The 57,671-nt window shown below is 35.1% G+C and carries 50 protein-coding genes, 1 tRNA gene and 5 pseudogenes (2 of these 56 cut by a window edge); 33 read left to right on the forward strand and 23 right to left on the reverse strand.

Translation table 11 applies throughout. The features are described 5' to 3' along the window. Nucleotides 1–2,424, forward strand: the 3' portion of a protein-coding gene (gene leuS / locus L0Z58_RS00275; RefSeq protein ID WP_010962340.1) for a leucine--tRNA ligase. The gene continues 93 nt to the left of window position 1, outside the view; only the last 2,424 of its 2,517 coding nucleotides appear in the window; its start codon lies beyond the left edge, outside the window; its stop codon occupies nt 2,422–2,424. Between the two features lie 128 nt (nt 2,425–2,552). Beyond that, complete coding sequence (locus L0Z58_RS00280) at nt 2,553–3,188, forward strand: membrane protein (RefSeq protein ID WP_010962341.1); 636 nt, start codon at nt 2,553–2,555, stop codon at nt 3,186–3,188. 429 nt (nt 3,189–3,617) lie between these two features. On the opposite strand, the pseudogene L0Z58_RS06950 reads toward L0Z58_RS00280, so the two are convergent. Then, nucleotides 3,618–4,695: pseudogene (locus L0Z58_RS06950) on the reverse strand (IS3 family transposase). 136 nt (nt 4,696–4,831) lie between these two features. Here L0Z58_RS06950 and L0Z58_RS00305 point away from each other — a divergent pair. After that, complete coding sequence (locus L0Z58_RS00305; protein ID WP_006279877.1) at nt 4,832–5,539, forward strand: pyridoxine 5'-phosphate synthase; 708 nt, start codon at nt 4,832–4,834, stop codon at nt 5,537–5,539. Here the strand turns inward: L0Z58_RS00305 and L0Z58_RS00310 are convergent. From L0Z58_RS00310 to rplM, 3 genes are all read right to left on the reverse strand, one after another. After that, nucleotides 5,532–5,843 carry an HU family DNA-binding protein gene (locus L0Z58_RS00310; RefSeq protein ID WP_010082594.1) on the reverse strand — a complete coding sequence of 104 codons (312 nt, stop codon included), beginning with the start codon at nt 5,841–5,843 and terminating at the stop codon, nt 5,532–5,534. The two genes, L0Z58_RS00305 and L0Z58_RS00310, sit on opposite strands and share 8 nt — an antisense overlap. A gap of 146 nt (nt 5,844–5,989) precedes the next feature. Further along, the gene (gene rpsI, locus L0Z58_RS00315) at nt 5,990–6,445 is read right to left on the reverse strand and encodes a 30S ribosomal protein S9 (protein WP_006279875.1); all 456 of its coding nucleotides are present in this window, start codon (nt 6,443–6,445) and stop codon (nt 5,990–5,992) included. A 10-nt stretch (nt 6,446–6,455) separates the two neighbouring features. Then, nucleotides 6,456–6,914: a 50S ribosomal protein L13 gene (gene rplM / locus L0Z58_RS00320; RefSeq protein ID WP_010962343.1), complete on the reverse strand. Its 459-nt coding sequence runs from the start codon at nt 6,912–6,914 to the stop codon at nt 6,456–6,458. A gap of 129 nt (nt 6,915–7,043) precedes the next feature. On the opposite strand from rplM, the gene L0Z58_RS00325 reads away from it, so the two are divergent. The 9 genes from L0Z58_RS00325 (at nt 7,044) to L0Z58_RS00365 (ending at nt 16,203) form a co-directional block, all read left to right on the forward strand. Next, nucleotides 7,044–8,267 carry a TolC family protein gene (locus L0Z58_RS00325; protein ID WP_010082597.1) on the forward strand — a complete coding sequence of 408 codons (1,224 nt, stop codon included), beginning with the start codon at nt 7,044–7,046 and terminating at the stop codon, nt 8,265–8,267. Nucleotides 8,268–8,286: 19 nt separating this feature from the next. Next, entirely contained in the window at nt 8,287–8,862 is a 576-nt protein-coding gene (locus tag L0Z58_RS00330) for a PopZ family protein (RefSeq protein ID WP_010082598.1), read from the forward strand. 76 nt (nt 8,863–8,938) lie between these two features. Beyond that, nucleotides 8,939–9,517, forward strand: a complete 579-nt coding sequence (locus L0Z58_RS00335; RefSeq protein ID WP_010962344.1) for an RlmE family RNA methyltransferase — start codon at nt 8,939–8,941, stop codon at nt 9,515–9,517. 1,207 nt (nt 9,518–10,724) lie between these two features. Continuing rightward, nucleotides 10,725–13,127, forward strand: coding sequence for an ankyrin repeat domain-containing protein (locus L0Z58_RS00340; RefSeq protein ID WP_010962346.1), 2,403 nt, complete (start codon nt 10,725–10,727; stop codon nt 13,125–13,127). 148 nt (nt 13,128–13,275) lie between these two features. Next, entirely contained in the window at nt 13,276–13,587 is a 312-nt protein-coding gene (locus L0Z58_RS00345) for an ECH_0659 family protein (protein ID WP_015588824.1), read from the forward strand. Between the two features lie 136 nt (nt 13,588–13,723). Further along, complete coding sequence (locus tag L0Z58_RS00350; protein ID WP_010962349.1) at nt 13,724–14,206, forward strand: head-tail connector protein; 483 nt, start codon at nt 13,724–13,726, stop codon at nt 14,204–14,206. Nucleotides 14,207–14,577: 371 nt separating this feature from the next. After that, complete coding sequence (locus L0Z58_RS00355; RefSeq protein WP_010962350.1) at nt 14,578–14,988, forward strand: hypothetical protein; 411 nt, start codon at nt 14,578–14,580, stop codon at nt 14,986–14,988. Then, the gene (locus L0Z58_RS00360; RefSeq protein ID WP_010962351.1) at nt 14,963–15,352 is read left to right on the forward strand and encodes a phage tail tube protein; all 390 of its coding nucleotides are present in this window, start codon (nt 14,963–14,965) and stop codon (nt 15,350–15,352) included. Before L0Z58_RS00355 ends, L0Z58_RS00360 begins: the two co-directional genes overlap by 26 nt. Before the next feature lie 65 nt (nt 15,353–15,417). Then, the gene (locus tag L0Z58_RS00365) at nt 15,418–16,203 is read left to right on the forward strand and encodes a hypothetical protein (protein ID WP_022626199.1); all 786 of its coding nucleotides are present in this window, start codon (nt 15,418–15,420) and stop codon (nt 16,201–16,203) included. 463 nt (nt 16,204–16,666) lie between these two features. On the opposite strand, the pseudogene L0Z58_RS06955 reads toward L0Z58_RS00365, so the two are convergent. The 3 genes and pseudogenes from L0Z58_RS06955 to L0Z58_RS00395 form a co-directional block, all read right to left on the reverse strand. Beyond that, nucleotides 16,667–17,744: pseudogene (locus L0Z58_RS06955) on the reverse strand (IS3 family transposase). A gap of 162 nt (nt 17,745–17,906) precedes the next feature. Next, nucleotides 17,907–19,079, reverse strand: coding sequence for a porin (locus L0Z58_RS00390; RefSeq protein ID WP_022626200.1), 1,173 nt, complete (start codon nt 19,077–19,079; stop codon nt 17,907–17,909). Between the two features lie 62 nt (nt 19,080–19,141). After that, nucleotides 19,142–19,957: a PAS domain-containing protein gene (locus L0Z58_RS00395; protein ID WP_010962355.1), complete on the reverse strand. Its 816-nt coding sequence runs from the start codon at nt 19,955–19,957 to the stop codon at nt 19,142–19,144. 233 nt (nt 19,958–20,190) lie between these two features. Between L0Z58_RS00395 and L0Z58_RS00400 the strand changes: the two genes are divergently transcribed. After that, nucleotides 20,191–20,976, forward strand: coding sequence for an enoyl-ACP reductase FabI (locus L0Z58_RS00400; protein WP_006280349.1), 786 nt, complete (start codon nt 20,191–20,193; stop codon nt 20,974–20,976). 16 nt (nt 20,977–20,992) lie between these two features. Here L0Z58_RS00400 and secD read toward each other — a convergent pair whose 3' ends face one another. After that, nucleotides 20,993–22,435: a protein translocase subunit SecD gene (gene secD, locus L0Z58_RS00405; protein WP_458694692.1), complete on the reverse strand. Its 1,443-nt coding sequence runs from the start codon at nt 22,433–22,435 to the stop codon at nt 20,993–20,995. On the opposite strand from secD, the gene L0Z58_RS00410 reads away from it, so the two are divergent. Further along, a complete protein-coding gene (locus L0Z58_RS00410) occupies nt 22,335–22,616 on the forward strand; it encodes a hypothetical protein (RefSeq protein ID WP_039964338.1) in 282 nt (93 codons plus the stop codon). The two genes, secD and L0Z58_RS00410, sit on opposite strands and share 101 nt — an antisense overlap. Before the next feature lie 46 nt (nt 22,617–22,662). Here L0Z58_RS00410 and L0Z58_RS06960 read toward each other — a convergent pair. The 3 genes and pseudogenes from L0Z58_RS06960 to rsmA form a co-directional block, all read right to left on the reverse strand. Continuing rightward, nucleotides 22,663–23,643, reverse strand: a pseudogene (locus L0Z58_RS06960) (IS3 family transposase). 63 nt (nt 23,644–23,706) lie between these two features. Beyond that, nucleotides 23,707–25,200, reverse strand: coding sequence for an IMP dehydrogenase (guaB, locus tag L0Z58_RS00430; RefSeq protein ID WP_022626203.1), 1,494 nt, complete (start codon nt 25,198–25,200; stop codon nt 23,707–23,709). Between the two features lie 116 nt (nt 25,201–25,316). After that, on the reverse strand, nt 25,317–26,129 hold the full coding sequence (gene rsmA / locus L0Z58_RS00435; RefSeq protein ID WP_038228092.1) for a 16S rRNA (adenine(1518)-N(6)/adenine(1519)-N(6))-dimethyltransferase RsmA: 813 nt from the start codon (nt 26,127–26,129) through the stop codon (nt 25,317–25,319). A gap of 78 nt (nt 26,130–26,207) precedes the next feature. Between rsmA and L0Z58_RS00440 the strand changes: the two genes are divergently transcribed. Continuing rightward, nucleotides 26,208–26,280: transfer RNA gene (locus tag L0Z58_RS00440), tRNA-Thr, on the forward strand. A gap of 24 nt (nt 26,281–26,304) precedes the next feature. After that, nucleotides 26,305–27,033 (forward strand): triosephosphate isomerase, encoded by a 729-nt coding sequence (locus L0Z58_RS00445; RefSeq protein WP_010962359.1) that lies wholly within the window; start codon nt 26,305–26,307, stop codon nt 27,031–27,033. Between the two features lie 74 nt (nt 27,034–27,107). Here L0Z58_RS00445 and dprA read toward each other — a convergent pair whose 3' ends face one another. After that, on the reverse strand, nt 27,108–28,196 hold the full coding sequence (gene dprA / locus L0Z58_RS00450) for a DNA-processing protein DprA (RefSeq protein WP_010962360.1): 1,089 nt from the start codon (nt 28,194–28,196) through the stop codon (nt 27,108–27,110). Between the two features lie 61 nt (nt 28,197–28,257). On the opposite strand from dprA, the gene L0Z58_RS00455 reads away from it, so the two are divergent. From L0Z58_RS00455 to L0Z58_RS00490, 8 genes and pseudogenes are all read left to right on the forward strand, one after another. Next, complete coding sequence (locus L0Z58_RS00455) at nt 28,258–28,632, forward strand: ferredoxin family protein (protein ID WP_010082601.1); 375 nt, start codon at nt 28,258–28,260, stop codon at nt 28,630–28,632. A gap of 329 nt (nt 28,633–28,961) precedes the next feature. After that, a complete protein-coding gene (locus L0Z58_RS00460; protein ID WP_010962361.1) occupies nt 28,962–29,609 on the forward strand; it encodes a hypothetical protein in 648 nt (215 codons plus the stop codon). Nucleotides 29,610–29,688: 79 nt separating this feature from the next. Further along, on the forward strand, nt 29,689–30,642 hold the full coding sequence (locus L0Z58_RS00465) for a D-alanine--D-alanine ligase (RefSeq protein WP_010082603.1): 954 nt from the start codon (nt 29,689–29,691) through the stop codon (nt 30,640–30,642). Further along, nucleotides 30,623–31,381: a cell division protein FtsQ/DivIB gene (locus L0Z58_RS00470; protein ID WP_010962363.1), complete on the forward strand. Its 759-nt coding sequence runs from the start codon at nt 30,623–30,625 to the stop codon at nt 31,379–31,381. The genes L0Z58_RS00465 and L0Z58_RS00470 overlap by 20 nt, the downstream gene beginning before the upstream one ends. A 1,661-nt stretch (nt 31,382–33,042) precedes the next feature. Continuing rightward, nucleotides 33,043–34,149: a D-alanyl-D-alanine carboxypeptidase family protein gene (locus L0Z58_RS00475; RefSeq protein ID WP_010082605.1), complete on the forward strand. Its 1,107-nt coding sequence runs from the start codon at nt 33,043–33,045 to the stop codon at nt 34,147–34,149. Between the two features lie 99 nt (nt 34,150–34,248). Then, nucleotides 34,249–34,563: a DMT family transporter gene (locus tag L0Z58_RS00480; protein ID WP_010962364.1), complete on the forward strand. Its 315-nt coding sequence runs from the start codon at nt 34,249–34,251 to the stop codon at nt 34,561–34,563. Nucleotides 34,564–34,579: 16 nt separating this feature from the next. Further along, nucleotides 34,580–34,924: a DMT family transporter gene (locus L0Z58_RS00485; protein ID WP_006279756.1), complete on the forward strand. Its 345-nt coding sequence runs from the start codon at nt 34,580–34,582 to the stop codon at nt 34,922–34,924. 266 nt (nt 34,925–35,190) lie between these two features. Beyond that, nucleotides 35,191–36,334 (forward strand): annotated as a pseudogene (locus tag L0Z58_RS00490) (transposase). A 141-nt stretch (nt 36,335–36,475) separates the two neighbouring features. Here L0Z58_RS00490 and putA read toward each other — a convergent pair. The 3 genes from putA to secB all read right to left on the reverse strand — a co-directional run bounded on the left by putA (nt 36,476) and on the right by secB (nt 42,854). Further along, nucleotides 36,476–39,616: a bifunctional proline dehydrogenase/L-glutamate gamma-semialdehyde dehydrogenase PutA gene (gene putA, locus L0Z58_RS00495; RefSeq protein ID WP_010962365.1), complete on the reverse strand. Its 3,141-nt coding sequence runs from the start codon at nt 39,614–39,616 to the stop codon at nt 36,476–36,478. 134 nt (nt 39,617–39,750) lie between these two features. Next, entirely contained in the window at nt 39,751–42,336 is a 2,586-nt protein-coding gene (gene acnA, locus L0Z58_RS00500; RefSeq protein ID WP_010962366.1) for an aconitate hydratase AcnA, read from the reverse strand. A gap of 14 nt (nt 42,337–42,350) precedes the next feature. Continuing rightward, nucleotides 42,351–42,854, reverse strand: a complete 504-nt coding sequence (gene secB / locus L0Z58_RS00505) for a protein-export chaperone SecB (protein WP_006279761.1) — start codon at nt 42,852–42,854, stop codon at nt 42,351–42,353. 164 nt (nt 42,855–43,018) lie between these two features. Between secB and L0Z58_RS00510 the strand changes: the two genes are divergently transcribed. The 9 genes and pseudogenes from L0Z58_RS00510 to L0Z58_RS00555 all read left to right on the forward strand — a co-directional run bounded on the left by L0Z58_RS00510 (nt 43,019) and on the right by L0Z58_RS00555 (nt 51,542). Continuing rightward, a complete protein-coding gene (locus L0Z58_RS00510) occupies nt 43,019–43,669 on the forward strand; it encodes a Tim44/TimA family putative adaptor protein (protein WP_010962367.1) in 651 nt (216 codons plus the stop codon). 17 nt (nt 43,670–43,686) lie between these two features. Continuing rightward, a complete protein-coding gene (gene dnaQ / locus L0Z58_RS00515; protein WP_010082574.1) occupies nt 43,687–44,382 on the forward strand; it encodes a DNA polymerase III subunit epsilon in 696 nt (231 codons plus the stop codon). A 44-nt stretch (nt 44,383–44,426) separates the two neighbouring features. Further along, nucleotides 44,427–45,035: an SCO family protein gene (locus tag L0Z58_RS00520; protein WP_010962368.1), complete on the forward strand. Its 609-nt coding sequence runs from the start codon at nt 44,427–44,429 to the stop codon at nt 45,033–45,035. A gap of 30 nt (nt 45,036–45,065) precedes the next feature. Beyond that, a complete protein-coding gene (locus L0Z58_RS00525; protein WP_010962369.1) occupies nt 45,066–45,326 on the forward strand; it encodes a hypothetical protein in 261 nt (86 codons plus the stop codon). 299 nt (nt 45,327–45,625) lie between these two features. Next, the gene (locus tag L0Z58_RS06570) at nt 45,626–45,748 is read left to right on the forward strand and encodes a hypothetical protein (protein WP_010962370.1); all 123 of its coding nucleotides are present in this window, start codon (nt 45,626–45,628) and stop codon (nt 45,746–45,748) included. A 95-nt stretch (nt 45,749–45,843) separates the two neighbouring features. Continuing rightward, nucleotides 45,844–48,231: a DNA topoisomerase (ATP-hydrolyzing) subunit B gene (gene gyrB, locus L0Z58_RS00530; protein WP_010962371.1), complete on the forward strand. Its 2,388-nt coding sequence runs from the start codon at nt 45,844–45,846 to the stop codon at nt 48,229–48,231. 93 nt (nt 48,232–48,324) lie between these two features. Then, nucleotides 48,325–48,582 carry a hypothetical protein gene (locus L0Z58_RS00535; RefSeq protein WP_010962372.1) on the forward strand — a complete coding sequence of 86 codons (258 nt, stop codon included), beginning with the start codon at nt 48,325–48,327 and terminating at the stop codon, nt 48,580–48,582. 337 nt (nt 48,583–48,919) lie between these two features. After that, nucleotides 48,920–50,014: pseudogene (locus tag L0Z58_RS06965) on the forward strand (IS3 family transposase). 199 nt (nt 50,015–50,213) lie between these two features. Then, nucleotides 50,214–51,542: an IS4-like element ISWen1 family transposase gene (locus L0Z58_RS00555; protein WP_010962373.1), complete on the forward strand. Its 1,329-nt coding sequence runs from the start codon at nt 50,214–50,216 to the stop codon at nt 51,540–51,542. 101 nt (nt 51,543–51,643) lie between these two features. On the opposite strand, the gene ispG is transcribed toward L0Z58_RS00555, so the two are convergent. The 8 genes from ispG to L0Z58_RS00595 form a co-directional block, all read right to left on the reverse strand. Further along, nucleotides 51,644–52,924: a flavodoxin-dependent (E)-4-hydroxy-3-methylbut-2-enyl-diphosphate synthase gene (gene ispG / locus L0Z58_RS00560; protein WP_010962374.1), complete on the reverse strand. Its 1,281-nt coding sequence runs from the start codon at nt 52,922–52,924 to the stop codon at nt 51,644–51,646. Nucleotides 52,925–52,949: 25 nt separating this feature from the next. Beyond that, nucleotides 52,950–53,570, reverse strand: coding sequence for a TRP75-related protein (locus L0Z58_RS00565; RefSeq protein WP_022626207.1), 621 nt, complete (start codon nt 53,568–53,570; stop codon nt 52,950–52,952). Nucleotides 53,571–53,823: 253 nt separating this feature from the next. Continuing rightward, nucleotides 53,824–54,312, reverse strand: coding sequence for a hypothetical protein (locus L0Z58_RS00570; protein WP_010962377.1), 489 nt, complete (start codon nt 54,310–54,312; stop codon nt 53,824–53,826). A 155-nt stretch (nt 54,313–54,467) separates the two neighbouring features. Then, nucleotides 54,468–56,582 (reverse strand): FtsK/SpoIIIE family DNA translocase, encoded by a 2,115-nt coding sequence (locus L0Z58_RS00575; RefSeq protein WP_010962378.1) that lies wholly within the window; start codon nt 56,580–56,582, stop codon nt 54,468–54,470. Continuing rightward, on the reverse strand, nt 56,583–56,861 hold the full coding sequence (locus tag L0Z58_RS00580) for a YggT family protein (protein WP_006279515.1): 279 nt from the start codon (nt 56,859–56,861) through the stop codon (nt 56,583–56,585). It lies immediately after the preceding gene. 171 nt (nt 56,862–57,032) lie between these two features. After that, nucleotides 57,033–57,308, reverse strand: a complete 276-nt coding sequence (locus L0Z58_RS00585) for a type II toxin-antitoxin system RelE family toxin (protein WP_007550684.1) — start codon at nt 57,306–57,308, stop codon at nt 57,033–57,035. Further along, the gene (locus tag L0Z58_RS00590; RefSeq protein ID WP_006279415.1) at nt 57,299–57,520 is read right to left on the reverse strand and encodes a hypothetical protein; all 222 of its coding nucleotides are present in this window, start codon (nt 57,518–57,520) and stop codon (nt 57,299–57,301) included. The genes L0Z58_RS00585 and L0Z58_RS00590 overlap by 10 nt, the downstream gene beginning before the upstream one ends. An 83-nt stretch (nt 57,521–57,603) precedes the next feature. Continuing rightward, nucleotides 57,604–57,671: the 3' portion of a type II toxin-antitoxin system RelE family toxin gene (locus L0Z58_RS00595; protein WP_010962380.1), read on the reverse strand. It continues 244 nt past the right edge of the window; the window shows 68 of its 312 coding nt (coding positions 245–312); the start codon falls outside the window, past its right edge; its stop codon occupies nt 57,604–57,606.

A 57,671-nucleotide genomic window follows, 5' to 3' on the forward strand; every position in this document is an offset into this window, starting at 1 on the left:
TTGGAAATGTTTCCATATCCATCTGGTAAAATTCATATGGGACACTTACGTAACTATGCAATAGGGGATGTGATAGCGCGTTACAAGAGAGCTAATGGATTTGAGGTTTTGCATCCAATTGGCTGGGATGCGTTTGGATTACCAGCTGAGAATGCAGCAAGGGATAACAATATTAGCCCCGAAACATGGACAAAAGAGAATATAGATAATATGCGTACACAGTTGAAATCTATAGGTCTTTCTTATAATTGGGAGCGTGAACTCTCCACATGTGAACCTGACTATTATAAACACGAACAAAAATTTTTCCTGGATTTTTTAAAGCATGGGCTTGCCTATCGAAAAGAGTCATGGGTTAACTGGGATCCAGTGGACCAAACAGTGCTTGCAAATGAACAGGTGGTTGATGGAAAAGGATGGCGATCAGGTGCAGTTGTTGAAAAACGTAAGTTGTCCCAATGGTTTTTAAAGATTACTGATTTCGCTGAAGATTTACTCAAGTGCCTGCAAAGTTTGAAAAATTGGCCAGAAAAAGTCAAAACAATGCAGGAGCGTTGGATAGGAAAATCTGAAGGAGCAACTATAGAGTTTGAAGTAGTTGGCCTGAATAAGAAATTAAAAGTTTTTACAACTTATCCTCATACTTTGTTTGGGGCTTCTTTTTGTGCAGTGGCAGCAGAGCATCCTATTGTGCAGGATTTAAAGAATGGTTCTTCTGTTGTCATCCCAGTGCTTGACACTGGGATCCAGGAAATAAAATCAAAAAGAGAGAACGATGAAAAAATAGGAGTTTACACCGGATTAAACGTCAAACATCCATTTCTTGATAAGGAATTGCCGCTTTACATAGCGAATTTTGTGTTGATGGAATATGGGGAAGGCGCGATTTTTGGTTGCCCTGCACATGATCAGCGTGACTTTGAATTTGCACAGAAATATAATTTGCCGATAATTCCCGTTATTTCTTCAGCCCACTTAGGTGTCATTCCAGCGCGTGACCAGAATTCTTACAATGGATCCCAGTGTCAAGCTACTCAGATGACAAAGGAGGCGTATACTGGAGACGGGACAATGTTTAACTCCGAATTCTTAAACGGATTAATGGTTAGTGAAGCAAAGGAAGCCATAGTTAAAAAATTTGAAGAAAAAAAAATAGGCAAAAAAACAATAAACTATCGTTTGCACGATTGGGGAGTTTCAAGGCAGCGTTATTGGGGATGCCCTATACCTATCATATATTGCAAAGATTGCGGAACTGTTCCAGTGCCAGAAAAAGACCTTCCTGTAGTTCTACCAATAGATGTAGAATTTACAAGTGGTGGCAATCCGCTGGATAAGCACCCAACTTGGAAATTTGTTGATTGTCCAAAGTGCGGAAAGCAAGCAGAGCGTGAAACTGATACATTCGACACCTTTTTTGAATCTTCCTGGTATTTTGCTGCATTCTGTAGTGAAGATAAATCAATAGACAAAGATGCATGTAATCGTTTTATGCCTGTTGATTATTATATAGGTGGGATAGAACATGCAATTCTGCATTTGCTTTATTCAAGATTTTTCTGCCGTGCTTTAACCAAATGTGGCTATTTTGATATTAAAGAGCCTTTCTCTACTTTAATCACTCAAGGAATGGTCTGCCATGCAACTTATAAAGACGAAAATGGTAAGTGGCTATTTCCCGCAGAAGCAAAAGAATTAATAGCGCGAGGTGCAAAAGTTCAAGTGGGCAAAGTTGAAAAAATGAGCAAATCGAAAAAGAATACAGTTGACCCAAACTTTATCATAGAAAAGTATGGTGCTGATACTGCTCGCTTGTTTGTGTTGTCCGACACTCCTCCGGAGAAAGATATGGAATGGTCCGATGATGGCGTGGAAGGTTGTTCTCGTTATGTAAATAAATTGTGGCGTATGGTCATGCAGCTAAGACCTGTAAATATACACTATGATAATGAAAATGTTACGGGTGGACTTCTAGAGTACAGAAAAAAAATTCATAAACTCTTACACGGACTTACAGATGACTTGGAAAACTGCAGATTAAACTGTGTAGTGGCAAAATTTCGTGAGATGACGAATTTAATAGCTGAAATAGACGTAAAAACTGGAAAATCTCTTATTGATGAAGGTATATGTATATTAATCAGAGTAATCGAACCATTCATACCACATCTAGCTGAAAGCCTATGGCAAGAAATAGGAGGTCAACCTTGGCCAAAAGCTGATGAATCATTATTAGTTGACGATACGGTAACTATAGCAGTGCAAATCAATGGAAAATTACGTACAACAATCAAGGTGGCAATTAACTTACCTCAAGAAGAATTGAAGAAAATAGCGATAGACTCTGTGTCCAGTAAGATCGATCAAAGCAAAGTTCGCACTGTATATGCTGTACCAAATAAGATAGTAAATATAGTTATATAAAAGACCTGAGTAGTACGTTTTATATAATCTGATTTTATGGCTATACTTTTTTTGACATGTAGTTATATCTTTTTTAATATAAAGGATATATACTTATGCATTATATATTTTTTTGTATGAGGAGTTATATGAAAATAAAGAGATTGTGCGTTTTGGCTGTGTTGCTTACTTCATCTCTAGCAGGTGCAGCTAGTAATAGTGCAAGTAAGTCAGAAGATAAGTACTATGCAGGTTTAAACTTTGGTGCTGGTTGGGGTGGTGGCTTTAAAATGAAACCTGGTGTTGTTCTTGGTTACCATTATGACCAAAACTCTAAATTTGAACTTGAGGTTCTCAGTAATATTAAGTCATTAAAGAGCATAGGAGCTAGCTTATTGGCAAACTACCGCTTCTATCCTGACCTTGATATTGATCCCGTTAAACTATATGTCAGCGGAGGTTTAGGAGGATATCTCCAAATAACACCTTTTGGCTTTGGTGTTAGTGATACAGTTGATGGTGATGGCAATAGTTCACAAGAAGAAAAAGAAAAGGAAGAAGAAACACAAGGTGCTCCAGAATCAGGTGGTGAAGCTGCTGGTTCATCTGTAGTAGATAAAATACTGAGTTCTATTTCCTATAAACTAAAGTTAGGTGTTGATTATGAAATTACTCCGCAGATAATTGGTGCAGTTGGTATGACCATGGGTGGGCAACTAAGTGGTATAAAAGCAAAACAAATACCAGATGCAACTCTAGAGATAGGGGTACGTTATAATTTTTAATGCTGCTACTTAGTTCATAAAGGTAGAGACGATGTTGAGGATGAAATAAACAGCATTAAAAAAAATCCGAAAACGTATTTTCGAATATGGTTTTGAACGCTAGCTATAGATTAGAAAAATAACAAGAAAAAGGGTAAACATACTGTAATTGCTGTTGAATGATGGAGTCCATTATTTTAGCACGAAGTAACGAATTCAGTAGAATAAGTTCTTCAAAAATAATTTAAACTTTTATTAGTAGGAGCAGTCTCATGGAATATTATAGCGATCTCACTAAAAGAAACTTTTATAAGTATCGTTGATGAGAAAGGAAAAATTGTTAAGGAAGAAGTTGTTGCAAGAGAAAGTAAGGCAATAGCTGAATTTTTTCTTGGTCAAGGCAAAAATGACCTTACCCAGAAAAAGTGGAGAGAAAGTGTGGAATGTTTTTTACAAAAAGAATGATGCATCAAATTGTTCTGGAATGCAATAGTTAATAGTGACGTTGTTTGTTATAAAAAATTTCTATGTATTCAAATATTGCAGTTCTAGTTTGTTGAGCAGAGTGTTGTGAAGTATCAATAAGTATTTCTCTTTTCAATGAGCTAAAGAAGCTTTCTGCAACAGAATTGTCGTAACAACAGCCTTTATTACTCATCTATATTCTTTACAGCTAAGAGATATTGATACCCTTGCGCAGTATATTGTGAACCTTGGTCACTGTGCAGCAGTAGATTTTTAACAGGTTTACGCCTATTAATGGCCATTAATAAAGAGTTCATAACCAATTGTTTATTTATTGCACTACTCATTAACTACCATACGTGAGAATTATTGCTGCCAAATATAGCCATCCCTCCTTGGTTTTGATGTAAGTAATCCCATACTTTATTTGGTTGATCAACAATAAAGTTTTGATCTAGTATATTGGGAGCTACAGCTCTATTATCTGTTTGTTGTTTTTTAATTTTAAACTTTCTTCTCAGTATAGCCCTGATGTCATTTTTCTGCATAATACTTTGCACCGTTTTCAAATTGCAACTTTTACCCAAAGCCTTCAATTCAGCATGAATTTTAGGAGCTCCATATCTACATTTAGAAACTTGATATATTTTTTGAATAGCTGCGAGTAGCTCTTTATTTGCTGATTCTCTACTGCTTATTTTTCTTGTGGTCCACTTATAGTAGCCACTAGCAGAAAATCCTACATAATTCCTGTACTTTATAGCAGTTACTATATAAAAAAATATTTTACTCTTTTTGACTGGCCAGGGCTTTTTTTTAAATGTCTCTTTCCCTTGTTACTCTTGCTTTGTAAATCAAACCTCTCTTTGTCATAAGGTGCTACATCTGGAAATGCATTTGCCGCCGACTTTTTTTCGTTGTGTTTCTTTATCCATTTTCCTAATAAACCACCCTTTATTCCTAAATCCTTTGCTGTTTTTGTAATTGTTTGACCTACCTTTCTTTGTTCATTTGCCAGCTTAACAGCTTCCAATTTGAACTCTGCCGTATATTCTCTTGCCATTTCTAATCCTCCAAAATTTTATTTTACCCAAAAAAACTCTTTTCTTTCTCTCCACTTTTTCTGGATAAGGTCAAACAATGACTATGCAAAAAACCTAATAACATGTATAATCTATAAATAATTTCTGAGGTAGATTGTGAAACTAGGTGTTAATATCGATCACGTTGCAACCCTCCGCAACGCACGTGGAACTTCTTATCCAGATCCATTGAAAGCAGCAGAAATAGCCATTGACGCTGGAGCAGACTTTATTACTGTACACTTACGAGAAGATAGAAGGCATATTAGAGATGAAGACGTATTTAACCTAAAAAAAAGCATTAGCACTGAGCTAAATCTTGAAATTGCAGCCACGGAAGAAATGCTTGAAATAGCAAAAAAGGTAAAACCCTATTCGATTAGTATAGTACCAGAAAAAAGAGAAGAATTAACAACCGAAGGTGGCCTGGATATCGTGAATATGCACAGTAAACTTTCTAGTATAATAGAGGAAATGCATAGCTCTAGCATAAAAGTCTCACTGTTTATCGATCCAAATATTGATCAACTAAAATATCTTGAAAAGCTAGGGACAAAACCTGACATAATAGAAATTCACACAGGGGATTACTGTGATAATCCATCAGAAAAAAAGTTACAGTTAATTACTAATGCTGCAGAGTACGTCAATAAATTAGGAATAGAATGCCACGCAGGACATGGCATAACTTATAAACACGCTAAGAAGATGACAAGAATACCTCACATCTCAGCTCTTAACATAGGCCACTATTTAATTAGCGAAGCTGTATTTTACGGCTTACACAGCGTAGTAAAAACAATGAAAATGACAATGTCTAACTAACTGCTGCTTTTTCCTTCTCATTTAAAATACTTAAAAGAGTTTGGCTTGCTTTAAATTTTACCCTTGTCTTTTTAGGAACAGTCATGATCTGACCACTTTGGGGGTTACGACATTGTTTTTCCTGACTGATAGCAGTAGAAAATGTTCCTATTCCATGCAAACGTATTTCACCTTTCCCATGCAGCTCATTCTTTATTATTTTAATAAACGCATCATGAATCTTGCTCAAATCAGATTTTGTTATATCTATATTCTGACTAGAACAATCTTCCTTTAATTGTTTTATTATATCTTCTTTACTCATAAATTACCTTAATATTGAAAAAATCACATAAATAGCATATTATGTTGACACCGATAGTCAACTAAATTCATCACAAAAATAGAGGATATCATACATTTTGGCAAATATTTGTATAATACTTACAAAAAAACACCCCTATAAAATAACTATCTCTTAGAAAATTGACACTTTTTCCGAGCTTTATGTTGACCATATTTCTTACGTTCAACAACACGTGAATCTCTAGTTAAGAACTCACCATTACGTAGTATAGAATGCAAATCTTGGCTTACACTACTTAAAGCTCTGCTTATTCCATGAGCTAGAGCACCTGCTTGACCAGATAGCCCTCCACCTTTTACAGTTGCAAATACATCGTATTTATCCAATGTGGAAGTTGCAACAAATGGCATTTTTACTATTTGGCACACTGACTCTCTTTTAAAATAAGAAATTAGATCGCCTTTTTTGTTAACACTAAATTTTCCACTCCCCGGCTTTATCCATACTCTTGCTACAGATTCTTTTCTTCGGCCTGTAGCATATAAACGACCAAGCGAATCAACTGCTGATTTAATTGTCTTTTCTGACCAATCATTGTTATTTATTGTAGAACTCTTCATTTTTACTCCATTACTTTTTATTTTTACGATTCAAAGAGGCAAAATCTATCTTTTCAGGTTGCTGTCCTTGATGCTTATGCTCTGAACCAGAATAAACATACAAATTTTCAAAGCGTCTACGTGCCATAGGCCCATCATCAAGCATCCTTTTCACTGCCATTTCTATTACACGCTCAGGAAATTTGCCATTTAAAATATTATCTGGAGTAGTTTTCTTCAAACCACCAGAATAACCTGTATGCTTATAGTAAATTTTATCTTTAAGCTTCTTTCCGGTGAAATGCACCCTTTCTGCGTTGATAATAATTACATTATCGCCACAATCCATATGAGGTGTATACTCAGGTTTATGCTTTCCACGTAATAGTGTCGCTACAAATGCTGCAAGCCTCCCTACCACTAATCCTTCTGCATCTATGACAAACCACTTTTTATTGATTTGTTTCTCCTTTAAGAAAAAAGTCTTCATTATTTGATCCAACAATAGTAAACTATGATATACTTAATTTCTCAATAGTGTCAACAATATTAGTTATTGATTATTAAAGTAATTTATGTTAGTAATTGAGCTGCGCAACCAATATGCATAGGAATTAGAATGTTTCGATTGATTATCACACTTGCGATCATTTTTAATACTATAAGTTGCTATGCAACCGATGTGGGAGAAGTGATAAGCAAAGCCATCAAAAATAGCTCAAAAATAAAGTCTCAATTTTACCAATATAAAAGCGCAGAAAAACACTATAAATCTTCTGGGTTAGCTGGATTTTTACCTGACATTAATTTGCAATACAATTTCGATAGTAACTTTAATCTTGATACATCTGAAAAAAAACTTACATTGCGCCAGAAATTAATCGATGGCGGTGGTACCTTTGCCACATTCAGTCGATCAAGCCATCTTCTCAAAGCAGAAAAGATGCGATTTCAGCAATTAAAACAAGAGCTTGCACTTAATGCTGTGAAAGCATATGTTAATGTTTTACAAAAGACAGAAATATTAAAGCTCAGAGAACATAAAGAACGCGTTTCTTTGGAACATTTGTCAGCTATGAAAAAACGCTTTTCCCTTGGAGAGGTAACCAATGCTGAAGTTTTGTTAGCAAAAGCAAAATTTTCGTCTTCTATATCCGAAAGAGTTGATGCTGAAGGTAAATTAAAGTTGGTAAATATTGCTTATTATCATTTGATTGGCGAAGATGCTGATGACCTTTCTGAAGCTAATGATAAACTACCTTCTGTTCCAGAGCTAAATGAATGTTTACAGTTAGCAAAAACCAATAATTTATCTCTAAAAGCAGCAGTTTATCAAAAAAGAGCAGCCGGAATGGAAGTGATTGCTGAAAGCTCCAAGTGGCTTCCTTCTTTAAATCTAAGTGCAAGCAAAAATTTTGGGGAGGATGGTATGAAGGTAGACAAACTATTAGAAAATGTTCATGTAGTTTTTACTCTTGATGTTCCAATCTTTAAGAGAGGAGTTAATGCTTTTGGTGTCAGTAAAGCTAAAATGGATGCAAAAAAATCTACCTACGATTATTATGAAACGGTAAAAAATATAGAACAAGCAGTTGTAAATGCTTGGAATAATGTGTTGACAGCAAAGGCCATTATCAAAGCAAGTCAAGAAGCGGAAAAAGCAGCAGCTCTAGCATTGGAAGGAGTTGAGCAAGAAGTAAACTTAAATTTAAAGAGTACATCTGACCTTTTGGACACTGAAGATGCATTATTTAAAGCACGTTCAGACTTAGTTGAAGCAAAAAGCAATTATGTGATTAGTGTTTACAACTTGCTTTTTATGATAAATAGTATAAACCTCTAAATTTAATGGTATTAGCACTATGCATGATGAACAAGGTAATCAATCTGTAAAAGATATCCTAGAAGATATAAAAAAAGCTATATCGGGTAAAAACGCGAGTAACGATAAAGCAGAAATAAAGGATGAAAATGATGATGTGCTATACCTTGAGGAAGAGTATCCAGAAGAAATAGAAGAAGATGGCAAAAAAGAAAATAATGAAAAAGAGGACATTGATAATGATGACCAAAGTGAGGAAATGGCTTGCAACAATAACCAATTTAATGGCCATAGCTACAATTCAGAAGAAAAAAAAGATATTTATTTGTACGATAATATCCAAATGAGTAATAACAAAGCGAGTAATAGCGGCTTACAAGCGCAAAATAACGATCATCTAATTTTAAAAGAGAATATGGAAGAGATCAAAGCGTTGCTTGGAAAAATGCAAAACGAATTACAGCATAAACAACAAAAAAAAGCGAACCTTACTGTTGAAGAATTAGTTACATCTCTTTTAAAACCTCAGCTCTCAGAATGGCTGAATAAATATCTACATGCACTGGTAAAAGAAGTAGTTGAAAAAGAGCTTAAAGATATAATCAATAATAAGTAGGGTATTAGCAATAAAAACTAGAGTAAAGACGGCTAGAGGCAGAAAACTATCTTCAACAAGGTGGCTACATCGTCATTTGAATGATCAGTATGTGCAAAAAACTAGCAAGGATGGTTATAGGTCACGCTCAGCATATAAGCTGGTAGAAATGGATAACAAATTTAAATTATTCCAAGAAGGGCAAAAAATTATTGATCTTGGTGCTTCTCCTGGTGGATGGTCACAAGTTGCATCTCAGAAAGGTGCAAATGTGGTTGCTCTTGACATAAAACCAATGAACGCAATTAATGGAGTAGAGTTTATACAATGTGATATTATCAATGAGTTTGAAATTTTAAGAGAAAAATTCAAGGATCAAAAATTTGATGTAATTTTATCTGACATGGCGCCCGAATCTTGTGGTTTAAAATCGTTGGATCATATCAGAATTATGCTTTTATGCGAAGCAGCGCTCAATTTTGCAAAGCATTTCTTGAGTCATGGTGGCACGTTTGTAGTAAAAATTTTCCAAGGAGAATCTGACAAAGATTTTTGTAACGAGCTAAAAAAAATGTTTAAAACAGTAAAATACTTTAAACCAAAGTCAAGTAGATCTGAATCTACAGAAATGTATTTGGTAAGTTTAGGCTTTATTGGCAGCAAACCTTCTATATAATATTAATCTAGGTAGTCCGCAGAAACAAAAAACTTGCTTGACAAACCTCGCCAGCCCCCTTATCATGAAACTGAAGCTATTGTATTTGCTTTCGCCAATCTGCAGATTAAAAGGTAAGGATTACTTAATGTATCGGCGTCTTATGTTCAATTTTTTGCAGTATATAGATACTGTATGTCTTTACAAAACTTCATCTACATCTAGATTTTTATCTAAATAAGCTGAACGCGCTTATAAAGCGTTACAAGACATCAAAAAATGCCAATACTCGACAGAGATAGTAAAAGACTAGCTAACTCGGGGATTCTTTGTCTTTTTTTCTGCTTGGTAAATTTCTTAAACATTTGCAGCATAGGTGAGTTGCAATTAAAAGCAGCTAAATCTTGCTTGTCAAGCGTTTAAAACATAAAAAACGCCAATATTTTAAAGCAGATAATAACCACGGGGCTTCTTTTGCCTTTTTTTTCATTTGGTAAATTTCTTAAATATTTATAGCTAAACGACAATCGTCATCCCAGCGGGATCTGGAGATACCGCGGCGGTATGACGGTTCGCGACGGCATGACGATAAGGTTTATATCTTGTCATCCCAGTGCTTGACACTGGGATCCAGGAATTTTATTAAGTTGGTGAGCATAAAAATAGCTGTTTTACGTTAAAATACAATGTTTTGATGATTATGGAAGGGCTGGATTCCAGTGTCAAGCACTGGAATGACACCATAGGGGCACTGCCATCATAAAGGAACCAGTGTCGGCTACTCGGATGACATCATAGGGGCGCTGGGATGACACCCTGACAATCGTCATCCCGCTACTTGTTAGCGGGATCTGGAGATACTGTGACGGTATGATGAGGGAGAACAGTTAGCGGATGAGATACCGCGAATGAATCGCGGTATAACGGTTCGCGGTGGTATAGTAACTCGTCATCCCGCTACTTGTTAGCGGGATCTGGAGATACCGTGACGGTATGATGAGGGAGAACAGTTAGCGGATGAGATACCGCGAATGAATCGTGGTATGACGGTTCGCGGTGGCATGATGTAGGACTGCTGTGACACCATTATAGAATGAACCAGTGTCAGCTACTTGCATAGAAAATGTTTATGACTAATTTTTAGATCAAACATGGAATTGCGACAAACTTAACTTTTTTGTGAGATGGTTCAGCAATAATAAATAAATTGAGAGGAAAGGTTACGGCAATGGAAAAGAAAAAGTTTTTTGAAATAATAAATGAGGTAAGCAAGAGTGAAGGTTTAAATGAGAATAATTTACTTGAAAGAATAGGGAATAAGCTAAAAGATGCAGACTCAATAGTATATAGCACTTATAACAATTTGAAGATAGATAAGATGTTCAGTATATTAGATTCAGACAAAATTGTAAATTATATGTTGGTACATCTTGCTGTGGAATGTAACAGTGTACCAATAGTAAAACTCCTACTAGCAAAGGAAGCAAAAGTTAATGAACCAATATATGAACTTGATGAAGCTAAGTCTAAGCTAACTGCTTTGCACATTGCTGCTTTGCATGGTCATCAAGAGATAGTTCAGCTTTTATTGAATAATGACGCAAATCCTTTACTAAAAGATAGTCAAGGCCGAACTCCAAGGGATATTGTCGGCGATGTAGAAGGTAAAAAGGCTATAATAAAAATGTTAGAGGAAGGAGAACAACGTTATGCTGAGACAAGAGCTACGAGAAGACAACCTTATAGACAAGGCACTTTACTGCAGCCTAATAATAAAACTCCAGGAAATTTAGCTTTGAACGGAAATAACGTAACTGCTGCAGTACAAACATGGGGTGCAAAACATCAGGAAGAGAATAGTAGAATTACACCAAACAACAAAAAAGTCTATGTACAAGATGAGGATGAACAGACTTCTTCAAACTCAATCGTTAATGAAAACAATACAGACAAAGTAGATGATACATTAGAAAAAGAACAGGCTATAAGAGAAAGAGATGCTATGGCGCAAAAGTTGCAAGAGGCAGAACAAAGACTTGCCAATAATCAGAAGCGCATAGAACATAATGACTTGCACAGTCAACATCCAGAGCAGTATACTACATATAATGGGGAACAGACCTTTTTAAATAAAAGTAATAGTGGCGATAGTGGAATATATTTTGATGCAGATGAATCTGAAGCTTTAGGCCAATCTATATTAGAAAATGGAGAAGATATTAATGCACAAGATAAAGATGGCGTGACCCATTTACATTGGGCTATTGCAGATAACAATAAAGAATCAGTGGAACTTTTGGTAAAATGTGGAGCAAAAGTTGATGTACAGGATAAAGATGGACTGACCCCTTTACATTATGCTGCTGCATATGGTTGTGTAGAGATTGCAGAATATCTAGTAGAAGGTGGAGCAAATGTTAATGCACAAGATAAAGTTGAGCATACTCCCTTATATTATGCTCTTGCAAATGACAATAAAAAATTAGCAAAGCTTTTGATAAAGCATGGAGCAGATCGCTCATTGATAAAGGATGAAGACCTAATAGATAGACTAAACAGTATGTGTGATCAGCCATCTGAGGTTGTACCTAGTACCTTTTCTCATTCCAAAACACACAACGCAACGGAAACTCCAGAAAAAGCAGAAAAGGTTGAAAAACGTAAAGCTAAGTTAAAAGAATTACGTACTCAGCTAAAGGATGAGCAGAAAAAGAATGAATTGCTAAAACAAAAAATACAAGATCTAGAAAGTAAAAACACAACGCTTAATAGTGAATTAGAAAAAACAAAAACTAAAACAGACGAAGTACCATTAGAAAAAGCGCAAAAGGAACTAACAGAATTGAAAAGTTATATCACTGGACATGGAGCTAGGCTGGACACACTGGAGAAACTCAATGAAGAGAATGAATCACTAAGACAAGAAATAAAAAATCTAAAAAATGAAAACACAACACTTAAGGGTGAATTAGAAAAAACAAAAACTAAAAAAAACGAAGTACCATTAGAAAAAGCGCAAAAGGAACTAACAGAATTGAGAAATTGTGTCACTGAACATGAGACTAAATTGGAAGTACTGGAGAAACTCAATGAAGAGAATGAATCACTAGAACAAAAAATACAAGATCTAGAAAGTAAAAATACAACACTTAATAGCGAATTAGAAGAAAACGAAAATAAGCATTCTAAAACAAAAGTGTTGTTAGAAAAAGCGCAAAAGGAACTAGCAGAATCAAAAAGTTGCATAGTTGGACATGAGACTAAGTTGAAAGAATTCAATAAAGAGAATGAATCACTAACACAAAAAATAAGAAGTCTGGAGAATGAAAACACACCACTTGATGGTGAACTGGGCAAAACTAAAACAAATGAAGTGTCACTAGAAAAAGTAGGAAAAAGACAATTTTCCCCAAAAGTTGCCTATGCGAGCCTTGCAGCTATGTTAGCAGTAGGTGCTGCTCTTAGTATTGCTTCCGGATTGTCTGCTCTATTAATAGTTGCAGCTGCTGTGGTATCTGCACTGATAGCTGGTGGCATTACATACACAATATCAAAACCCATCGCTGAACCAAAACCTACCACTGAATTGAAAGAAGTGAATATTCAAGATTCAGCACAACGGTGTTTGTAAAATTTAATTTGTACACTTGCTATAGATTCCAGCGCGTGACGCTGGAATGTAGTAAAAAGTATTTGTAAGTTACACAGTAGTGTGAATTTTTTACTTCGGTAGTTTTTCATTGTCATTATAATCATAATAATAGTTGAGTTTAATTGATATGAAAACTTTTACGAAAAATTTTAAAAATAACGAAAAAAAGCTAGAGGAGTTTAATAAGGAAATTGAAGATATAACAACTATAGCTCAAGATAAATTTGCACATGAACTTGAAAATATCGCATATGACAGTGTGCAAAAATTTCGCAGTCTGCTTGCTAAAGAGTTAAACTCCACCTTCAATAATATTCATTCTCAAAATGTCAATCTACTAAAATCCAGCCTAGTTGAATATGCTATAAGTTCAAATTTTATCAACAAAAAAGGAGAAACAGCTTTAATACGTTCTCTTCTTAATATATTCATACGATAAAGCACTCAGAGTTGTTGCTGCGCCAATTTAACTTAATGTTGCATGCAAGCTGCATAGCTAAAGTAAGTAAGATTTGCCCCACGCTGTCACGAGGTAAACCTTACTTATTCTAGCTATATCAAAAAGGAGGGTTATTATGTCAATAAGATCTACTTCACCAAGAATATCTGTGCAACGTAAATCTAAGCCTGAATCTTTTCCAGTTACTTTAGAAGAGGTTAAATCTTTTTTACGCATTGAGAACGACCAGGATGATAAGTTGATTTCAGATCTAATTTTTATGGCAACTGATTACGCTGAATGGCATATGGAAAAGTCACTGGTGAAACAAACATGGCAAGTTTCATATGAAGATTATGTACCTCGTAGGATCTATTTAAGCTATGGCCCTGTGAGTAAGATAGTATTGGCTACTGCAATGATGTCTAAAAATCAAGAGAAGAGTACACTTAAGTATTATTTTAGTGATGTAGGGGGCTATGTTGAGTTTTTCAATTGTTTGAATGCAATAAGAGTTGATGTTGTATACGAAGCTGGTTATGACAATGTTCCTGAGCAGATAAAACTAGGTATTATGCGGCATGTTTCTGCTCTTTACAAAAACGTGAATCGGAGGTAAGTAGCCATTTATCTGAAGTGAAGAAGGTATATTCTCCATTTCGCGAACCAAAGGTTGTTTTGTAGCTCTTTCTGGTCATTCAAACTGGGCTACTACGTCATACCGTTACGGATAGATCTCGCTAACAAGCAGCGGGATGACGAGGTATAAACCTTATCGTCATACCGCCGCGGTATCTCAGCCGCTAACACGTAGCGGAATGACAGCAGTCCTACGTCATACCGTCACGGATAGATCCCGCTAACAAGTAGCGGGATGACGAGGTATAAACCTTATCGTCATACCGCGATTCATTCGCGGTATCTCTTAACATAGATCCCGCTAACAAGCAGCGGGATGACGAGTTTCTATATATCTTTCGAGGGTTAATTATGAAAAAAATTCAAGCTATAAACGAGTTGTACAGTAGCATTTATGAAGCACTAAAAGCAAACTCTGATTTAAGGAAATATGTTACTAACATTTATGACTACTTACCTAAACAGGTCACCATTCCTTACCTGAGATTGTGTGTAGTGAATTATAATAACCTGCATATGCTGTCCAATTTTGCTACAAAGGCAAGATTTTCATGCGACATATATACTTATCATATAGACAGTATGTTTGCCATTATAAGGCATATTAACTTGATACTTAAGAGCATTGAAGGTTTTAATAATGAGGCCATTTTAGAAAGTAATTGTGCTATGGATCAGCACGATGAAATTTTACATTCAACAATTAATTTTGATATTTTAATAAAAGGAGGTGATAATGAGCAAATTACAGCTAAAAATTAAAGATCATGACAATAATTTTATTGTGTTAAATAATATAAGAAACCTAAGGTTTACTTTGCGTAATAACAGAGAAGAGGTGAAAGATATTTCTTCTTTTGGCTGGAGGAAAGTGCTCGATTGTGCTGGAAGCAGACACATTACGATAAAAATTAATGGAATTTTAGACTCTGTATTAGCTGATGAATTATTACGTAATTCTGCTATGCTAAACTCTAATAATGATTATGAAATTAGTTTTAATGCTAAGGAAAAGATAAGGCTTAGGTGTTCAGTTGAATTGTATGAGAGGTATTATGATCCTGTTACTTTTGACAGCTTTACTGTAGTTTTAAATAGTGCTGAAGTTGTAAACGCTTTTCATTAATGTTAATTTAATTTTTTCATATACAATAATAACTGGTGAGAATTTTAACTAAATTAAAAAAAATCATGAATGACGAAAACCTTTTCGAGGAAGACGGTGATAATATTGAAGAAAATAACGATGATAAAAGAGAGAGAAGTTTAGAAAATGAAAATCAGCAAAATCAAGAAGAACAACACAAAGAGGAAGATAAGCAATACATAATACAGTATATTCAAGACTATTTGAAAGTTTTTGAGGATATTCTAAATCAGATCGACGAAGGAATTGATAATTCGGATAGTTACGAAAGGACTATGCAAATAAAGCGAAGCATAGACAGGCTCATAGAGACTTTATATAGTCAGGCTGCGTCCGAAGATATTGATGCAGAATTTGAAACTACCAAACACACTCGCGATAAATCAGAATCTATGAAAAGAGTTAGAGAGAAGAGAAGAAAGCAAGTGATAGAAGAAGTATTAAGTAGCATGTTTGCCCAGCAACAAAAGGAGCTAATGAACGCTAAACACTTAAGTCATGGACATGAAACAGCAAAAGATGGGGATGTCCACGAAGCAAAGGAAAAAGTGAAGTCTTCAATCAGGGGAGTGTTGTTTTCGGTGATTGCTCATAGGATGGATCCAAGAAGGAGGGCAGGGGAAACTGCTGACGGTAACGAAAAGCAAGCTCATATATATGGCAGGGAAGCAGTTGGTGAAGCTTTAGGTGCATTGTTAAAAACGTTTTTAACAGCAGTTATTGCCGTTGTGCGTGAAATTGCTAAGCCACTTCAGAAACCGGAAACATCTTTTGCAAAACAAGTTGAAGAAAGCAGAAACGCAGATTCACAAAAGGGTCGATCTGTGTAGATTTCTCCTTGTAATAATCTTTCGATTCTACTGTCTGTTAATTCAAATTAGGGTTATAAAATTTTAGAAGCCAGCTCTTATATAACCAATTTATAGCAAGAAATTACGATGCAAAAATCAGCGTCCGTTAGAAAATAAACATAACACAGGGTGATAGAGTTGCCCCTATCCATAAGCGTCAGTTAAGCTCAAAATTGTAAGCTTAAAATATGGTTGAATAATTATTAATAATAGTATATAATTATTAACGTTTTTCAGGCATTTTTGTTATGGGTGCGCCAAGTAAGCGTTTAGAATACAGTTGGTGAAAATCCAACTTAGGCAAAGTCTAGCCAACAGCCTAGAACAGACCATTATGCTGCGTGAGGTAACGAGCGTAGTAAAGCTAATGGAATGGACAATATAGGGTGCAATGAAAAGTGACCTTACCCAGAAAAAGTGGAGAGAAAGTGTGGAATGTTTTTTACAAAAAGAATGATGCATCAAATTGTTCTGGAATGCAATAGTTAATAGTGACGTTGTTTGTTATAAAAAATTTCTATGTATTCAAATATTGCAGTTCTAGTTTGTTGAGCAGAGTGTTGTGAAGTATCAATAAGTATTTCTCTTTTCAATGAGCTAAAGAAGCTTTCTGCAACAGAATTGTCGTAACAACAGCCTTTATTACTCATCTATATTCTTTACAGCTAAGAGATATTGATACCCTTGCGCAGTATATTGTGAACCTTGGTCACTGTGCAGCAGTAGATTTTTAACAGGTTTACGCCTATTAATGGCCATTAATAAAGAGTTCATAACCAATTGTTTATTTATTGCACTACTCATTAACTACCATACGTGAGAATTATTGCTGCCAAATATAGCCATCCCTCCTTGGTTTTGATGTAAGTAATCCCATACTTTATTTGGTTGATCAACAATAAAGTTTTGATCTAGTATATTGGGAGCTACAGCTCTATTATCTGTTTGTTGTTTTTTAATTTTAAACTTTCTTCTCAGTATAGCCCTGATGTCATTTTTCTGCATAATACTTTGCACCGTTTTCAAATTGCAACTTTTACCCAAAGCCTTCAATTCAGCATGAATTTTAGGAGCTCCATATCTACATTTAGAAACTTGATATATTTTTTGAATAGCTGCGAGTAGCTCTTTATTTGCTGATTCTCTACTGCTTATTTTTCTTGTGGTCCACTTATAGTAGCCACTAGCAGAAAATCCTACATAATTCCTGTACTTTATAGCAGTTACTATATAAAAAAATATTTTACTCTTTTTGACTGGCCAGGGCTTTTTTTTAAATGTCTCTTTCCCTTGTTACTCTTGCTTTGTAAATCAAACCTCTCTTTGTCATAAGGTGCTACATCTGGAAATGCATTTGCCGCCGACTTTTTTTCGTTGTGTTTCTTTATCCATTTTCCTAATAAACCACCCTTTATTCCTAAATCCTTTGCTGTTTTTGTAATTGTTTGACCTACCTTTCTTTGTTCATTTGCCAGCTTAACAGCTTCCAATTTGAACTCTGCCGTATATTCTCTTGCCATTTCTAATCCTCCAAAATTTTATTTTACCCAAAAAAACTCTTTTCTTTCTCTCCACTTTTTCTGGGTAAGGTCAGTTTACTGGCCTCTCCATGAGTGAGATTGAAAAATTAAGTGTGAACGGTTACCTTGGATGACAGAAAAGAGTGTTGGAAGGAGGCAATATTAAAAACTTAATTTCAGTCCAGCCAAGAGCACATAACCAGAGTTGTTATTTTCTGTTTTAGGTTCTTTGGTACTAAATTTTACAATATCGAAATAGTATGAAGTACCTAAAAAAAGAGAATTTTCAAGGCTTAAAGCATATGATGTTAACTCGTTTGTACCTTCGCCTGCAATATCCCTACCACTACTAAAATATGTTAAGCTTGATTTGTAAGAATCAGAATGGTAAGCGATACCTGCATTCATATAATACGTATTATTTATTTCAGGATTACGCCTCTCACCAGATTCACCACCATTACCATACGAAAAAATGCAATCAAGATCGAACAATTTTAGCTTCAAACCAAAATTCCAGTGCAGTAATTGATTGCGACATTCATAATTTTTAGAAGTTCCATCTGAGCAACCAGTTAAATTTTCTCTTGCAAATTCACCAGTCAAAGCAGTAGTAAAACCTATATCATTTGACAAGCTGTTTTTATAGGAAAGGCCAGCAGCAATTAAATTGCTGTACTGTAAGTTATTTTTTCCTGGAACATAACTGAATCCGAGTTGAAAGTTATAGATTTCAGGGGAGATGTAGTTAATTGATGATTGTTTTAACCCTAGTTCGAGTTCATTATAATCGCTATAAATATTGGGCTTGACCCAGAACACCTTGTCTTGATTATATCCAGGGTCACCATCTTTTTTATGATCACCGCGCAAATTTGCATAGTTTGTCCAATGACCATTTACTCCTCCAGCAGCTGCATAAATTTTTGAAGTGTTAATTAACATGCTCTGACCAACTAAACTTCTTTTACCATATTCAATTGATCCAAGTTCCTGGTTTTTTATGATAAAATACCATTCCTCCATGTCTAACTTTTCTATGTCTAACGCTTTTAGGTTTGCAATACCAGAAACCCCTGCCTTAACATTAACCCCCATTTGAGTATTTGGATAAACTTGCTGTAAATAAAGAAAGCGCAAGTATGAATAACTTGAAGTTTTATCCTTAGGCTTAGCATTGAAAGAATCTCTGTTGAAGGCGTAGCCGAATCTCAAATCTATTTTTCCGTCTAGTTCTGCATAAAATATTTCCTTATCCAAAATTGTTTTAGAGCTAGCACTATTCTGCAAAAACAATGATGAAAGCAGTGCTACCAGGTAGTACTTTAACTTCATAAATAAACTTAAATCTTTATAAAAATTTAAGTTTAAACTCAATATAAATAAAAAACAACTTTTCAGAAGGCACCGCTGGTAGATTTTGCTGCCTGTTTTTGAGCTATATTCCCATAAATTATTGATACACTTGGTAATTTTCGCTTTAATAACTGCTTATTAATGGCAGAATGTATACGATTAATTATTTTAGATATACTTTTTACATCGCAGTTAATCAAAACAAAAAGCACTTTATTCTCATCAATATACCCTAGAAAATCATCACTACGGCAATTTTTATAAAAATGTTCTATGATAACTTTCAGTGCATTATTTGTCTCACTACAGCTACTATTTAAGCCAATCACTCCTATAGCTGCATTAATTTGATGTTGAAAGGCAAAATTTAATATAACGTATAACTCTAGAATAGTGGACTCATTGCCCGGTATATCGAATAAGTCATGGTTTTTATATTTTTTACCCATTAGATATTTATCTCTAAAGATTCCTAGTTTATGGGACAAACTGATATCACGTATTAATAGCTCATAATTTATTTTATTACTGGCAAATTGTGCAGTGCGGAAAACTTTTACTTTTGTCCTGATATCTTCTCCCTTAGCATCAATTAAGGAAAAATCTATCACTTTAGGTAGTATATCAAGTAAATCGTGTCCATTTTCGGTATACTCTAAATAATTCTTCACGTTGTCAGCTGCTCTTGTGCTTAAGATATTAATTAATGGCTTATTAAGCAAATTCTTCTCTTCATATTTTAACAAATCCCTTGCAACTTGATTGAGCCCTAAAATTAACACGTTTTTTTTCTTATTATCCTGACAAACAGATACCACAGCATCATCTTTTCTTCTTGCAGTTATGAAATCATCCATACTTTCATTCTATACAGCGTATTTATAAGTATAATAAGATTATATTAAGATTTACTTACTTATTAATATGCTTAATTGGATATAGGCAGAATGTCATATGGAATGGCTTTGTTGTAGAAGAATCAAGATTACTGTTTATAGACTTCAAGTTACTGCAAAAAATATTTTAAAACATAGTGATATCTTGACTTTACCTAGTTAATATTCCAAATTATAAAAAAACAGATAGTTCTATGACGACAAGTCTATTACAAGGCAAAAAGGGATTAATAACCGGAATAATAAATAAGAGATCAATAGCATACGGTATAGCAAAAACTCTCTCAGAGCACGGAGCAGAACTTGCAATCACCTACCAGAATGAAATAATAAAAGAAAAACTATCACCAATAGCAGATGAACTAAATGTGGAGCTAATATTACACTGCGACGTTTCAAATGAAAAAATCATAGATAACGCTTTCGAAATAATAGAGAAAAAATGGGGTACTCTTGACTTTTTGGTGCATGCAATAGCATTCTCCGATAAAAATGAGTTAGATGGTAAATATGTCAATACTTCACTGGATAACTTCCTCAATGCAATGCATATATCGTGCTATTCTTTTACTGCTTTAGCGCAAAGGGCTGAAAAAATGATGTCAAATGGTGGTAGTTTACTTACTTTATCTTATTATGGCGCTGAAAAAGTTATGCCAAATTATAACGTTATGGGTTTATGTAAAGCGGCACTTGAAGCAAGTGTAAAATATATAGCATGTGATCTCGGGCCACAAAATATCAGAGTAAATGCAATTTCCGCTGGTCCAATCAGAACTTTAGCATCTTCTGGAATAAGCGATTTTCACTCCATATCAGAATGGAATAGAAATAACTCTCCGCTCAGACGCAATGTTACAATAGAGGATGTTGGCAAGGCAGCGTTATACTTATTAAGCGACTTAAGTAGTGGCACTACTGGAGAAATTTTGCATGTTGATTCAGGATATAACGTTGTGGGAATGAAGGTGGTTGACTGAGATCTAAATCCTTAATTCAAAGCGCTAGTTCCTTCGGGTTCATACACAACTCTATCAGGAGTTTTGTGACTGTGATTGCAGAAAACATCGAACATAAAATTCCTATTGATAGAGTGACAGAAAAGCCTCTTATTGCTCCACTGCCAATAATGAACATTATTCCTGCAGCAATTAATGTAGTGATATTTGAATCCAGTATTGTCTTTATAGCGTTTTTAAACCCTTCTTCAATAGCACGTTCCACTCTCTTGCCAGATTTGATTTCCTCACGAATTCGCTCAAATATTAAAACATTTGCATCCACCGCCATACCAACAGTAAGTGCAATACCGGCAATTCCAGGTAAAGTTAGAGTTGCTTCAAGCAGAGTGAGAATTGATAATATAAGAACTACATTAGAAAAAAGTGCAACAGAGGCCAATACACCTAATTTGCCGTAAGTGATGATTATAAATAAAGCCACTGCTATAATAGAGATTGTTGCTGCCATTTCCCCTGCCTTTATTGATTCTTCTCCAAGACTTGGGCCAATGTTTTTTTCTTCAATTATTTTAAGTGGTGCTGGCAGTGCTCCAGATTTTAAAAGTATTGCAAGTTCGCTTGCTTGTTTTTCAGTGAAATTACCGCTAATTTCTCCCTCTCCATTTAAAATTGGCTCACGTATTGTAGGTACTGTTAAAACTGTGTTATCCAGAACAATTGCAAAAGGCTTTCCTACATTTTCTTTAGTGATTTTCGCGAATCTTTTACTCGCTATACTGTCAAATTTAAAATGCACTGTCGGTTTACCTAAATTGCCGAATCTAACTGATGCGTTAACCAGCGAATCACCACCTATTTCAGTTTTGCGGAATATTGGATAAGAATTACCTAAAGAATCCTTGAGCATGACAGTGGTTTCATGGTCTATATCCTGCACCTTGGCTATGTTAGTGTTTGCCAAATGAAAAGCTAGCTTAGCAGTTTTGCCAAGCAGAGATTTTATCTGCTTGGTATCTTCTACTCCAGGCACCTGCACTAATATTTTATTCTGCCCTTGTTTTTGAACGCTGACTTCCTTTGTGCCAAGTTTGTCCAAACGGCGCTGGACATTGTTTATTGATTCTGCAGCTACTTCACTGATCAAAGAATTTTTATAATGTGGTTTATACGAAATGAGAATCGAAGAATCTTTTCTATTTAGCTCTAAATTTGGATTTATCGTATTAATCAACACAGATGCTTTTTTATAATCATCAATACTATTTAAAGTTATAACGCTATTTTGTACGTTAGATTCAATATTTTTTGTTAGCAATGTCTCTTTTATTTCGTTAGCTAGCATGCTTAGCTTTTCCTTAAAATAGAAGTCTAAGTCTATGTTTAAAAGCAAAGATGCCCCTCCTTTCAGGTCAAGGCCTAAGTTTATTCTTTTTTTCGAAATAAAAAGCTTATTATCAAAGAAATTTGGCAGTGTTATGTATAAAGCAAATAAACAGATGCATAATACTGAAAAAGATTTGACTATAAGTCTGTTATACATAAGTTGTAGGTTTAAAATTGTAATAATTGATTGTAAGTTAAAAATAGATTTTTGTAAAATTCTCTATTTGACCTTACCCAGAAAAAGTAGAGAGAAAGTTAAGACGTTTTTATCATGAGAATAAATTGTGCAGGAATGCAATAGTTAATAGTAGAATGTCTACGTTATTTGTTATAAAAGATTTCTATGTATTCAAATATGGCAGTTCTGGTTTGTTGAGCGAGAAGTATCAATAAGCAGCTCCCTTTTAAGTGAACTTTTCTGCAACAGAGTTATCGTAACAACAGCCCTTATGGCTCATGCTGGAAATGATGTTTTTTGTATTCAATAGAAATTGGTAATTTTGAGAGGTATACTGTGACCCTTGATCGCTATGTAACAGCAGATTTTTATCGGGTTTGCGTTTATCAACGGCCATCAATAAAGAATCTATAACTAATTATCATGTTACTCATTAACCACCATGCGTGAATATAGGTCAATTATTGCCGCCAACAACCTTCTTTAGTTTTTATGTAGGTAATCCCAAACTTTATTTGGCTGATCAGTAGTAAAATTTTGATCCAATGTGTTCGGAGCCACAACTCGGTTGCTTATTTGCTGTTTTTTATTTTTGAACCTTCGTCTAAACTTGGCTTTAATGCCATTTTCTTGCATAACACTTTGTACTGTTTTAATTTTTGCCTAAAGCTTTTAATTCAGCGTGAATTTTAGGGGCTCCATATCTGCATTTAGAAGCTTGATGTATTTTTTGAATATCTGCTAGAAGCCCTTCTTTTGCTAATTCTTTACTGCTTTTTTCCTTAGCAACCCATACCACCAGTACAAAACCCTACATAGTTCCTGTGTTTTATAGCAATTTCTATATAAAAGAATACTTTACTCTTTTTCTTTGCCCAGGGCTTTTTTTAAGATGTCTCTTTCTCTTATTAGCTCTTTTTTTAGATCAAATCTTTCTTTGTCATAAGGAGCCTTTGCCTGGAAATGCGTATGCTCCAGACATTTTTCCATTATATTTTCTTACTTAACATACTGCCATCTATACCTAGATCTTTTGCTATTTTTGTACTTGCTTGACCTGTTTCTTTAACCAGCTTAACAGCTTCTAATTTGAATTCTGCTGTATATTCTCTTCTATTTGTCATATTTTGAAAAAACGTTTTATTTTACTCCAAAAACGTTTTAACTTTCTCTCTACTTTTTCTGGACTACTCCGAATCAGTTGACAAATTGGACGTTTGATAAGCATAATTTGGAGCTTCTTGTGTAATGACTATATCATGAGCGTGACTCTCTCTTAATCCTGATGCAGTAATAGTAACAAATTTACAATTTTTTTTCATCTCTTCTATATTCCTATTACCAGTATACCCCATTGCAGCTTGCAATCCGCCAATCAATTGATGGATTACTCCTGAAGCTGGACCTTTGAATGGAACTCTTCCTTCCACTCCTTGTGGAACTAATTTGAGTTTTGAATCTTTATCTTGAAAATAACGGCTAGCTGAACCTCGTTTCATTGCACTAATAGATCCCATTCCTCGATAGCCTTTATATGCTCTGCCCTTATACATAATAATCTCACCTGGGCTTTCGTCAGTGCCAGCAAAAATCGAACCAATCATCACAGAGTCAGCACCAGCTGCAATAGCTTTTGCAACATCTCCTGAGTATTTTACCCCACCATCAGCAATTAGTCTGACGTTTCTTGCTCTACACGCCTCTGCAACATTCTTGATTGCAGAGAATTGTGGCACACCAACACCTGTAACTATTCTGGTTGTACAGATTGATCCTGGTCCTATTCCAACCTTCACTGCATCAACACCCGCATCAATCAACGCTTCAGCAGCCTCCTTTGTTGCAATGTTTCCGCCAATTAATTGCGTATTAGGATACATCTTTTTTATTTCCCTAATGGTATTGATAACGTTTTCGGAATGACCGTGAGCAGTATCCACAACAACTACATCAACTTCTTCTCCGATCAAAGCTTCACATCTGTCTATACCATCTTTTTTACCAGTGCCAATTGCAGCGGCAACTCTGAGACGCCCTTTACTGTCTTTACATGAATTTGGGTATCTATTGTATTTTTCAATGTCTTTAACCGTAATTAAACCTATACAACAAGAATTTTCATCTACGACCAAAAGCTTTTCTATTCTATTTTCATGCAACAATTTCATTGCTGAGGCACTATTCACTCCCTGCTCCCGCACTGTCACTAACTTATCTTTTGTCATCACTTCGGAAACTTTTACATTCATGTTCTGGTCTTCAATAAATCTCATATCTCGGTTAGTTAAAATTCCAACTAACTTGCGTTGATCGACTACAGGAATGCCAGAATAATTGTGCTCTCTCATTAATGAAATTGCTTCCGCAACTGTTTTATCCTGTGAAATCGTAATTGGGTTATACACGATCCAACTTTCATATTTTTTCACCCTTCTCACTTCTAAAACTTGTTCATCTATTGATAAATTCTTATGTATGCAACCTATCCCTCCATGTTGGGCAATAGCTATTGCAAAGCCCGATTCAGTAACAGTATCCATTGCAGAGGATATGAGAGGGATATTTAGTTCTATACTATTTGTTAAATAAGTTTTTGTATCTGCATCGCAAGGCAATATATTAGAATAGGCTGGCAAAAGAAGTATATCGTCAAACGAATAACAAGCTTCCATTTTTTTCATAGGCTTTATTTAAAGCTTATACGCCAATTAATTAAATTGCAATAGGCAAAATTAGCTAGGAGCCTTTAATTGTATAGCTCTAACTGTTTTTAGGAGATAGAAAAGCTATATAGTTGCTAATACATTTTATTGCACAATAAGCATTCTACATTATTTGCCAGCAAACAGAACTGCTCAATAGTTAAGTTTTCTGGACGTTCATTTCCACTCAATTTAGCGTTTTCAAGGACAGTTTCAGCGTGGTTCGTTATATTTTGCAAGCTATTTCTCAGCATCTTTCTTCTTTGAGCAAAAACAGCACGTATTAATTTTATTAAGGTTTCCAAGTTTACTACAAACTTTGGGGTAGGCAAAGGATTTACTGTAATTACTGAAGAATGTATTTTTGGTCTTGGAAAAAACTCTTTAGGTTCAATATCAAATTCCTTTTTTATATCGCATAGTAACTGGCTTAGCACTGATAGAGGACCATAATCTTTAGAATTGGGTCTTGCTGTAATGCGATCTGCTACCTCTTTTTGAAACATTAATGTCAAACTCGTAAAAAATTTTATACTATCTAACCACTTTAAAAATAACGCTACCGAGATATTGTAAGGCAAGTTAGCAATAACTTTAACTGGGCGCTCTATCAGCTCTTCTTCTATAATATGCAGTGCATCCGCTTCTATAATTCTATACTTTCCTTGATGCTCATTTAGCAGTTGGTCATGGTGTTTTACTAAATCTCTATCTTTTTCTATAGAAAGTAGAGACTTTGGATTATGCACCAATATTTCTCTTGTTAATGCACCATATCCAGGACCAATTTCAATGACATTAAAATTTTCCAGACTACCAGCTAAAGCGACGATTTTTTTTGTTATCTCACTCGATAAAATAAAATTTTGCCCTAGACTCTTTTTTGGCTTCAGTAAAAATTTTTTCATATTATTTTCATTATACAGTATTTTAAAAATTAGTTGACGAAAATTCATTGATAATTGTATATTATTAATGTGTTTAACGCCGGCTTAGCTCAATTGGTAGAGCAACTGACTTGTAATCAGTAGGTTGTCAGTTCAAGTCCGACAGCCGGCACTCTCGCCCATATAAGTAAAGTTGATGTCCTTTTTAATAGTAGCAAATTGGAAAATGAATGGAATGCGTTCTTCATTTGTTGACTTTATAGGCAAACTTAACAACAAGAGCAACGAAATTACCTCTAAGCTAGTGATTTGCCCTCCTTTTACGTCATTTCCAAGCAGTATAGAGTTGAACAATAATATTGATATAGGAGCACAGAATTGCCATCATAAAAAGTTCGGTTCTTACACAGGTGAAATTAGTGCAGAAATGTTAAAAGAACTAGGGTGTACTTACGTAATGCTTGGGCATTCTGAAAGGGCTAATGAAAAAGATAGTGAAATAAAACTTAAGTCGGAAATAGCAATAGAATCAGGCTTACACCCAATTATCTGTGTGGGTGAAAATTCAGAAGATTATAAGAATGAAAAAACAAAAGAAGTAATAGAATATCAATGCAAAAACCGTTTGCCAACACACGGTGAATATACCGTAGCATATGAGCCAATATGGGCAATAGGCACAGGTCATGTGCCAAATAATGATGCAATTGCTAAGGTGATAGAGGTAATAAAATTGTGTACTAGTAAAAAACACATTATATATGGTGGTTCAGTCAGTTCAGAAAATATAGAAAATTTGCTCAGTATCTCAAATTTATCAGGAGTTTTAATTGGCAGTGCAAGCTTAGATTTCGATCACTTTTATAAAATTATACAACAAGTTGAAAAAAAGTTTTCTCTTATCAATTCTAAAATCAGCAACTAAGAATCCTATAACAAATGGCATCATTTCAGTGTCAAGCATATGTCTGTACGAGCATCTAGTATAGCTAAAGTAATCTAGAAAATTAACGATATTTTATTCCCCGGTGAACGCTCTATTTTGTTTTCCAACTCTAGTTCTAAAAGAGCCATTAGAGCTATGTTGGTAGAAAGTCCGCTTGCTAATATAAGTTCATCTATATCAACAGGTACAGAGTTAATATGATCAACTATAACAGATTTTGCCTGTTGTAATTTTTCTTGTTTTTGGTTAACAAAATGGTGCTCAACATCAAATAGGTTTTTTTGCTGCGGAGGTAAACTAAACCTAATACTCTCTATTATGTCATCAGCGGATTCGATAAGCTTAGCACCGTTTTTAATTAAATAATTACTACCACTACAGCGTGAATCTAAAGGGAAACCAGAAACTGCAAACACCTCTCTCCCTTGATTTAAAGCAAAATCTGCTGTTATTAGAGAGCCAGAACGTTTCGATGCTTCAATCACTGCAACACCTAGCGATAGGCCAGATATAATTCGATTCCTTTGAGGAAAATACTGAGGCTTTGGTTTAGTAGCAAATGGAAGCTCAGTAATTACTAACCCACCGTTCCCAGTGATTTTTTTGTATAGATCAAAATTCTCTTTTGGATACACCACATCAATTCCGCTTGCTGTAACAGCAATAGTGGGATGATTTTTGTATATTACACTGTTTGCTGCAGTATCAATTCCTCTTGCAAGTCCAGAAACGATAATAAAACCAGCTTCGCTTAAATCAAGTGCCAACTTATTGGCAAAATTTCTTCCATTCATTGAAGAGTTACGCCCACCGATTATTGCAATTATCTCACGGCTTAATAATGATATATCACCAAGCGCAGTTATTACAGGAGGACAACTAGGGATATTTCTTAAAAGATCAGGGTAATCTGGGTCACATGCGGGTATAATTTTAGCTCCAATTCTTTCTGCATTATTGATTTCTTCTCGTGCATCTTGAATGCCATACACCTTATCATTAGCCACCTTATTGAGATATTTTAGCACCTCATCTAGCGATCCGTGTGTTCTTAGTATACTAAAAAACTTTATTGGTCCTATGGTTCTAGCCAGGCTTAACCATACTTCTAATTCTTTGTTGTTCAATTTATTTATCTTCATAAAAAGCTTGAATTTCTTATCAATTTAGTGTACCCAAGATAATGCAAATATACAGTGTTTTATGACGCATTTTGTTACAGATAAATGCATAAAATGTAAATATACAGACTGCGTGGAAGTATGTCCCGTTGACTGCTTCTATGAAGGCAAAAACATGCTCGTGATTAACCCAGATGAATGTATTGATTGCGGAGTGTGCATACCTGAGTGTCCAGTAGATGCAATTGTAACTGATGATTCCATAAAAGATATTTTAGAACTAGATGAAGAGTTGCTGAGCAGCGAACAAAAAACTTTCAAGTTATTTTACGATATAAATGTAGAATACTCACAAAAGTGGCCAAATATCACAGCTAAAAAGCAACCCCTCTATACTGCAGAAGAGTATAAGGAAAAAAAGGATAAAACAGCCTATTTTGATGAAAATTTAGAATAATGCTACTGAAGGAAAAGAAACTTTTTGTATTTCAGGGTTGTTGTTTTTGGTTGCTGAAAATAGTTGCGTTATCTAAGTTGTTATGCTGATAAATTAGTATCGATTAATTTAAGGATTAAGGAAAAAGGCTTATTGACTTTTGAAATATTTGATTATAAAACTAGCTGTTAGCATTAAATCTTGGGGGTAAGTTATGAGTATAAATAAAAGAGAAACCATTAAAGATTGAAGGGTTACTTTTTCAAGCGAACGGTAATCTTGAAAAAGCATGTGATCTATTATCAACAGTAGAGTTAACCGAAGATGATATTAAAATATTGCTGGAAGAGATGATAAAAGAGTATCATAGCTTGTTTGAAAAGATTTCTTGGAGTTGTGGAATTACTGCAGGCAGTGCACAAGATGCCAACGCAAGCAGCTTCAACGAAGTTTTTAAGCTAGGTTCAAAAGAGTTAGCATTGGCAATGACGTCAGATCTCAGAAAGTCTTATGATCAAGAATTATTTAAGAAATATAAAAAAGAAGAAATGTCTTATCCTGAAGGAGAAGGAGTACAATTTATTAGAGAATTGAGAGTTCTAAGTAGAATACTTACTATATCTTTAATAAGGAAACTTGATGAAGTTTACAAGTTTACTCCAGAAGAAATTGAGCGTTTGAAGGAATATATGTTAGTTAGCAACTATGATATAAGCAAAAGTCTTTCTGATATAGACAAATATATGCATGCACTATCTGCCTTAATTAGAAACTCTTCACTTGATACAAAAAAGATATTTGAGCTAAATAATCGAATGATAATACACACTACAGCCTTAATTGATTTAGTAACTAGTGGAGTAGTGAAAAAAGAAGAAGCAAAAGAACAATCTGCTGAGGATTTAGAAAAGCTTATCTGTGAACAGTATAAAGGTGCAGCAAACACGCCACTACCGTTGCAGAGCACGCTATTTGAAGTGGATAAAAAAAGTGCTTGAAGAAAGTTTATAGTTAGCCAAAGTAGGTATTTAATAAGCTTAATGTAACCATTATGTATGCTATATAGCAAAACATAGAATGCTTATGATTCCAACTATAGCAATTTTAAGTGGTGGATTTTCTTGTGAGAGAGAAATATCGCTTATGAGCGGAAAAGCAGTGAAGAAGGCGCTCGATAGCCTTTCATATAATGCAATAGAAATAGATGTTGACAGCAATATTGCTGAAAAGCTTAAAAAAATTAATCCGGGCCTTGCTTTTATCGCTCTGCATGGACCTTATGGTGAAGATGGCTGCATTCAAGGTTTATTGGAAATCTTAGGTATAAAATATACACACTCAGGAGTTATGGCTTCTGCCGTTGCTATAAATAAAGTGATGTCAAAGCATATATTTCGATCCCTTAATATCGACACTCCAAAAGGTTATGTAATTAGCCGAGAAGATGTACTAAAAAATAATATTAAAATCGATTATCCGTACGTCTTAAAACCAATTAATGAAGGTTCAAGTATTGGAGTGTACATAATTTTCTCGCACGAGGATTACTTAGAACTGAAAAATAATAGTTCTACTATAATGGAAAAGATGATCGTAGAAGAATACATACCGGGCATAGAGTTACATACTGCTGTATTGCTGGATGAAGCAATTGGCACTATAGAAGTACGACCAAAAAATAAATTCTATGATTATGAAGCAAAGTATACAGATGGATTTGCAGAACATATATTTCCTGCTAAAATTCCTGACAATATATATAAAATGACCTTGGAACACGCACTGAAAATACATCAATTTTTAGGATGCAAAACTATTTCCCGCTCAGATTTCCGTTATAATCCCAAAAATAACACTTTAAAAATGCTTGAGATTAATACACATCCTGGCTTTACTGAGTTATCGTTAGTGCCAGAAATTGCAAAATTGGCAAAAGGAATCAATTTTAATGAATTAGTTAAAATTATTATTGAAGATAGTTTGCAGCACAAAAATATTAGGGATTTAAGTCATGTTGAGCAGTATTACTAGAAGCCAAAGGAGTTTTTTGCGTAAGTGTGCCTTGGTTGTTATCACAGCACTTTTTCTTACGCTAATACTTTACAGCTCACTTGATAAAATAATAAATCGATTTAATTACTACTTTACTTGGTACAATGACTGCCTATCTAGTTTATTACTCAGTAGTGGATTTTCAATCGACGAAGTAGTCGTGAGCGGCAATAAATTTACAAACAAAAAGGATATTCTAAGTTTGACAGATAGAACGCAACCTATCCTGTATATATCACTTTCAAAACTTGCCGGTAACATACAATCCGTAAGCAGATGGATAAAACACGTAAGAGTTCACAGAATTTTGCCCAATACTCTACACATTAATATAGATGAGCATAAACCGTTTGCTCTCTGGAAAGATAATAACAAAACCTCGGTAATTGATTTTGAAGGTAAAGTGATCGTAGATGACTATCTAGTAGATGATCTTGTTGTAATTACAGGACAAAACTCATTATCAAACCTAGAATTTGTTAAAGATGTGTTAGAGAGTAAAACTCAATTAAGTGACCACATTTCTTCTTTTGCTTATATAGGGAATAGAAGATGGAATATCATACTTGATAACGATTCCACAGTAAAACTGCCTGAAGATAACCCTTATAGTGCATGGGACTATTTAAACCACTTACACAATACAACTGATTTTACTTTCAGCGATTGGAGTATTATTGATATGCGTATTACTGATAAAATCTTTGTGAAGAGGTGATCTGCTGTAATCCAAGTAGCCCCTTTTCCTGTCATCCCAGTGCCCAGACACTGGAATCCCGCCGCGAACCGTCATACCGCGATTCATTCGCGGTATCTCTTAACATAGATCCCTTATTTAACCGCCATACCTTAACATAGATCCCGCTAACACGTAGCGGGATGACGAGGTTATCGTCATGTCACCGCGAACCGTCATATCGCCACGAACCGTCATACCGCGATTCATTCGCGGTATCTCTTAACATAGATCCCTTATTTAACCGCCATACCTTAACATAGATCCCGCTAACACGTAGCGGGATGACGAGGTTATCGTCATGTCACCGCGAACCGTCATACCGCCACGAACCGTCATACCGCGATTCATTCGCGGTATCTCTTAACATAGATCCCTTATTTAACCGCCATACCTTAACATAGATCCCGCTAACACGTAGCGGGATGACGAGGTTATCGTCATGTCACCGCGAACCGTCATACCGTCACGAACCGTCATACCGCGATTCATTCGCGGTATCTCTTAACATAGATCCCTTATTTAACCGCCATACCTTAACATAGATCCCGCTAACACGTAGCGGGATGACGAGGTTATCGTCATGTCACCGCGAACCGTCATACCGTCACGAACCGTCATACCGCGATTCATTCGCGGTATCTCTTAACATAGATCCCTTATTTAACCGCCATACCTTAACATAGATCCCGCTAACACGTAGCGGGATGACGAGGTTATCGTCATGTCACCGCGAACCGTCATACCGCGATTCATTCACGGTATCTCTTAACATAGATCCCTTATTTAACCGCCATACCTTAACATAGATCCCGCTAACACGTAGCGGGATGATGAGGTTATCGTCATGTCACCGCGAACCGTCATACCGTCACGAACCGTCATACCGCGATTCATTCACGGTATCTCTTAACATAGATCCCTTATTTAACCGCCATACCTTAACATAGATCCCGCTAACACGTAGCGGGATGACGAGGTTATCGTCATGTCACCGCGAACCGTCATACCGTCACGAACCGTCATACCGCGATTCATTCGCGGTATCTCAGCCGCTAACAAGAGATCCCGCTAACACGTAGCGGGATGACGGTTATCGTTTAGCTATAAATATTTAAGAAATTTACCAAACGAAAAAAAAGGCAAAAGAAGCCCCGTGGTTGGCTAATTACTTACATTATACTTTCAAGTATGGCGTTTTTTTATTCTAAACGCTTAATAACCGCGATTTAGCTGCTTTTTAATGCAACTAACCTTTAGTCATAAATGTTTAAGAAATTTACTAAACAGAAAAAAAGGCAAAAGAAACCCTAGGGTAGCTAGTTATTCACTATCCATTTTTTAAGTTGGCGTTTTTTTATGTTTTAAATGCTTTATAAGCGCATTTTAGCTTATATTAGGTAAAAACCTAGAAATTTTATAAAGACATAAGGTGCACATAGTGCAAAAAATTAAACATGAGACACCAGATACGTGAGTTTTTTTGTCATTTAATCTGTACAGAGAAGATAAATAAATAGCTTCAGTTTCATGATAAGGGGGCTGGCGAGGTTTGTCAAGGAATTTTTATGCAAGAGATCTATTGAAATGCCCCTGTAAAATTATACTATTAATTAGTACACTATAAATTTAAAATTATAGATATGTTAAGCAGATTGGTAATTTTGCTATTAGTTTTTATACTTCCTTTTTCTTCATACTCATACCAGTTTAGAACCAAAGCAAAGCAAGCAGTAGTCTTAGATTTAGCTTCAGATTCATTCATTTTTGACCATAATTCTGATGAAAAAATGGCCCCATCTTCAATGAGCAAGCTAATGACTTTATATATAGCCTTCGATTATCTAAAAGCTGGAATAATACACATGGAGGATAAATTTCGAGTAAGTAGAAAAGCGTGGGAAAGGAGAGGCTCTTCTATGTTTTTGAAAGAAGGTCAATCCGTTACGGTGAGGGAATTACTTGAAGGAATTACAATAGTCTCAGGCAATGATGCCTGCATAACACTAGCCGAGGGCATTGCAGGATCAGAAGAGAATTTTGTGGCTGAAATGAATGAAGTTGCACAAAATTTGAATCTGAATGACAGTCATTTTGTCAACTCAAGCGGGTGGCCAGATGAAGATCATTTTATGAACGCAAAAGACTTGGTAATGCTGGCAAAAAGGATTTTCACCGATTTTCCTGAATATTATGATTTATTTTCCGAACAATATTTGACATATAATGAAATTGTACAAAAGAATAAAAATCTTCTACTTTTTCACGATATTGGGGTTGATGGCTTAAAAACCGGTTATACAAATGCTGGTGGTTACGGCATTGTAGCATCTGCAAAACGAAATGATAGGAGAATTTTTGCTGTCGTAAATGGTTTAAACACTGAGAAAGAGCGAATAGAAGAAGCAAAAAGATTGATACAATACTCCTTAAATCATTTTAACACTAAGAAAATATTCGTTAAAGACAGCGTAGTTGAGGAAGTAAATGTTCTCTATGGAAAAGATAGAAAAGTGCCTATTACAGTTGCAAACGATGTTACCATAACTTACAACCGCAAATTGCATGACCAAATTAAGGTGCGTATTGAATATAAAGATATGATACCTGCACCCATTAAAAAAGGTCAAGAAGTGGGCAAAGTTTTTGTAGAAATACCAGGTATTGAGCAACAAACTACACCACTTTATGCAGCAAATGACGTGCAGGAATTGAATTTCGTAGAAAAGTTTTTTAGGATGTTGTTTTAAGTTTGATATTAAAGCAATTCCGAAAGAGAGATCTATTGCACTTTAGTGTAGTTTTAACTAACAATTTCTGTTACAATACAAGATTGAAATGTTACGAAAATGTGCTGGTTGTATTTGTTGCTGTCTAGTATCCTAGAGATACTGTGGGCTGTAACGCTAAAGTTTAGTAACAGTTTTACTAAAGTTGTGCCTTCGATTGCAACATTGGTAATTATGATCATTAGCATTTACTTTTTATCTCTTGCAGCATGCTTTCTACCTATTAGGTTATGCTATGCAGTTTCCTCTGGAATATGCACAATTGGAATAACTATAATTGGTGCAACCACTTTCACAGAGAATATTAATTTATCTCAAGTTTTATGTATCGTTTTAATTGTAATAGGAAGCATAGGGCTAAAGCTCTCTATTTAAACCTAAAAATTTATGCATGAATTGGATATATTTACTCTTATCGTCACTAATTGAAGTGTTCTGGGTCATAACACTTAAGCATAGTTATGGATTTACTCATCTCGTACCATCAATAATTAGCATACTCTCCATGGCTCTTAGTACATATTTACTTTCGCTCGCTACACGTTCTATACCTATCGGAGTATGCTATGCAATTTGGACTGGAGTGGGCGCTATAGGAGCTTCGATACTTGGAGTTTACCTATTTGATGAACCAGTTAATTTATTCGAAGTAATATGCTTTATTTTAGTTACATTCGGGATTATAGGATTAAAATTGTTTGATACTGCAAAACAAACTGTTGATAAAATGGAATAAAAGATCCCACTGGGATGAAAGAAGCAGATACTCCATATTGTCATGCAAATTGGAATCCAGACTTTTTTCTATATAGCATGGTGAAGACGGGAAACCGTAACCGTTCACACAATGGCGTCAACTTAAGGAAAAATGTCAGAGATTGTGTATAAAATTTCTCTCCAAATTTTTTATCATTAAATTATCCAAAGAGTGCAAGGGACAGCACTTTTGTTTCTGTTTTATTTCAACAAAGAAGTCTAAAATGTGTCCTTTTTAGGTGAAATATGCAAAAAGGAAAAAACCTTATTCTACAAATTAAAAATATAATATACTCGAAAACTTTTCAGAAAATCCATTGTGTTGAGTTTTACACGAACAAGAAAACTTCCTTTTTCGACAGTATTTTCTATGATTTTAAAGTTAGTTAAAAAAAGTTTGGGAATAGAATGTGAACTTATGGAGCCATTGACATGTACCCTCAAAGCAAGCTTTTTCTAAAGCAAGATATAAGATTTGCCATACAGGCTTTCAAGAATTTAAGCATCCAAACAGCCTATCAGGATGAACCTGAGTTGGAGAGGCTATAGACTTATTGCAGCAGATGGTTCTGGTATGAGATTACCCAGCTCTGGGGAAATTGTATCCGAGTTTGAACCAAATGGAACAACAGGCACCATTGGCAATTTGTTTGTTGATTTGTGTACTTCGCTGATTTGCAGTGCTCGTCTTGCAGCTTGGAATATAGGTGAACAAACGTTGGCGGCAGAGCAATTACCCGAAGTTATCACTCAAATGCGTTTATTAAATCAAGAGAAATTATTATTTATCTATGATCGTCTTCAGTAAAATTCATTCAGCAGCATTATAATTTGGAAGTAGATTTTATTTTTCGCTTGCAAAAAAGAAATTATAGTAAGCTATGGGAACGCTGGCGAATTAGATTTTGATTTTATATTAGAAAATGAAAAGCTAAAAAATAAAATGAAAGGACAGAAAGTAAGAGTTATAGTGCTGACATTAGCCAACTGAGAAACAGAGTTTTTGACCGAGACTTTGGAGCAAAGCTTATGTGTTAAGGTGGCACATAGAGGAGTGCTATAAACGACTCAAAGTAGGAGCAGAGTTAGAGAATTTTTCTGGAGAGGCTGTATTACAAGAGTTTTGGGCAAACTTGGTCATGTGCAATATATTATCGCTTCATATATGTGATGCACAAGGGCCTTGGAACCCAGATCAAATTACTGAGTATCGTTTAAATTTTTCAGTTTTATTTAGTGTAATGAGACAGAAACTCTATCAGGTACTTATTGCGCCAAAAAACTTTCAAGCCCTTTTTAAGTATACGCGCTAAAGTTAAAATCCGACCGGGACAGCCGCAATAAAGTAGATAAGCCTAAACGCCATCATGTCTTTAGGAGAGTTTGCTAATGAAAGTTCTTAAGTTGACGCCATTGGCTGAACGGATACGATTTATTTCAGTGCATGAGCTGGTCCTTTTCGGGTTTTAGCGCTGTGTACATAACTGCACGAACGTCTAGTTTAGGGGTAAGAAAAATTAGGGCCCGCAAATTAATCCAAACACATAAGTGTAGTGTTACCACCAAATGCTGTAGTGTTAACACTTACAACTTTTTCTGTAGAAAAACGCTGTAAATAATGAGGACCACCAGCTTTTGGCCCAGTGCCAGATAGTCCTCTACCACCAAATGGTTGTATCCCAACTGCTGCACCTATCTGGTTACGGTTGATGTAGACATTTCCAACTGATATTTTTTTACTTATAGTTTCAATTTGACTTTGTATACGACTCTGCAAAGAAAACGTAAGCCCATATCCAGTACTATTTATATCACTTATAACTTCATTTAATTGTGACTTGTTAAAACGTATGATATGTAAAATAGGACCAAATACTTCTTGCTTTAATTGCGAAATTTTTTGTATCTCATAAATATATGGAGGAAAGAAATAACCATTATGAGAATTTGTATCCATGGGTACTTTAAATAACAGATTTGAATCTTCGTCCTCTGACATTTTTTGCGTATGTTGAGTTAGCATATCGATAGATGCTTTGTCAATTATTGGACCAATATCAGTACTAAGTTGTATTGGGTCACCAATCTTGAGTTCTTGCGCTGCACCGCATATCATTTTTATCTGCTTCTCTGCTATGTCCTCTTGAATAAACAGCACTCTAAGTGCAGAACAGCGTTGACCACTGCTACGAAACGCAGAAAGCAAAGCATCCATAGCCACTTGCTCTAAAAGAGCAGAGCTATCAACTATCATAGCATTGAGCCCTCCTGTTTCAGCAATAAGTGGCACAATAGGACCATCCCTATTTGCAAGCATTTTATTGATTATTTGAGCAGTTTGTGTTGAGCCAGTAAAAGCTACTCCGGCAATTCTATTGTCTGGAACTAATATTTTGCCTAAATATCCACCATCCCCAGGAATGAGGTGTAACACATTCTTTGGTATCCCAGCTTCATGTAGTATCTTAACAGCTTCGTAGGCAATAATCGGCGTTTGCTCTGCCGGTTTTGCCAGCACTGCATTACCTGCTGCAAGTGCAGCTGAGACCTGCCCAATGAAGATAGCGAGCGGAAAATTCCACGGTGATATGCATAAGAAAACTCCTCTGCCTTCAAAAAAGATGAAGTTATCTTCACCTGTTGGGCCCGGCAATTTTTTCCAGTCGCTCAGTTCATTTTTTGCTATCATTGCATAATAACGCAGAAAGTCGATTGCCTCTCTTACTTCTGCTATTGCATCGGATAAAATTTTTCCTGCTTCCACAATCAGAATGTAAATTAACTCTTTCATCCTTTCCTCAAGCAAATCTGCAGCTTTTTCAAGGCATTTAGCGCGCTCTTCTGCTGAAACATTCTGCCACTTAGCAAAAGCACTGTGTGCTATTTCAAGAGCGTTTAAAGCTTGATCGCTTGTTGCACTTGACACTTCTCCAATTACATTTTCCAAATGTGCAGGATTCACTACTTCGATAAATTCAGCATTATCAAATAGTGCTTTTCCATCAATTATTGGTCCAATTTGCCACTTTTTTTCACTAAAACCCTTTATATCATCTGCAAATTGTGAGACTATCACAGAATCACTAATATCCATCCCCAAGGAATTTTTTCTTTCTGGTCCCAAAATATCTTGTGGTAATGGAATGCCTGGATGAGGTTCATAATTAAAATTTATAGCTTTTTCCAGTGGATCTGAAATTAACTCATCGATTTTAACGTTAGGATCACTTATTTGATTAACAAACGAACTATTAGCTCCATTTTCAAGAAGGCGTCTTATAAGATAAGGCAACAAGTCACTATGTTCCCCAACGGGTGCGTAGACACGACAGCTAACATTTGTTGCAAGCTCTGACATTGCATAATCATATAAGTCTTTTGCCATTCCATGTAAGCGTTGAAATTCAAATCCAGGGTGGTTTTTATCAGCAAGTTCCATGATAGAAGCAAAAGTATAGACGTTATGAGTTCCAAAGCATGGGTAAAAGCTGTTTGGTTTACTCAAAAGTTTCTGTGCGCACACGAAGTAAGATACGTCAGTATAGCTTTTTCTTGTAAATACTGAGTAATCATTTAATCCCAATTCTTGCGTACGCTTGATTTCTGAATCCCAATATGCACCTTTTACAAGCCTCACCATAATTTTGTGCTTTGATCGGATAGCAACATCTTCAACAAAGTCAAGAACAGATAAAGCGCGCTTTTGATATGCTTGCACAGCCAAGCCAAGCCCTTCCCACTCAGAAAGTGATTCATCAAGCCGTAATTGTTCAAACAAGATTAAGGACATTTCAAGCCTTTCTGTTTCTTCTGCATCTATGCATAATGAAATGTTGTATTTTTTTGCTTCATGACAAAGCTCTAGCAGTTTAGCTCTCAACTCTTCAGCTATATTATCGAATTGACCAAATTCATAACGTGGATGTAACGCAGACAATTTGATTGAAACTCCATGCGATTTAAAACAATCATTTATTTCAGTGGATTCACCTATAGCTTTTATTGAGTGCATGTATGAATTAAAATACTCTTCTGCATCTTCAGCTGTGTGAGCAGTTTCGCCAAGCATATCAAAAGAGTATAAAAACTTACTATTGTCATCTAGTTTTGCATACCTTAAAGCTTCTTCTATGGTTTCTCCAACAACAAAATGATTACCAAGCATAGACATTGCTTGTTTTACTGCTTTGCGAATGATCGGTTCTCCTAAATTCTTAAGTAACTTAGAAATTGCGTAATAGAACTTCGAATCGCCTTCATTATCTCTCAATATACTGCTACCTATCATCAAGCTCCATGTGGAAGCATTGACAAACAACGAAGAAGAGTGCCCTAAATATTTATTCCATTCCTGATTGGCAATTTTATCTTTGATTATTTCGTCTATTGTATAATCATCTGGTATTCTAAGTAGTGATTCAGCAAGGCACATCAATGCTATTCCTTCATCATTGGAAAGCGAGTATTGCTGCATAAAGGAATCTACAATACTTAATTTATTGTGTTTGATTTTTTCAATAACTTGTTTTGCAATATTATAAATTCTATTTTTTGAATCAGCCGAAAGCTCTGCTTTTTCTACAAGATAACGTATATAACTCTTTTCATCAGTACGATAAAATCCTTGTAAACGTTTTCTGAGTTCATTAGGTTCTTGTATAGAGCTTATCATATATAATTATCTCCAAAAAATACTCCGACACCATATGTATGGTGAAATTATATCATAACTTTGCGCAGAGCAAATTGCTATTTACAAAGGGATCAGGGCTGGCTAAAAGAAGTCCATGCAATAACTTCACTAAATCAAAAAGATTGTGCAAGTATGTAGCTCAACACTCCACCACACATCAAGTATTTAGTCTCAGTTGCGGTTTGTACACAGCATTTGAGTTGAATTGATTGTTCAGAATTATCCTTTCCTTTGATGATACATTTTAGATTTCCACCTGGCACTATTTCACCTTTTATGCTTATTACCTTACTACCATCAAATATCTTTCTGGTTATTCCATTTTGGAATATAAGTGGAAGAACACCCATACCAACTAAGTTGGACCTATGTATACGCTCAAAGCTTTCTGCAATTACAACTTTAATCCCCAACAATAAAGTACCCTTTGCTGCCCAATCCCTACTTGAACCTGTGCCATACTCCTTTCCTGCCACAATGATGAGAGCTTCCTTGTAGCGCATCGCCGCATCAAAAATTGGCATAGTTTCTTGAGAAGGAATATATTTTGTATATCCACCTTCGGTGCTAACCATTTCATTTTTTATTCTAATGTTAGCAAAAGTCCCACGCATCATTACATTGTGATTACCACGGCGAGACCCGTATGAATTGAAATCCCGTGGTTCAATTCCAAGCCCTTTTAAATATAGACCGGCAGGACTACTCGAGGCAATATTTCCCGCAGGGGAAATATGATCAGTAGTTATGCTATCGCCAAACATTGCTAATATTTGTGCACCCTTTATATCGATTTTATTATTTTTAGGTGATAAGTTATCAAAATAAGGCGGATTTTGTATGTAAGTACTGTTTGCATCCCAATTATAGATTTCACTTTTTTCACACTTTATCTTCCGCCAATGTTCATCACCAGAAAAAACATCCTTATACTTTTGTATAAACATCTCACGTGTTACCACACTTTTAACACAATCTTCGATTTCATTGTTTGTTGGCCATATATCTTTGAGATAGACATCATTTCCATTCTTATCTTTGCATATTGAATCTTTTGTCAGATCAATTTGCACAGTACCAGCAAGTGCATATGCAACAACAAGTGGCGGAGATGCCAAGTAATTAGCTTTGACTAACGGATGAATTCTTCCTTCAAAGTTACGATTGCCAGATAAAACTGCAGCAACGGTTAAGTTTTTGTTTTTAATGCCATCTTCTATATCTTTATTAAGTGGACCAGAATTCCCAATGCAAGTTGTGCAACCATATCCAACTAGATTAAAACCCAAAGCATTTAGATCTACCTGCAATCCAGACTTTTCTAAATATTCTGTTACAACTTGTGACCCTGGAGCAAGAGAAGTTTTAACCCAAGGCTTTGATTTTAATCCAAGTTTAATTGCATTACGAGCTACAAGACCTGCAGCAATCATCACACTTGGATTTGAAGTATTAGTGCAGCTTGTTATTGCTGCAATAACTACACTTCCATCTTGGAGTTTATCGCTTTCCTTTGACTCATTAACTGAAAATGATTTAGAAAAAGACTCTGCCACTTGTGAAAGAAAAACCTTATCTTGTGGTCTTTTAGGACCAGCCATTACTGGCTTCACGCTCGATAAATCAAGTTCTAGTGCGTCAAAAAATGCTAACTCATTATTGCCACGCCACAATCCTTGCTCTTTCGCATAAGCCTCAACTAACTTAATCAGCTTTTCTGGTCGCCCTGTTAAATGTAAATAATCGAGTGTTTTCTGATCAATTGGAAAAAACCCACAAGTTGCACCATACTCTGGGGCCATGTTTGCTATAGTGGCTCTATCTGCCAAAGATAAATAATCTAAACCATCACCATAAAATTCTACAAACTTACCAACAACGCCTTTTGTTCTTAGGATATTGGTAACCGTCAGCACTAAATCAGTCGCAGTTACTCCTTCCGGCAGTCTGCCAATTAATTTAAATCCAACTACTTCTGGAATCACCATACTAATTGGTTGACCAAGCATCACAGACTCAGCTTCTATGCCTCCAACACCCCAACCAAGAACTGATAACCCGTTAACCATTGTAGTATGGCTGTCAGTACCAACTAAAGTATCAGGATATATGACTCCATCATTATTACACACAACTTGCGCTAAATATTCAAGGTTCACTTGATGGCAAATCCCTGTGCCAGGCGGCACTACTCTAAAATTTGTGAAGGACGATTCTCCCCACTTTAAAAATTGATATCTCTCCAAATTTCTTTTTACTTCTAACTCAACATTCTTACTGAATGCGGAAACACTTCCATAACTATCTACTTGAACAGAATGGTCAATCACAAGATCAACCGGTACAGACGGATTTATATTGCTTGGGTTTCCTCCATTTTTCTTAACATAGTCCCGCATTGAAGCTAGATCAACAACAGCAGGAACCCCTGTAAAATCTTGCATCAACACCCTTGCTGGTTTATAGCTAATTTCGTGATTAGTGTGTTTATTAACGCAGTCTGCTAGTACTCTTATGTCATCTAGCTTTACGTTTACTCCATCTTCATTGCGCAATAAACTTTCAAGCAGAACCTTAAGTGAGCAAGGCAATTTAGTCACATCTATTCCTAAAAATTCACTAGCACTACTTAGGCTAAAATAGTTGTATGACTTCCCGTCAATGTTTAAAGTCGTTTTTGCATTTAAAGAATTGTTCATCCTATCACACTATATTAGTTAAAATTGGAATTACTACCGTTACTTTTTTGTTGTTGACCTTGCTGCTCATACATAGTTTCAAAATCTATAGGATCTAGCATCAGTGGGGGAAATCCACCACTACTTGTAACTCTTGCAATTATTTCTCTTGCAAAAGGGAAAAGAAAAGTAGGTCCGCCAATAAACAAAGCTTGTCTTACCTCTTCCTCACTCAACTCTTTTAAATTTTCTATTGAAAAAATGCCACAATATTTCGTCTCACAAATGAAAGCTACACCATCTTTTATGCCTTCATCTTTTACCGTTGCTTTGACTTCTATATGCAAAGTAATTTCATGAAAAGATTTTTCTTCATTCACTTCTTCTTTGTTTTTCGTCCCTTCTAATTTTGCTGAATTGATATTAACCATTACATTAATATCTGGAGCTTTACTAGAAGAAAGGAATGGCGAATTCGGATTCTCAAATGATAGATCTTTAACATATTGACCGTGAATTCTCATTTTTTGTTGTGGCATTTCTTACGTCTCCTTTAATTAAGTTGAGATATTTAATACTTTCTTATATAATATATTCATTTACAAACGAATAGCAAACCTGATTATAAGTTGATATGAAAAACATATTTTCATTAATAATTAATAATGTTCGGATACTTTATATGCCAAGGAGTTGAGTTACTATGATAGAGCTTGTAATATATGCTTTATTAGCGGCGTTCATTTTTTCACGTTTGTATAATTCTTTAGGAAGGTCAGCCAACCTCAACCTAAAAAAGCTAACTAATGTATTGGATGTAAGCCGAAGTAGAGAAGATGTAGTAGAAAACATTGAGGGTTACATTGATAGCAATGATGAAAATTCAATAAAAGTTACTTATAAACAAATATTAAAAAAAAACAAAGATTTTTCTATTTCCCACTTTATAGAAGGTTCAAGCATAGCTTTTGAATTAATAATAAAATGTTTCAATCAAGGAAATTTGTCTCAGTTAAAACCACTTCTCGATAAAGACTTATATGATAATTTTGCAGAGAAGATTAAACATCGTAAAGAGGTGCACGAGTCTATAATTGTTTCTATCGTTTCACAAAAGATTTTAGAAATAAAGCTAGTAAAAAACGCAGTGTTTATTGCAGTATATTTCCTTTCAGAGCAAATTAACTTCGTTAAGAACAATGAAGGAGATATAATATCAGGTAGTACATCCACTATTAATAAAGTTGAGGATGTATGGCAATTCAAAAAAAATGTTAATTCATCAGACCCAAGCTGGTTGCTTGTTTCTATTCACTATAAAAAGACAAGTAACGATAAGACAAATGATAAGTAAGATGAGTTTTATTTGAAATGGAAAGCAAGCTACGCGAAATAGTACTTGACACTGAAACGACAGGTCTTGACACTGAATCTGGTCATCGAATTATTGAAATAGGGTGTGTGGAATTAATTAACCGCATTCCAACAGGTAAAGTATTCCATCGGTACCTTAACCCAGAAAGAGATATACCTTATCACTCGTTTAAGATTCACGGTATTAGTGAAGAATTTTTAGAAGATAAACCATTATTTTCAGATGTTGCACTTGAATTTCTTGACTTTATATCTAATGATATTTTGGTAATTCACAACGCTGAATTCGATGTTAAGTTCCTTAACATGGAGTTAAGCAAGCTGAATGCTAGGTTAATTTCCTCAGACAGAGTGCTAGATACATTACCTCTTGCGAGGAAAAAATTCGCAGGATCACCTGCTTCTTTGAATGCATTATGTAAGCGTTTTGATATATCGCTAGAGAATAGAGAATTGCACGGAGCACTAGTTGATGCTCAATTGCTTGCAAAGGTATATGTTGAACTTACAGGAGGGTTACAAACCTTTCTGTTTGATAATGAATGCAATCAGGACAGTAACTCCACATTCGTTCAGCATAAAGTACGTAATCTAACTCCCAGAGAACATTTACCAAATAGTGAAGAAATTGATGAACATAAGAAACTGTTAGACAAAATTAACAATACACTTTGGAATAAATATATTGAATAGGTTAACCAATAAAGATACAATTCAATTTTGCTGAGAGCATTCTAATGGTAAGGTTTATAAGATTATTATCTAATGTGCTAGCAGCATTAGCAGTTGTTTTTTTAGGTTATTGTTATTTCACTAAAAAAGGCATATTTGCCCCAGCAGCGATTCACAACGCAGAAGTTAAGATAGGCGGAGATTTTTCTTTAATTAATCAGGACGGACAGATCTTGCGCAGTAGTGATTTTAAAGATAAATACATGATGATTTTCTTTGGGTTTTCCTCATGCAAAAGAATTTGCCCTATGAACCTTGGAATAATTTCAGAAACACTTGCAAAGTTAGATGAGAAAACTAACAACAAGCTACAAACATTCTTCATCACAGTCGATCCTGAGCGCGATAGCACGGAAAGACTTAAAGAATTTCAGCAGCAATTTGACCACAGAATACAAATGTTAACTGGTGAAAGAGAAAAAATAGACGAAGTAATTGCAAAGTATAAAGTATATGCTAGCAAAGTTGGTGGAGAAGAAGAAATCAACCATTCTTCAATAATGTACCTTATTGGCCCTGGAGGAAAATATGTTACACACTTTGCAGCTGATTTAAATTCAGACGAAAGTCAATCTGATAAGATTTTGGCTGAGATAAGAAAATACGTAAACTGAATTATAGATTTTTCTGTTAATTAGTCGAGCATGCAACTGCATGAGCATTATGATTTGAGAGCAATCTCCATGGGAAGACACACACAACTGTACGAACGTTGTAGTTTGGGAGCAATTCCCACCAGTGGGGTGTCATCCCAGTGCCCAGACACTGGGATCCAGCTTCTATGCAACTTAATTAAAAACGTTTGTTTTAGCGTAAGACAACTACCTTTAGCTCATCAGCTCAGTTATAAGCAAAATTTCTGGATTCCAGTGGGCTTTGTTGCATCGCTACTTATGAAAGGCTAACTATAGTTAGGATTATAAGTAACCTATTGAAAATCTTGTTTTTTTGCAATCAATCTGATCAAATTTAAGAATAGTAATTTATTATTTACATTAATAAATTTAATTCTATTGAAAATAGCTAAAGCATTGAAATTCTTGAATTTTAGCCGGATTAGTGAGTGGTAGTGAAATTTCTTTTACTCAAATTTAGGTATTCACTGACCGTTCTTGTTATAAATACCAGAATAATAAGCTACTGATATTCTCCATCTTTTTTATCTTTAATCCATCATAGCTAGCGATGCAACAAAGCCATTCCAGTGTCAAGCACTGGAATGACATCATCTGTTGTGCAATTTACCTTCAAAAATGAATGTTCGTACAGTTATGGAAGACACATTGGAATGACACTATTTGCTGTCTTCAAAAATAAACATTCGTAAAGTTGTGCTTTTAATATGGGTTATCAGTTTAAAAATGTTGCTAATCAGCATATATGAATGTAATATTAATTAACATTCATAAACGAAGCAATACCATGGAAAATAGTTATAATGCCGATGCAATAAAAATCTTAAGGGGTCTTGATGCTGTAAGGAAACGTCCAGGTATGTACATTGGTGACACTGACGATGGATCTGGCTTGCACCACATGGTATATGAGGTTGTTGATAACGCAATAGATGAATCTTTAGCTGGGTATTGTGATAAAATTGAAGTTAGCATAAATAAAGATGGTTCAGTATCAGTAACCGACAATGGTCGTGGCATTCCAACTGACATTCATGAAGAAGAAGGAATATCAGCAGCAGAGGTAATAATGACTCAACTCCATGCTGGTGGTAAATTTGACAGCAATACCTATAAAGTTTCTGGGGGATTACATGGTGTTGGAATCTCAGTTGTGAATGCATTATCAAGCTGGTTGGAATTAATTATTTGGCGCAATAAGAAAGAACACTTTATGCGTTTTGAAGATGGTGAGTCTATTGAACCTTTAAAGGTAGTCAACGAAAATACAAACAAAAGAGGAACTAAAGTCACGTTCATGCCATCAACAGAGACTTTTAATGGCATTAATTTCAGTTACTCAACGCTTGAAAGTCGTATAAGAGAATTAGCATTTTTAAATTCAAATATCGACATTACTTTACGTGATCTGCGCAATGAACCATATACAGAATCTCATTTCAATCAGAGCAATCAATCTAAAGACAATTTTGGTACAGCAAATTTTGTGCAGTATTTAGATAAGAATAAGACACATGTAACTAAAATTGCCAGTATGAAAGGAGATGCAGAAGATCTTGGCATCAGCTTGGAAATATCGATGGAATGGAATGATTCCTACTATGAGAATATGTTGTGTTTCACTAATAATATACGGCAACGAGATGGTGGTACGCATTTGGCAGGATTTAGATCTGCACTAACTAGATGTATCAATACCTATGCAACTAATGAAGGGTTTTTAAAGAAAGCAAAAGTAAATTTAACTGGAGAGGACGTTAGAGAAGGTTTAACTTGTGTTTTATCTCTTAAGATGCCTGATCCTAAGTTTTCTTCACAAACAAAAGATAAACTAGTTAGTTCTGAAGCACGTGCAGTTGTAGAAAGTATAGTTTCTGATAAATTGAGCACAATCCTTGAAACTGATCCCAAATTGGCAGCAAGCATAGTAGAAAGAGCAATCAGGTCAGCAAAAGGAAGAGAAGCTGCAAGAAAAGCGCGCGAGCTAGTTAAAAGCAAAAACAATATTGATATTGCAACTCTGCCAGGAAAGCTTGCTGATTGTCAGGAAAAAGCTCCTGAGTTATCGGAATTATTTATAGTAGAGGGTAATTCAGCAGGTGGTACTGCAAAGCAGGGGCGTAATCGTAAAACACAAGCAGTGCTTGCCTTAAGAGGAAAAATTCTAAACGTAGAACGTGTAAGTTTAGATCGTATTTTTTCATCTGCAGAAATAGGCTCTTTAATTACTGCAATTGGTGCTGGAATAGGGAGTGAACACTTCGATATTGAAAAAGCTAGATATCATAAAATTATCATCATGACAGATGCAGATGTTGATGGTTCACATATAAGAACTTTGATTCTAACTTTCTTTTTTAGACATATGCGTGAAGTTATTGAAAAAGGTTACTTATACATAGCACAGCCACCCCTCTATAAAGTTACAAAGAATGCCAAAGACACTTATATTAAAGATGACGAAACTTTTGAAGAGTATATAATAAACTCAGCAGTTAAAAGATTAACACTAAGTGGTACAGCTACAGAATTTAACAACTTGCGCCTTATTTTGAATAAATGCGTTAGCACTTCTAATATTAGCAAAAATTATGATAGAGAAATACCACAAAATCTCTTAGAGTCATTGCTAATTTTAAGTAAAAAGAATGCTCTATCATCGGCTGATGAGATATTAAAGTATTTGAAGTTAATGTACAGCGAATACACTTGGGAAGTGGAAATAAAAGATGAAGAAAAAGAAATTCATATCTCTAAATTGTTTCAAGGATTGGCAGACAAATATATATTTGCACTTAGTATGCTTGAAGGCAAAGATATGCAAAACATATTAAGTTTGCTTGATGGTATAAGTAATTTATTTAATGGTGATTCATTTTTAAAGTCACAAGAAACTGAAATAAGAATCACTTCTCCAAGTACGCTTGCAAAAATAATAATGGACTATGGTAAAAAAGGTTTAACTCTGCAGAGATTTAAAGGTCTTGGTGAAATGAATGCTGATCAGCTATGGGATACTACGTTAAATCCTGAGGCTAGAACTTTATTAAAGGTTGAAATAAAAGATTGTGAAGAAGCTGATTCCATATTTTCAATATTAATGGGTGATATAGTTGAACCACGCCGTGATTTTATTAATAGCAATGCACTTAATGTGCATGATGTTGATATTTGAACTTTTAGCAAAATGTACGAACGTTACGGGTTTAAGCAAAGACTGTGTCATTCAAGTAGCTGACACTGGTTCCTTTATAACGGTGTCATTCCAGTGCTTGACACTGGAATCCAGGTTGCTCACAAGCAAACTAGCATAGAAAGTGGTTACAACGTTTTCGATGAGATTGCAGAAAGGCTGGATTCCAGTGTCAAGCACTGGAATGAAAGCAGTCCTACGTCATGCCGCGATTCATTCGCGGTATCTCTAGATCCCGCTAACAAGCAGCGGGATGACGGTTGTCAGGGTGTCATCCCACTACCTTCTCCTGTCATCCCAGTGCCTCCCTCCCCTGTCATCCAAGTAGCTTGACACTTGTATCTTTATGATGTGAGGCATTAGAGCTAAAATACCTCACAGGGAGGGTGAAGCTGATGCAACGCTAATGCCATTAAGGCCGAATCCCAGATTTTGCTTCCCTCCCATAGAGTTATAGCTCTTCTCATAATAATCCCAATAAGGTAAGAATGGATTTATGGTAGAGGGGTTTGTATGCCAGCAGCGTATAGTTACGACTTAAGGAAAAAAGCAATGGAAGCATTGGATGAAGGAGAAAGTAGAGCAACTGTTGCCAAGTGACCTTACCCAGAAAAAGTGGAGAGAAAGAAAGGAGTTTTTTCGGGTAAAATAAAATTTTGGAGGATTAGAAATGGCAAGAGAATATACGGCAGAATTCAAATTGGAAGCTGTTAAACTGGCAAATGAACAAAGAAAGGCAGGTCAAACAATTACAAAAATAGCAAAGGATTTAGGAATAAAGGGTGGTTTATTAGGAAAATGGATAAAGAAACACAACGAAAAAAAGTCGGCAGCAGATGCATTTCCAGGTAGAGGTAACATGGCTCCTTACGACAAAGAGAGGTTTGATTTACAAAGCAAGAGTAACAAGGGAAAGAGACATTTAAAAAAAAGCCCTGGCCAGTCAAAAAGAGTAAAATATTTTTTTATAAAAGAGCATAGTAACTGCTATAAAGTACAGGAATTATGTAGGATTTTCTGCTAGTGGCTACTATAAGTGGACCACAAGAAAAATAAGCAGTAGAGAATCAGCAAATAAAGAGCTACTCGCAGCTATTCAAAAAATATATCAAGTTTCTAAATGTAGATATGGAGCTCCTAAAATTCATGCTGAATTGAAGGCTTTGGGTAAAAGTTGCAACTTAAAAACAGTGCAAAGTATTATGCAGAAAAATGGTATTCAGGCTATATTGAGAAGAAAATTTAAAATTAAGAAACAACAAACGGACAGTAGCTCCTAATATATTAGACCAAAACTTTATTGTCGATCAACCAAATAAAGTATGGGATTACTTATATAAAAACCAAAGAAGGATGGCTATATTTGGCAACAATAATCGATCTATATTCACGCATGGTAGTTAATGAGCAGTTCAATAAATAAACAATTGGTTATGGACTCTTTATTAATGGCCGTTAACAAGCGTAAACCTGCCAAAAATCTACTATTACATAGTGATCAAGGTTCACAATATACTTCGCAAGGTTATCAATATCTCTTATCCATAAAAAACATAGATGAGTTATAAAGGTTGTTGTTACGACAATTCTGTTGTGGAAAGCTTCTTCAGTTCTCTAAAAAGGGAGTTACCAATAGACACCTCTCGGCACTCTAAACAGCATATCAAAACTGCTATATTTGAATATATAGAAATTTTTTATAACAAACAACGTCACTATTAACTATTGCATTCCTGAGCATTTTGATTCATCATTCTCTTTGTGAGAAACATTCCAAACTTTCTCTCCACTTTTTCTGGGTAAGGTCAGTCAAACCTCCATTTTTTTTATATCAATTTATTACTTTTTTTTCGGTTTGACACACTTTTTTGAACCATACGCGTCAAGTTAAGGAAATAAAGGTATGAAAGAGATAGAATAATAAGGTATAAGTTCTCCCAGAAATACTTTTAGTGAGAGAACCAATGAATAAAATAACTAGCTTATCAAAAAAGCTCAAAGAATTTTTTAATGAAAAAGCAGACAAAATCTCAATTACAACAAGGTTTATAAAAAGAAAGAGAAAGCTAAAAGGTTCATCGTTCGTAAAAGCCATGGTCTTGGGTAATATAGGGGTTGATAATTGTAGCGTAGAAACAATGTGTCAATTACTAAACGAGGACTCGATAGATATAACAAAACAAGGTTTGGATTTTAGATTTACTGAAGAAGCAGTGGAATTTATGAAAAGGATGTATAATGAATCTGTGCTTCTCTTCAAAAATATCTTGCAAGTTGATTGCAAAATCTTACAGCAATTTAATAGTGTTAAATTATTGGACAGTAGCTATATTACTCTACCTAACAGTATGGAAGAGATGTATAAAGGTTATGGTACTAGCTACAGTGGCTATGAAAGCAATACTAAGTCTGGAATAAAGTTACAATTAGTTTTCGACTACATGAATCAGATAATAGACCAACTTAATTTAACGGAGGGAGTAAGATCAGACCAGGGATATAGGAAACATTTAAGTAATATATTAAGCAATGATTTGCTAATATCTGATCTCGGTTATTTTGTGCCAAGTTCTTTTAAACAAATCAATGAAATAGGAGCTTATTTCATAAGTCGTTATAAATCCGATACCAACATATATGATGTAGAAACAAATCAAAAAATGGAGTTATTAGAATGTTTAGAGGATAAGTTATTTTTAGAAAACGAGGTATTGTTAGGAAAAGAAGCAAAAATTAGAGTAAGAATTATATGTCAGAAACTAACTGAAGAACAGTCTATGGCCAGAAGAAGGAAAGCTAATAGATTAGCAAGATCGCAGGGATATACATCCTCTAAAAGAAATCAAAAATTGTTGAACTGGTCAATATTTATAACTAATGTTCCAGAAAATAAAATTAGTGCTGAGCAAGTATTAACGATTTACAGAGTAAGGTGGCAAATTGAGTTATTATTTAAATTGTATAAAAGCCATATCAGACTTGATAAGCTAAAAGGAAAGCCATGCAGAGTATTATGTGAACTATATGCTAAATTGTGCGCAATTCTTATATTTCACGGCATAGTTGGTTGCACAGAAGTGAAAAAGAATACAGAACTTAGCTTAACAAAGGCATTTATTGAGCTAAAAAGGCGGGTTATAGAGTTATTTTTAGCACTAAAGAATAAAGTTAATAGTTTGAAAGTTTTTCTTAAAAAGCTTACCATAACTTGGTCTCGATTTTCATTAAAAGACAAGTACAGAAAAACTAGAGTATCTACCTTAACTTCCCTGAATTTACTTACAATCTCTTAACTTGACGCGTATGCTTTTTTGAACATTCCCAACGAAAAAAGAAAAACAAGGTTTAATTTTCTTTTTTATTTGCGATTTATCTATTAATTAACCGTGAAAGGTTACGTGTAATGCTTCTTCACATAATTATCAATAATTGCCTTAAATTCTTCAGAGACATTATCACCTTGTAAAGTTTTGAAATATTTGCCGTTTTTGTAGACTGCTGAAACAGGTTTTTCTCCATATCCAGGTAAGCTGATTCCCAAATTTGCGTGTTTGCTTTCTCCAGGACCATTTACTATGCATCCCATAACAGCAATGTTCATATGCTCTACACCTGGATTTTTTTTCTTCCACATCGGCATATGAGTTTTTATATAGCCATTCACCTCTTCAGTTAATATACGAAAACGATCGCTACTCGTGCGCCCACAACCAGGACATGAATTAACCTGAGGGTTAAAGTGTCGCAAGCCTATAGACTGCAATATTTCCTGACACACCACCACTTCATTAGTACGCGATTCACCAGGACGTTGAGTCAAAGAAGCCCGTATTGTATCTCCAATGCCATTTTGCAATAAATAAGTAAGCCCTGCTGCGGTATTTACCACACCTTTATTGCCCATACCAGCCTCAGTTAAACCCAAATGCAGCGCATAATTGGAAGATTTTGCAAGTGCCATATAAACTAAAATTAAATCTTGTACTTTGCTAACTTTACATGAAATGATTATTTTGTTTGAATTTAGACCAATTTCTTCAGCTTTTTTTGCACTATCAAGAGCAGACATTACAAGTGCTTTGCGCAGTATAACATCAGAAGGCCTTGAATTACTAAGCGAAGAGTTTTCATCCATCAATTTTTGCAAAAGGTATTTATCAAGACTACCCCAATTTACCCCAATTCTAACCGGAAGATCGTGCATTATTGCATACTCTATCACCCTTTCAAACTTCTCATCACGTTTGTCGCCAAAGCCTATATTGCCTGGATTGATTCTAATTTTACCCAGCATTTTGATGTTGTCTGGATAATCTTGAACTAATTTATCTAGCTCATATTGACCGCAGCCTACCAATATTTTACCGTCAAAACCTTCTTTATTTATCTCTTCTACTATATAAGGTATTGCTCTTGCTACCTCCTCTGAGTTCAAGGCAATTCGCACCAATTCTGAACCTGTACGCGCTAGTTCTGTTATCTCTTTTGCATAATGTTTTGCGCTACTTTTTATATTATCAGCATCTATATGCACGCCAAGCGCCATAGATTGTACAACTACAGGATTATTTCCGCCTATCTTTACTTTTCCAACTTCTACAACATGAGTTTTGTGCCTGGAAATCTGCGATAATTCACATGTATTATCATTCAATATCAGGTCTTTATCTAGCATATTATTAATGGCCAATATTGTGATACTATTTTACTGTGTCAGCTACACTGCCAAATGAACTTGAACCATTCAAACTATAAGCATCTACGTTATCCAAATTAGCAATAGAATCATGTGAGCACGTTCTTCTTGATGGAGTTTCTTTTATAGTGGCATTTATAGGAGAAACTTTCTTTTTTCGTGTTGAAGTAACTTTCTTCTCTTCTTGTTGTTCACTTTCATGCTGCTTATTTTCATACTGGAAAACTGACTCTTGATCTATAAATACAGCACCCCTTAAACGTGCGATATTAATACCATGCTGATTTATCATAGTGCTCTCTTCATCGTCGACTATGCAAGCTTCCATGTCATTTGGCTCATTATCAAGATTAGCAATTTTTTTCTCTTTTAATTTTTTGATTAGATCTTCTTTATTTATAGCTCGATCTTGTAATTTTTTTTTCTTGAGCAATTCCCTACGCTTCTCATACAGTTTATATGACTCAGCAAAATCCTCATCTGTATGAAAGTTTGCACCACCAGGGTTACCAGGAGGTATGTATCTCTTACTGAGCTTAGATTTAGCTTCAGCACTATGCACAGTAAAAAAGCTAGAAACCAAAAACATTAATATAAATAAAATTTTAGAAAAAACCCTAAGCATATGGTGCTATAGTAAATATCGTGTTTTAAAAGATAGCAATTAACAAACTTTAAGTAAACCAGAATCTTTACTAACTTTACAATACAAATATTTTTCTAAAAAGTGATATGTTTGCTATCAAAAAAACCTACGCAGACTAAGAGAAGAGTAAGGTGTTACAAGTTGCGTAACACCTTTTCAAGAAAAGTGTTATGCAGCTATATGTTTGCAACTTTTAAGTTATTCTGTAGTTTTTCAGTACCATCGGTAGTATCTACATTATTAAGTTTTGCGTCTGGCGTATCTTTAGATAAGTCGTTTTTTTCTCTTTATCAAGCTTAACTCCCTGATAGATACAGAATGCAACAAAACTAGTTATTGCTATTGCGGCAACAGCACTGACTATGATACAAATTGCCATTATTTTTTGTTGATCTGCTACTGCCTCTGCAAGTGTTTCCACTTTTTCTTGCAGGCCGTTTAAGTGCTCTTGCATAGCTTGAAACTGCTTAGTACCAATCTTGTCTTCTAATGCACTAAAAACTTTTTCAAACTGCTCAACATCTATCTTTTGAGCTTCTTGCCATTCTTTTAATGCACTAAATACCTCTTCAAACTGTTTAGCATCTATCTTTTGAGCTTCTTGCCATTCTTTTAATGCACCAAAAACTTTTTCAAACTGCTCAGCATCAATTTGTTGACTTTCCTGCAATGCTGTTATATCTGACTCATCAAAGCCAAGTACCCATTTAGTTATACCCATTTTTAACCCCCTAGTTAATTAATATATTATAATTTTACATTCCAAATGTTTAAATTATTATTAAATCAATTGTCATTATGTATTGATCTTTTAATAATTTCGTTTGACTTGCTTTTTGAAAGTGCGAAAACTTAAATTAAGGTATTACAAGATTGTTATTCAACCAATATCTCTCTTTTCCCTGAGTAATTTGGAGCGCTGACAATACCTTCCTTTTCCATTCTTTCAACGATGTTTGCTGCTCTGTTATAGCCTATTCTAAGCTGCCTTTGAATGTAACTGGTTGAAACTTTTTGATCTCTTTGAATGATGGCCACTGCTTGGTTATAGAGGTCATTTTCTTCATCCTCCGTTTCATCGTGTGACTCTGTAGAAGAATTTTCATCTTCTTTAGTGATTTCCTCCATGTAGTTTGGCTCACCTTGCATTTTCAGATGATCAACTATATCTTGCACCTCATTATCACTTACAAATGGGCCGTGAACTCGAATGATCTTACCACCAGAGGCCATATAGAGCATGTCACCCATGCCGAGCAATTGTTCAGCCCCTTGTTCGCCAAGTATTGTACGGCTATCTATCTTAGAAGTAACAGCAAAACTGATTCTCGTTGGAAAGTTCGCCTTTATCACACCTGTGATCACATCCACAGATGGGCGTTGTGTTGCCATTATGATGTGTATTCCTGCAGCACGAGCCATCTGAGCTAAGCGTTGAATAGAGCACTCTATTTCTTTGCCGGCAACAAGCATCAAATCTGCCATTTCATCCACGATCACTACAATATACGGAAATGTTTCCATCTTGATTGGTATTTTTTCAAACAGAGGTTTGCCTGTTGTTGAGTTAAAGCCAATCTGCACAACGCGCTCCAATTCTATTCCACTATTCATCGCTTCTGTGATTCTTTGGTTATAGTTTATTACATTGCGCACATTTAAATAGGACATCATGCGATAGCGATTTTCCATTTCTTTCACTATCCACTTAAGAGCGACTACAGCCTTTTTTGGCTCTGTTACCACTGGCGTTATTAGATGCGGTATTGCATCATATATTGAAAGCTCAAGCATTTTTGGGTCGATCATTATCATCTTACATTCATCAGGACTTAATCGATAAACGAGTGAAAGAATCATAGTGTTAATCGCAACTGATTTACCAGATCCTGTGGTTCCAGCAACGAGCAAGTGGGGCATTTTAGTTAGATCTGCAATAACTGGTTTTCCACTTATTTCTTTGCCAAGCGCAATTGGGAGATTTAAGTTTGCATTTTGGTATTCTGGGGATTCAAGCAAATCACGCAGCATTACAATTTCCCGTTCCTTGTTCGGCAACTCTATTCCCATAGCATTTTGCCCACGAATTATTGAAATACGTGCAGAGAGTGCACTCATCGAACGTGCAATGTCATCTGCAAGGCCAATTACTCTTGCAGATTTCGTGCCAGCTTGTGGTTCAAGTTTGTACAAAGTCACAACCGGCCCATAGCATACACTGATAATTTTTCCTTGCACGCCAAAATCACTCAGGACTTGTTCCAGCAGAGATAAATTTTTATTGCTCTCCATTTCATTTAGCTGTTTTCTCTGCAAAGACTCTTCTGCTTTAGAAAGTAAATGGATACTTGGAAACTTAAACTCACTTAAAACCTCCTCGGTAGCTTTTTTCTGTCTTTCTTTTGGTTGTTGTTTAGTAGTGATTTTAGTTCTATGTTTTTCTTCTACTACTAATGGTGCAATTGAATACTCAGTAGTTTTATGTGATCTGAAGAATGGAACATTTACAAATAAGCAAGCTATTTTTTTACATAAGAAGAATAGAGAGTAAATTGTTCTCTTCCAACCAACAGATCCTACAAGACCTATTGATGTTACTATCACAAATATATAAAACGGGCAGTTATTAATTAGTGCATTCCCTATTATTCCACTGTGTCTGTACCTTGCAGTGATGCCTAGCGAAAGTTGTGGTAGTATAGCACATATCCCTAAATTGATTAATATTAAATAGAGAATTTTTAGCAGCCTTTTTGATGGCCTGAAGATCAACAAGTAAACTATGGTTGTAGCTATTGTAACACTAGTTAATCCAAGAAATTGAACCAATATATCAGCTAAATATGAACTTACTATTCCACCTAAATTTGTCACTTCCTCATTTGTAGCTGTGTTTAAGGAAGGATCTTTATAGTTATAGCTAAAAACTGATATATATATATATATTAAAAGGGATAGATATATTGCTGATTTTAGATATTTTTTTAACATCTACCTAAAGTAGTAAGCTACTGTATATTTTACAAAGTGAATTGTTATTAGCAATATCATTATAGATAAATCTAATCCGTTGAACGGTGGTATATATCTTCTAATAATCTTTAGTGGTGGATATGTCAATTGGTTCAAGATGTGCATTATGCTACTGACAGTTTCATTATATATGTTCACCATATTAAGTTTAACCAGCCAGTTTAGGACAACCCAACATATTAGAATGAAGCTATAAAGATCAAGTAACGTATTGAGTAGATATATGATTGGATGCATACATATCTATTACACGAAAGTTATATAAAAGACAAGTATTTAGCCTTTTCAAACTCAAAATGTTGTTTTTGCTGAACCAAAAAAAACTTCATTTTTTGAGCTGCGCAAAGCCACCTAAAGTAGAGAATGGACAAGGAAGGAGGGGTGTATAATATATATTAATGTTGATATTTATTTCTTATAAATATCATCTCTATGTCCTATCTCTGTGATAGTTACTATATGATCTAATTGATTTACTCTGTAAATTACACGATAGTCACCAACTCTTAGCCTTCTACATCCTTTTAAGTTATGATGTAGTGGTTCACCAAAATTTATTGGGTCAACTGTAAGACGTTCTTTTATAGCCTTTTGAACTCTTAGCCTTATTATCTTTGGAAGGTTTGGTAAATCTTTTTCAACAACACTCTTTAGAGACTTAACCTTGTAACGCTCTAATCCCACTTAATATCTTCAAAATCAACTGTTTCTGCACCTTCAACATCACGCTCATCAGAAATTTTAGATACTAAAAAATCCTCCATTTCAAGCTCAACTGCTTCTCTAAATAGTTTTCCTGCTAATTCTTGAACGGGCTGTTTAGTAAATTCAGATAATTCAGCAAGATGCTTTAAAGTTTCTTCGCTAAGAGCTATGTTAATGCCTGAATTTGCCATATGTTTTACCAAAGTCCACTAATAATTATACAACATTTTTTTTAATTTTTCAATAAAGAAAGGAGTGGTGTATAAAAATATATTTAATGTTTCAGTAGGTCCAATATTGCCTGCTTGTAAATATTGTCCCTGTGTCCTATTGAAACAATAA

It is taken from the genome of Wolbachia endosymbiont of Aedes aegypti, from assembly GCF_021496215.1.
Classification (GTDB): domain Bacteria; phylum Pseudomonadota; class Alphaproteobacteria; order Rickettsiales; family Anaplasmataceae; genus Wolbachia; species Wolbachia pipientis.

Bases quoted from the DNA above. Each gene is read 5' to 3' on its own strand.
- L0Z58_RS00325 (WP_010082597.1), top strand. From the start codon at position 7,044: ATGTTTCGATTGATTATCACACTTGCGATCATTTTTAATACTATAAGT.
- L0Z58_RS00570 (WP_010962377.1), bottom strand. From the start codon at position 54,312: ATGGGTATAACTAAATGGGTACTTGGCTTTGATGAGTCAGATATAACA.
- L0Z58_RS00555 (WP_010962373.1), top strand. From the start codon at position 50,214: ATGAATAAAATAACTAGCTTATCAAAAAAGCTCAAAGAATTTTTTAAT.
- rpsI (WP_006279875.1), bottom strand. From the start codon at position 6,445: ATGAAGAGTTCTACAATAAATAACAATGATTGGTCAGAAAAGACAATT.
- rplM (WP_010962343.1), bottom strand. From the start codon at position 6,914: ATGAAGACTTTTTTCTTAAAGGAGAAACAAATCAATAAAAAGTGGTTT.
- dnaQ (WP_010082574.1), top strand. From the start codon at position 43,687: ATGGAAAGCAAGCTACGCGAAATAGTACTTGACACTGAAACGACAGGT.
- L0Z58_RS00280 (WP_010962341.1), top strand. From the start codon at position 2,553: ATGAAAATAAAGAGATTGTGCGTTTTGGCTGTGTTGCTTACTTCATCT.
- L0Z58_RS00475 (WP_010082605.1), top strand. From the start codon at position 33,043: ATGTTAAGCAGATTGGTAATTTTGCTATTAGTTTTTATACTTCCTTTT.
- putA (WP_010962365.1), bottom strand. From the start codon at position 39,616: ATGATAAGCTCTATACAAGAACCTAATGAACTCAGAAAACGTTTACAA.
- L0Z58_RS00445 (WP_010962359.1), top strand. From the start codon at position 26,305: ATGTCCTTTTTAATAGTAGCAAATTGGAAAATGAATGGAATGCGTTCT.
- guaB (WP_022626203.1), bottom strand. From the start codon at position 25,200: ATGAAAAAAATGGAAGCTTGTTATTCGTTTGACGATATACTTCTTTTG.
- L0Z58_RS00455 (WP_010082601.1), top strand. From the start codon at position 28,258: ATGACGCATTTTGTTACAGATAAATGCATAAAATGTAAATATACAGAC.
- L0Z58_RS00520 (WP_010962368.1), top strand. From the start codon at position 44,427: ATGGTAAGGTTTATAAGATTATTATCTAATGTGCTAGCAGCATTAGCA.
- rsmA (WP_038228092.1), bottom strand. From the start codon at position 26,129: ATGAAAAAATTTTTACTGAAGCCAAAAAAGAGTCTAGGGCAAAATTTT.
- L0Z58_RS00360 (WP_010962351.1), top strand. From the start codon at position 14,963: ATGAGCAAATTACAGCTAAAAATTAAAGATCATGACAATAATTTTATT.
- L0Z58_RS00340 (WP_010962346.1), top strand. From the start codon at position 10,725: ATGGAAAAGAAAAAGTTTTTTGAAATAATAAATGAGGTAAGCAAGAGT.
- acnA (WP_010962366.1), bottom strand. From the start codon at position 42,336: ATGAACAATTCTTTAAATGCAAAAACGACTTTAAACATTGACGGGAAG.
- gyrB (WP_010962371.1), top strand. From the start codon at position 45,844: ATGGAAAATAGTTATAATGCCGATGCAATAAAAATCTTAAGGGGTCTT.
- L0Z58_RS00330 (WP_010082598.1), top strand. From the start codon at position 8,287: ATGCATGATGAACAAGGTAATCAATCTGTAAAAGATATCCTAGAAGAT.
- L0Z58_RS00390 (WP_022626200.1), bottom strand. From the start codon at position 19,079: ATGAAGTTAAAGTACTACCTGGTAGCACTGCTTTCATCATTGTTTTTG.
- L0Z58_RS00480 (WP_010962364.1), top strand. From the start codon at position 34,249: ATGTGCTGGTTGTATTTGTTGCTGTCTAGTATCCTAGAGATACTGTGG.
- secB (WP_006279761.1), bottom strand. From the start codon at position 42,854: ATGCCACAACAAAAAATGAGAATTCACGGTCAATATGTTAAAGATCTA.
- L0Z58_RS00590 (WP_006279415.1), bottom strand. From the start codon at position 57,520: ATGGCAAATTCAGGCATTAACATAGCTCTTAGCGAAGAAACTTTAAAG.
- L0Z58_RS00410 (WP_039964338.1), top strand. From the start codon at position 22,335: ATGTTTAAAAGCAAAGATGCCCCTCCTTTCAGGTCAAGGCCTAAGTTT.
- L0Z58_RS00365 (WP_022626199.1), top strand. From the start codon at position 15,418: ATGAATGACGAAAACCTTTTCGAGGAAGACGGTGATAATATTGAAGAA.
- L0Z58_RS00485 (WP_006279756.1), top strand. From the start codon at position 34,580: ATGAATTGGATATATTTACTCTTATCGTCACTAATTGAAGTGTTCTGG.
- L0Z58_RS00465 (WP_010082603.1), top strand. From the start codon at position 29,689: ATGCTTATGATTCCAACTATAGCAATTTTAAGTGGTGGATTTTCTTGT.
- L0Z58_RS00510 (WP_010962367.1), top strand. From the start codon at position 43,019: ATGATAGAGCTTGTAATATATGCTTTATTAGCGGCGTTCATTTTTTCA.
- L0Z58_RS00565 (WP_022626207.1), bottom strand. From the start codon at position 53,570: ATGCTTAGGGTTTTTTCTAAAATTTTATTTATATTAATGTTTTTGGTT.
- L0Z58_RS00580 (WP_006279515.1), bottom strand. From the start codon at position 56,861: ATGCATCCAATCATATATCTACTCAATACGTTACTTGATCTTTATAGC.
- L0Z58_RS00355 (WP_010962350.1), top strand. From the start codon at position 14,578: ATGAAAAAAATTCAAGCTATAAACGAGTTGTACAGTAGCATTTATGAA.
- dprA (WP_010962360.1), bottom strand. From the start codon at position 28,196: ATGAAGATAAATAAATTGAACAACAAAGAATTAGAAGTATGGTTAAGC.
- ispG (WP_010962374.1), bottom strand. From the start codon at position 52,924: ATGCTAGATAAAGACCTGATATTGAATGATAATACATGTGAATTATCG.
- L0Z58_RS00395 (WP_010962355.1), bottom strand. From the start codon at position 19,957: ATGGATGATTTCATAACTGCAAGAAGAAAAGATGATGCTGTGGTATCT.
- L0Z58_RS00525 (WP_010962369.1), top strand. From the start codon at position 45,066: ATGCAACTGCATGAGCATTATGATTTGAGAGCAATCTCCATGGGAAGA.
- L0Z58_RS00470 (WP_010962363.1), top strand. From the start codon at position 30,623: ATGTTGAGCAGTATTACTAGAAGCCAAAGGAGTTTTTTGCGTAAGTGT.
- L0Z58_RS00575 (WP_010962378.1), bottom strand. From the start codon at position 56,582: ATGTTAAAAAAATATCTAAAATCAGCAATATATCTATCCCTTTTAATA.
- L0Z58_RS00460 (WP_010962361.1), top strand. From the start codon at position 28,962: ATGATAAAAGAGTATCATAGCTTGTTTGAAAAGATTTCTTGGAGTTGT.
- L0Z58_RS00400 (WP_006280349.1), top strand. From the start codon at position 20,191: ATGACGACAAGTCTATTACAAGGCAAAAAGGGATTAATAACCGGAATA.
- L0Z58_RS00350 (WP_010962349.1), top strand. From the start codon at position 13,724: ATGTCAATAAGATCTACTTCACCAAGAATATCTGTGCAACGTAAATCT.
- L0Z58_RS00345 (WP_015588824.1), top strand. From the start codon at position 13,276: ATGAAAACTTTTACGAAAAATTTTAAAAATAACGAAAAAAAGCTAGAG.
- L0Z58_RS00310 (WP_010082594.1), bottom strand. From the start codon at position 5,843: ATGAGTAAAGAAGATATAATAAAACAATTAAAGGAAGATTGTTCTAGT.